Origin of the sequence: Streptantibioticus ferralitis (assembly GCF_029223525.1) — a bacterium.
Taxonomy (GTDB): domain Bacteria; phylum Actinomycetota; class Actinomycetes; order Streptomycetales; family Streptomycetaceae; genus Streptantibioticus_A; species Streptantibioticus_A ferralitis.
In genome coordinates, this window is sequence record NZ_JARHTQ010000028.1 from 1 (window position 1) to 56,025 (window position 56,025).

51 protein-coding genes and 2 pseudogenes (1 of these 53 only partly in view) are annotated in these 56,025 nt (G+C 70.5%); 26 read left to right on the plus strand and 27 right to left on the minus strand.

The window, feature by feature from the left end; all coding sequences use genetic code 11:
• Positions 1–162: 162 nt before the first annotated feature.
• The 3 genes and pseudogenes from P2L57_RS30845 to P2L57_RS30855 form a co-directional block, all read left to right on the plus strand.
• Positions 163–618 (plus strand): annotated as a pseudogene (locus tag P2L57_RS30845) (IS30 family transposase); the annotation flags it as partial.
• 485 nt (positions 619–1,103) lie between these two features.
• Entirely contained in the window at positions 1,104–1,625 is a 522-nt protein-coding gene (locus P2L57_RS30850) for a hypothetical protein (protein ID WP_275820107.1), read from the plus strand.
• The gene (locus P2L57_RS30855; protein ID WP_275820109.1) at positions 1,618–2,865 is read left to right on the plus strand and encodes an MAB_1171c family putative transporter; all 1,248 of its coding nucleotides are present in this window, start codon (positions 1,618–1,620) and stop codon (positions 2,863–2,865) included. Before P2L57_RS30850 ends, P2L57_RS30855 begins: the two co-directional genes overlap by 8 nt.
• 19 nt (positions 2,866–2,884) lie before the next feature.
• Here the strand turns inward: P2L57_RS30855 and P2L57_RS30860 are convergent, their stop codons facing one another.
• The 3 genes from P2L57_RS30860 to P2L57_RS30870 form a co-directional block, all read right to left on the minus strand.
• Positions 2,885–4,216 carry an NAD(P)/FAD-dependent oxidoreductase gene (locus P2L57_RS30860; RefSeq protein WP_275820111.1) on the minus strand — a complete coding sequence of 444 codons (1,332 nt, stop codon included), beginning with the start codon at positions 4,214–4,216 and terminating at the stop codon, positions 2,885–2,887.
• A 179-nt stretch (positions 4,217–4,395) separates the two neighbouring features.
• Positions 4,396–5,091: a helix-turn-helix domain-containing protein gene (locus P2L57_RS40380; RefSeq protein ID WP_275820113.1), complete on the minus strand. Its 696-nt coding sequence runs from the start codon at positions 5,089–5,091 to the stop codon at positions 4,396–4,398.
• Positions 5,092–5,556: 465 nt separating this feature from the next.
• Positions 5,557–6,312 carry an SDR family oxidoreductase gene (locus tag P2L57_RS30870; RefSeq protein WP_275820115.1) on the minus strand — a complete coding sequence of 252 codons (756 nt, stop codon included), beginning with the start codon at positions 6,310–6,312 and terminating at the stop codon, positions 5,557–5,559.
• A gap of 61 nt (positions 6,313–6,373) precedes the next feature.
• On the opposite strand from P2L57_RS30870, the gene P2L57_RS30875 reads away from it, so the two are divergent.
• The 8 genes from P2L57_RS30875 (at position 6,374) to P2L57_RS30910 (ending at position 14,495) form a co-directional block, all read left to right on the plus strand.
• Entirely contained in the window at positions 6,374–6,685 is a 312-nt protein-coding gene (locus P2L57_RS30875; RefSeq protein WP_275820117.1) for a 4a-hydroxytetrahydrobiopterin dehydratase, read from the plus strand.
• Positions 6,686–6,753: 68 nt separating this feature from the next.
• Positions 6,754–8,061, plus strand: a complete 1,308-nt coding sequence (locus P2L57_RS30880; protein ID WP_275820118.1) for a Bcr/CflA family multidrug efflux MFS transporter — start codon at positions 6,754–6,756, stop codon at positions 8,059–8,061.
• A complete protein-coding gene (locus P2L57_RS30885; protein ID WP_372516002.1) occupies positions 8,058–9,176 on the plus strand; it encodes a serine hydrolase domain-containing protein in 1,119 nt (372 codons plus the stop codon). The genes P2L57_RS30880 and P2L57_RS30885 overlap by 4 nt, the downstream gene beginning before the upstream one ends.
• Positions 9,177–9,286: 110 nt before the next feature.
• The gene (locus P2L57_RS30890) at positions 9,287–10,246 is read left to right on the plus strand and encodes a metal ABC transporter solute-binding protein, Zn/Mn family (protein WP_275820120.1); all 960 of its coding nucleotides are present in this window, start codon (positions 9,287–9,289) and stop codon (positions 10,244–10,246) included.
• A gap of 11 nt (positions 10,247–10,257) precedes the next feature.
• Positions 10,258–11,187 (plus strand): metal ABC transporter ATP-binding protein, encoded by a 930-nt coding sequence (locus tag P2L57_RS30895; protein ID WP_275820122.1) that lies wholly within the window; start codon positions 10,258–10,260, stop codon positions 11,185–11,187.
• On the plus strand, positions 11,174–12,079 hold the full coding sequence (locus P2L57_RS30900; protein WP_275820124.1) for a metal ABC transporter permease: 906 nt from the start codon (positions 11,174–11,176) through the stop codon (positions 12,077–12,079). The genes P2L57_RS30895 and P2L57_RS30900 overlap by 14 nt, the downstream gene beginning before the upstream one ends.
• Complete coding sequence (locus P2L57_RS30905) at positions 12,076–12,930, plus strand: metal ABC transporter permease (protein ID WP_275820126.1); 855 nt, start codon at positions 12,076–12,078, stop codon at positions 12,928–12,930. The genes P2L57_RS30900 and P2L57_RS30905 overlap by 4 nt, the downstream gene beginning before the upstream one ends.
• Positions 12,931–13,478: 548 nt before the next feature.
• Positions 13,479–14,495 carry a small ribosomal subunit Rsm22 family protein gene (locus tag P2L57_RS30910; protein WP_275820128.1) on the plus strand — a complete coding sequence of 339 codons (1,017 nt, stop codon included), beginning with the start codon at positions 13,479–13,481 and terminating at the stop codon, positions 14,493–14,495.
• Here P2L57_RS30910 and P2L57_RS30915 read toward each other — a convergent pair.
• The 3 genes from P2L57_RS30915 to P2L57_RS30925 form a co-directional block, all read right to left on the minus strand.
• Complete coding sequence (locus P2L57_RS30915) at positions 14,478–16,043, minus strand: phytoene desaturase family protein (protein WP_275820130.1); 1,566 nt, start codon at positions 16,041–16,043, stop codon at positions 14,478–14,480. The genes P2L57_RS30910 and P2L57_RS30915 overlap by 18 nt on opposite strands.
• A gap of 59 nt (positions 16,044–16,102) precedes the next feature.
• Complete coding sequence (gene ddaH, locus P2L57_RS30920; protein WP_275820131.1) at positions 16,103–16,918, minus strand: dimethylargininase; 816 nt, start codon at positions 16,916–16,918, stop codon at positions 16,103–16,105.
• A gap of 173 nt (positions 16,919–17,091) precedes the next feature.
• Complete coding sequence (locus P2L57_RS30925; RefSeq protein WP_275820253.1) at positions 17,092–17,766, minus strand: biliverdin-producing heme oxygenase; 675 nt, start codon at positions 17,764–17,766, stop codon at positions 17,092–17,094.
• A 285-nt stretch (positions 17,767–18,051) separates the two neighbouring features.
• On the opposite strand from P2L57_RS30925, the gene P2L57_RS30930 reads away from it, so the two are divergent.
• Entirely contained in the window at positions 18,052–18,789 is a 738-nt protein-coding gene (locus P2L57_RS30930; RefSeq protein ID WP_275820255.1) for a bifunctional DNA primase/polymerase, read from the plus strand.
• 52 nt (positions 18,790–18,841) lie between these two features.
• On the opposite strand, the gene P2L57_RS30935 is transcribed toward P2L57_RS30930, so the two are convergent.
• Complete coding sequence (locus P2L57_RS30935; RefSeq protein WP_275820133.1) at positions 18,842–19,843, minus strand: SCO2278 family lipoprotein; 1,002 nt, start codon at positions 19,841–19,843, stop codon at positions 18,842–18,844.
• A 107-nt stretch (positions 19,844–19,950) separates the two neighbouring features.
• Positions 19,951–20,808 (minus strand): type I methionyl aminopeptidase, encoded by an 858-nt coding sequence (map, locus tag P2L57_RS30940; protein ID WP_275820135.1) that lies wholly within the window; start codon positions 20,806–20,808, stop codon positions 19,951–19,953.
• Between the two features lie 174 nt (positions 20,809–20,982).
• On the opposite strand from map, the gene P2L57_RS30945 reads away from it, so the two are divergent.
• The 3 genes from P2L57_RS30945 (at position 20,983) to P2L57_RS30955 (ending at position 22,316) form a co-directional block, all read left to right on the plus strand.
• Entirely contained in the window at positions 20,983–21,222 is a 240-nt protein-coding gene (locus P2L57_RS30945) for a hypothetical protein (RefSeq protein ID WP_275820137.1), read from the plus strand.
• Between the two features lie 78 nt (positions 21,223–21,300).
• Positions 21,301–22,026: an NADPH-dependent F420 reductase gene (gene npdG / locus P2L57_RS30950; RefSeq protein ID WP_275820139.1), complete on the plus strand. Its 726-nt coding sequence runs from the start codon at positions 21,301–21,303 to the stop codon at positions 22,024–22,026.
• A 71-nt stretch (positions 22,027–22,097) separates the two neighbouring features.
• On the plus strand, positions 22,098–22,316 hold the full coding sequence (locus P2L57_RS30955) for a hypothetical protein (protein WP_275820141.1): 219 nt from the start codon (positions 22,098–22,100) through the stop codon (positions 22,314–22,316).
• 70 nt (positions 22,317–22,386) lie between these two features.
• On the opposite strand, the gene P2L57_RS30960 is transcribed toward P2L57_RS30955, so the two are convergent.
• The 7 genes from P2L57_RS30960 to panB all read right to left on the minus strand — a co-directional run bounded on the left by P2L57_RS30960 (position 22,387) and on the right by panB (position 28,093).
• The gene (locus P2L57_RS30960) at positions 22,387–23,169 is read right to left on the minus strand and encodes a site-2 protease family protein (protein ID WP_275820143.1); all 783 of its coding nucleotides are present in this window, start codon (positions 23,167–23,169) and stop codon (positions 22,387–22,389) included.
• A gap of 191 nt (positions 23,170–23,360) precedes the next feature.
• Complete coding sequence (locus tag P2L57_RS30965) at positions 23,361–24,179, minus strand: ABC transporter permease (protein ID WP_275820257.1); 819 nt, start codon at positions 24,177–24,179, stop codon at positions 23,361–23,363.
• A 50-nt stretch (positions 24,180–24,229) separates the two neighbouring features.
• On the minus strand, positions 24,230–25,234 hold the full coding sequence (locus P2L57_RS30970; RefSeq protein ID WP_275820145.1) for an ATP-binding cassette domain-containing protein: 1,005 nt from the start codon (positions 25,232–25,234) through the stop codon (positions 24,230–24,232).
• A gap of 92 nt (positions 25,235–25,326) precedes the next feature.
• Positions 25,327–26,010, minus strand: a complete 684-nt coding sequence (locus P2L57_RS30975) for a zf-HC2 domain-containing protein (RefSeq protein ID WP_275820147.1) — start codon at positions 26,008–26,010, stop codon at positions 25,327–25,329.
• Positions 26,007–26,558, minus strand: coding sequence for a sigma-70 family RNA polymerase sigma factor (locus P2L57_RS30980; protein ID WP_372516004.1), 552 nt, complete (start codon positions 26,556–26,558; stop codon positions 26,007–26,009). Before P2L57_RS30980 ends, P2L57_RS30975 begins: the two co-directional genes overlap by 4 nt.
• A gap of 30 nt (positions 26,559–26,588) precedes the next feature.
• Positions 26,589–27,155 carry a hypothetical protein gene (locus P2L57_RS30985; RefSeq protein WP_275820151.1) on the minus strand — a complete coding sequence of 189 codons (567 nt, stop codon included), beginning with the start codon at positions 27,153–27,155 and terminating at the stop codon, positions 26,589–26,591.
• 71 nt (positions 27,156–27,226) lie between these two features.
• Positions 27,227–28,093, minus strand: a complete 867-nt coding sequence (gene panB / locus P2L57_RS30990) for a 3-methyl-2-oxobutanoate hydroxymethyltransferase (protein ID WP_275820152.1) — start codon at positions 28,091–28,093, stop codon at positions 27,227–27,229.
• Positions 28,094–28,282: 189 nt separating this feature from the next.
• Here panB and P2L57_RS30995 point away from each other — a divergent pair, with 189 nt between their 5' ends.
• The 3 genes from P2L57_RS30995 (at position 28,283) to P2L57_RS31005 (ending at position 31,830) form a co-directional block, all read left to right on the plus strand.
• Positions 28,283–29,896, plus strand: a complete 1,614-nt coding sequence (locus P2L57_RS30995) for an MFS transporter (RefSeq protein WP_275820154.1) — start codon at positions 28,283–28,285, stop codon at positions 29,894–29,896.
• 11 nt (positions 29,897–29,907) lie between these two features.
• Entirely contained in the window at positions 29,908–30,543 is a 636-nt protein-coding gene (locus P2L57_RS31000; protein WP_275820156.1) for a TetR/AcrR family transcriptional regulator, read from the plus strand.
• Positions 30,544–30,807: 264 nt separating this feature from the next.
• The gene (locus P2L57_RS31005) at positions 30,808–31,830 is read left to right on the plus strand and encodes an endonuclease/exonuclease/phosphatase family protein (RefSeq protein WP_275820158.1); all 1,023 of its coding nucleotides are present in this window, start codon (positions 30,808–30,810) and stop codon (positions 31,828–31,830) included.
• A 404-nt stretch (positions 31,831–32,234) separates the two neighbouring features.
• Here P2L57_RS31005 and P2L57_RS31010 read toward each other — a convergent pair whose 3' ends face one another.
• The 3 genes from P2L57_RS31010 to P2L57_RS31020 form a co-directional block, all read right to left on the minus strand.
• A complete protein-coding gene (locus P2L57_RS31010) occupies positions 32,235–33,998 on the minus strand; it encodes an NAD+ synthase (RefSeq protein WP_275820160.1) in 1,764 nt (587 codons plus the stop codon).
• An 82-nt stretch (positions 33,999–34,080) separates the two neighbouring features.
• Positions 34,081–35,664, minus strand: a complete 1,584-nt coding sequence (locus tag P2L57_RS31015; RefSeq protein WP_275820162.1) for a multicopper oxidase family protein — start codon at positions 35,662–35,664, stop codon at positions 34,081–34,083.
• An 80-nt stretch (positions 35,665–35,744) separates the two neighbouring features.
• Positions 35,745–36,251, minus strand: coding sequence for a hypothetical protein (locus P2L57_RS31020; RefSeq protein ID WP_275820164.1), 507 nt, complete (start codon positions 36,249–36,251; stop codon positions 35,745–35,747).
• Between the two features lie 134 nt (positions 36,252–36,385).
• Here P2L57_RS31020 and P2L57_RS31025 point away from each other — a divergent pair, with 134 nt between their 5' ends.
• From P2L57_RS31025 to glnA2, 3 genes are all read left to right on the plus strand, one after another.
• Positions 36,386–37,087 carry a DUF998 domain-containing protein gene (locus tag P2L57_RS31025; protein WP_308292527.1) on the plus strand — a complete coding sequence of 234 codons (702 nt, stop codon included), beginning with the start codon at positions 36,386–36,388 and terminating at the stop codon, positions 37,085–37,087.
• Entirely contained in the window at positions 37,084–37,995 is a 912-nt protein-coding gene (locus P2L57_RS31030) for an alpha/beta fold hydrolase (RefSeq protein WP_275820166.1), read from the plus strand. Before P2L57_RS31025 ends, P2L57_RS31030 begins: the two co-directional genes overlap by 4 nt.
• Positions 37,996–38,164: 169 nt before the next feature.
• Positions 38,165–39,526, plus strand: coding sequence for a gamma-glutamylpolyamine synthetase GlnA2 (gene glnA2 / locus P2L57_RS31035; RefSeq protein WP_275820168.1), 1,362 nt, complete (start codon positions 38,165–38,167; stop codon positions 39,524–39,526).
• Positions 39,527–39,984: 458 nt separating this feature from the next.
• Here the strand turns inward: glnA2 and P2L57_RS31040 are convergent, their stop codons facing one another.
• Positions 39,985–40,860 carry an alkaline phosphatase family protein gene (locus tag P2L57_RS31040; RefSeq protein ID WP_275820171.1) on the minus strand — a complete coding sequence of 292 codons (876 nt, stop codon included), beginning with the start codon at positions 40,858–40,860 and terminating at the stop codon, positions 39,985–39,987.
• 270 nt (positions 40,861–41,130) lie between these two features.
• Here P2L57_RS31040 and P2L57_RS31045 point away from each other — a divergent pair, with 270 nt between their 5' ends.
• Entirely contained in the window at positions 41,131–44,130 is a 3,000-nt protein-coding gene (locus P2L57_RS31045; RefSeq protein WP_275820173.1) for a bifunctional [glutamine synthetase] adenylyltransferase/[glutamine synthetase]-adenylyl-L-tyrosine phosphorylase, read from the plus strand.
• Between the two features lie 7 nt (positions 44,131–44,137).
• On the opposite strand, the gene P2L57_RS31050 is transcribed toward P2L57_RS31045, so the two are convergent.
• The 4 genes from P2L57_RS31050 to P2L57_RS31065 form a co-directional block, all read right to left on the minus strand.
• Entirely contained in the window at positions 44,138–45,022 is an 885-nt protein-coding gene (locus tag P2L57_RS31050; protein WP_275820175.1) for a phosphatase PAP2 family protein, read from the minus strand.
• A 232-nt stretch (positions 45,023–45,254) separates the two neighbouring features.
• On the minus strand, positions 45,255–46,928 hold the full coding sequence (locus tag P2L57_RS31055) for a glycoside hydrolase family 13 protein (RefSeq protein WP_275820177.1): 1,674 nt from the start codon (positions 46,926–46,928) through the stop codon (positions 45,255–45,257).
• 35 nt (positions 46,929–46,963) lie between these two features.
• Positions 46,964–48,901, minus strand: coding sequence for a hypothetical protein (locus P2L57_RS31060; RefSeq protein WP_275820179.1), 1,938 nt, complete (start codon positions 48,899–48,901; stop codon positions 46,964–46,966).
• 118 nt (positions 48,902–49,019) lie between these two features.
• Entirely contained in the window at positions 49,020–49,598 is a 579-nt protein-coding gene (locus tag P2L57_RS31065) for a rhomboid-like protein (RefSeq protein ID WP_275820181.1), read from the minus strand.
• A gap of 13 nt (positions 49,599–49,611) precedes the next feature.
• On the opposite strand from P2L57_RS31065, the pseudogene P2L57_RS31070 reads away from it, so the two are divergent.
• Positions 49,612–50,201 (plus strand): annotated as a pseudogene (locus P2L57_RS31070) (lipid II flippase MurJ); the annotation flags it as partial.
• 4 nt (positions 50,202–50,205) lie between these two features.
• On the opposite strand, the gene P2L57_RS31075 reads toward P2L57_RS31070, so the two are convergent.
• Both P2L57_RS31075 and P2L57_RS31080 read right to left on the minus strand, forming a co-directional pair.
• Complete coding sequence (locus P2L57_RS31075; protein ID WP_275820183.1) at positions 50,206–50,535, minus strand: putative quinol monooxygenase; 330 nt, start codon at positions 50,533–50,535, stop codon at positions 50,206–50,208.
• A 216-nt stretch (positions 50,536–50,751) separates the two neighbouring features.
• Positions 50,752–51,138, minus strand: a complete 387-nt coding sequence (locus P2L57_RS31080; RefSeq protein WP_275820185.1) for a VOC family protein — start codon at positions 51,136–51,138, stop codon at positions 50,752–50,754.
• A gap of 253 nt (positions 51,139–51,391) precedes the next feature.
• Between P2L57_RS31080 and P2L57_RS31085 the strand changes: the two genes are divergently transcribed.
• On the plus strand, positions 51,392–51,856 hold the full coding sequence (locus tag P2L57_RS31085; RefSeq protein WP_275820187.1) for an SPW repeat protein: 465 nt from the start codon (positions 51,392–51,394) through the stop codon (positions 51,854–51,856).
• A 97-nt stretch (positions 51,857–51,953) separates the two neighbouring features.
• Here P2L57_RS31085 and P2L57_RS31090 read toward each other — a convergent pair whose 3' ends face one another.
• Entirely contained in the window at positions 51,954–52,826 is an 873-nt protein-coding gene (locus P2L57_RS31090) for a sigma-70 family RNA polymerase sigma factor (RefSeq protein ID WP_275820189.1), read from the minus strand.
• Between the two features lie 148 nt (positions 52,827–52,974).
• Here P2L57_RS31090 and P2L57_RS31095 point away from each other — a divergent pair, with 148 nt between their 5' ends.
• Positions 52,975–53,421: a carboxymuconolactone decarboxylase family protein gene (locus P2L57_RS31095; RefSeq protein ID WP_275820260.1), complete on the plus strand. Its 447-nt coding sequence runs from the start codon at positions 52,975–52,977 to the stop codon at positions 53,419–53,421.
• Positions 53,422–54,049: 628 nt separating this feature from the next.
• Here the strand turns inward: P2L57_RS31095 and glnA are convergent.
• On the minus strand, positions 54,050–55,459 hold the full coding sequence (glnA, locus tag P2L57_RS31105; RefSeq protein WP_275820191.1) for a type I glutamate--ammonia ligase: 1,410 nt from the start codon (positions 55,457–55,459) through the stop codon (positions 54,050–54,052).
• A gap of 201 nt (positions 55,460–55,660) precedes the next feature.
• On the opposite strand from glnA, the gene P2L57_RS31110 reads away from it, so the two are divergent.
• Positions 55,661–56,025: the 5' portion of an RDD family protein gene (locus P2L57_RS31110; protein WP_275820193.1), read on the plus strand. The gene runs 103 nt beyond the window's last position; only the first 365 of its 468 coding nucleotides appear in the window; the start codon lies at positions 55,661–55,663; its stop codon lies beyond the right edge, outside the window.

Genomic DNA, 56,025 nt, shown 5'->3' on the forward strand with positions numbered 1-56,025 from the left:
CTGTGTCAACACGCCGAGTCGCACCTGATCAGACAATCCCACCCACGAATGAAGCACGCCCAGCCCAACGGCCCGCGGACCACTCCGTCACGGGTAACCCTTCACCACATCAAGCAACGGCATTGGGGGGCGGGGACGCAGCAATGCGTCCCCGCTACCCGACTCGTGATGGGCACCCGGCCCTCGGCGGTCGCCACGCTCGTCGAGCGCACCAGCCGCTACACAGCCATCGTTGCGCTGCCGGACGGCATCAAGGCTGAGCAGGTCACTCCGCACCTCACCCGAAGTCTCCTCGGAATCCCGCCCCAACTGCGGCGGACGCTCACCTGGGACCGGGGCCGGGAGATGGCCGAGCACGAGACCATCACCACCGAGACAGGGATGCCGATCTACCTATGCAAGCCGCGCAGTCCGTGGCAGCGCGGCACCAACGAGAACACCAATCGGCTGCTTCGGCAGTACCTCCCCAAGGGCGCGGACCTCCGCAGGTTCAGCCAGGCCGACCTGGACGCCATCGCCCACGAGCTCAACCATCGTCCGCGCAAGACCCATGGGTACCGCACTCCGGCAGAGGTCTACGCTGACCTCCTGAACAGCGGTGATGCGCTGACCGCTTGAGCTCGCCAACGTCTGCCGACACTCAGGGCGGTGATCGAGAGGCGTCGTGAAGCTCTGAACCTGGTTCTCCCCCGCGGCCTGAAAGTCCCTGAGAAGTCCCAGGCGAGGTGCCGAGCCCGCTGTGGACAAGCAAAACCGCAGGTCAGCTGCTTGATCCGTATCCGGCGTACAGCTCGACTCGTCTGCCAATGGGGCCCTGGCCGGGCCAAACGTCCTGGTCAGGGCCCTTGATCGGACCGCTGGGCTGCCCCCTCTTCCTGGGATTTGAGTGTGTGGCTGGTCCGGTCAGTCGTGGGCGCCTTCGGCGGCGTTCCGCGGGCGCGTACTCGCAGACGGCCAGGAGCGAAGGCGCCTTCGGCTACCGCGATCTCGCGGGTGATGAGAAACTGACCGGGCAGCGGATCTCCCCGCGTCGCGGTTGTCCTGGCGGACGAGCCGCTTTCTGCCGGGGCCGGCCGACTGGCCGATCGTGAGAAGGGGGCGTCGTGGGGATCAGGCGGGAGCGACGCGAGATCGCGCGCCGTATCCGTAATGAGCTGCGTCTGCCAGAGCTCCCGACTCTGCAGGACCTGGTCGACGCGGTGGCCGCAGCGCGGCGCAGGGAGATCGTCATCGCCTACGATCCGCTGCCGCCGGGCTGTACCGGAATCTGCGTCTGCGTGCAGGGGGCGAGCGCCGACCTGATCGTCATCGACGACAGCGCGCCGGACCTGCTGAAGATACTGATCGGTTGTCACGAGGTGGCCCACCTGTGGCTCGGCCACGAGCCGTCCGAGGAAGGTCTGCTCGACAGACGTACCGCTCGGGCGCTGTTCCCGGAGATTGACGACCCTCTTCAAGCGGTTGTCATGAAGCGGAGTCTTCATGACAACCACTACGCCGACCGGCAGGAACGCGAGGCGGAGATCGCCGCCACGTATCTCGCCGACCTGCTCGTGCTGTCGCCCCAGGATCGCGCGGTCACCCGCATCACTTCGTCCTTGGCTCATCGGAGAACGGGTGTCTGAAGCAACCCTCAACGTGATGTACCTCCCGATCGCCGTCATCTCCGGGGTGATCGGGTTCAGTAAACTCCGGGAGCTCCTGAGGAGTTTCAGGGACTACCTGCTGGTCATCACCATCTCCTCGTACATGGGGGTGACGGCCTTCCTGTCGATGTCGCCCCTGGTATGGCACCCGTTGGGCAACGTATCGGGTATCCCCGCGCTGGGCAGCTTCGTCGCCTACCTGAGCATCTTCGGCTACGCCGCCTTTCACCACATCCTGGTGCTGATGTGGGGCCGGGACAGCGGTGTGATCACCGCCTCGCGACTGTTCCGCAAAACCCGGGCGCTCGGCATCGTCTACGCGCTGATCGCTATCGGCATGACGGTGTCCTTCCTGATGGCGAACACCGGCCCGGCCGAACCCTGGTCGTTCGACGTCGATTTGGCCCACGATTCGGGAATCCTCGCGTTCCTGTGCCTCTACGCGGGCGGGTGCCTGTTCGCACTGTGGCGCGCGGCGCGTGAGTGCTCGAAGTGCGCGGACTATCTCGTCGACAACGGCTCCCAAAGCGTGGAATCCATCCGTGGCCTGCGGTGGCTGAGTATCGGCACATGGTTCATCTGGCTGTCCTTCGTACCCAAAGCCATCGGGTTCCTCGCCGCAGCGGCGGGACACCGCGAGCTGGACGCCCTCGACACAACGAGCCCGCTGATCGGCAGCTTCGGCGCACTCTTCAACCAGGCCGGCTACCTCGGCCCCGCCATCGGTGCCTGGCTGCGCGAGCGCCGGGACCTGCGGGCCCTGCGCCCGTTGTGGAACCTGGTCGTGCCCGAGAACGCCGTTCACCTGGTGCGGCCGGGCGTGCTCGCCGAGACCTTCGGAACAGGGGTGCGCTTCCATCTGTTCCGGCGCATCATCGAGATATCGGACGCTCTGGTACTCCTCCGCCCGTGGATGGCGCCGGAGCCAGCCGAGCGGGTGCGCGCCGCTGCGGTGCGACAGGGCCTGTCTCAGGAAGAAGAGGACGCCGCGGCAACAGCAGCCATGGTGCTGGACGCCGTCAGCCGCAAACGGCGAGACGAGCCCGCACAGCCGACGCCGATAGCGCAGCGACTTCTGCCGCACGTGGACCCGGCCATGGAGCGGGAGCGCCTGGTGCGAATGGCCCGAGCACTGGATGCGCCAGTGGTCCGGTCCGTGTCCGCGGGCACTTCGGACCCGCAGAGCCGTACGACGTCGGTGCGGCCGCTCGCACGCTGACGAACGGCCGCACCGCGCCTCACACCGTGGCGCGAGGGGAACCCAGACGGGAGGCCAGCAGCGCGCGTGTCAGCGCCGCCACGGTTCCGGGGCGGCTGAGTGCCCGCGGATGCTTGCGCATATGGGCGACTTCGAGGAACAGCCGGTGCAGGTCGGGGTCGGTGAACGTCGCCCGGTTGAAGACCTCGCTGTACCAGCGGGTGAACCGGTAGCCCCTGGGATACGGGCCGTCAACATGCGGCAGAGCGAGGTCCATCAGGGTGGACAGTCCCCATGCCGCGTCCACGATGACCCGCACCCGGCGGAAGTAGTCCCAGGCCGGCTGATCGAGGGAGGCCCCTGAGCGCAGGTAGGCCGACAGGCACGAACCTTGCAGCAGGGCGCTGGTCATTCCCTGCCCGTAGACGGGGTTGAAGGAAGCCACGGAGTCGCCGACGGCGACGAGCCCGGCCGGGAACCGGTGCAGGGCAGTGAACATCCGTCGACGGCTGTCCGCCATCGTGTAGGTCGTGACCTCGCCTTCCATCGGGCACCGGCTCGCGATCTCATCTATCGGCCGAATGCGAGAGTCCTGACACCGCCTGATGAACTCCTCGGGGGCGCGAGTCGGTCGGTCCTGCCCGTACGCGGCCACGACCACCATCCACCGGCCTCCCTCCACCCGCGCTGCCGCGAACGAGTCGCGGTACGGCCCCTGGGGAGTCGAGATAGCCTGCACGACGTTCAGCTCGGGCAGCTCATCGCCGCTGCCGAACAAGGCCGTGGCATAGCCCAGTTGCAGGTCCATACGCTCCAGGGCAGGCGGACTCCAGCCGGCCACGGACAGCCACCGGTCGAGTTGAGTGCCGCGGCCCGTCGCGTCCACGACCAGGTCCGCAGCCAGCGTCTCGCTCTCCTTGGCCCCCGCGGGCACGTACCGCACGCCCGTCACACGCTCGCCCGCGAAGAGCAGGCCCTGCGCCCGTCCCTGGACGAGGCGCAGCCTGCCGTCATCCAGCACGCGGCGGCGGATATGCCCTTCAAGCATCGGGCGCGTCAGGCCGATGGTGTGTTCGGGGACACGCACCTTGAGCACACCGTCGAAGTAGTGCTCGATTTCGTCACCGCGGTTGAAGATCGCGCCATCGGCGATCAGCTCGTCCGTCAGACCAGGCAGCCAACGCTCCAGCAGGTCCGACCCCATGCTCAGCACCGCGTGCACCTGAGTGCCCTGCGGCACGCCGCGCCGGACCTCCGCGGACAGGCGCAGGTCATCTGGCTCGATGACAACGACCTGGTCAGCGTGATCGCTCAGCACGCGCGCCGCGCCCAGGCCCGCGATACTTCCCCCCAGCACGATTGCTCGCCGCATCCGGCTCTCCTATGTCCCTTGTGTCCCTGGCGCAGGGCACTCACCAGGCAAGGTGCGCCCCGTGCCGTCAACGTGGTCGCCAAGAGTCCACCGGGCACGCGTCGCGGCGTCCATTCCGGGGCTGAGGGAACAGCCAAGTCTCCGGCCACTTGCGGCGCTCACGTCGGCGTCGTGCTTCCTCATTCGGAGGAGCCCTCTTGGGGCAGCATCTTGACACGGCGTTCGACGATCGCCGCAATCTCGGCCAGAGCACCAGGGCCCAAACGGCTGGAATTATTCCGGAAGTTGACTCCGACGAGGTTCTTCTCCAAGCGCTGGTACGCCTCCAGGTCAGCCAGGTGAAGGTTCACGCGCTGGACATCCGGGTGGTCGTCCGCGTACGTCAGATACCTGCGCGGGATCTGGCAGGTAGTGCTCTGCTCGAAGTGCCGGGCCAGGACGCCCAGTGAGTCAGCGGCCAACTCGGAGGGCTCAACGCCCAGTGTCGCCGCCAGATCTTCCAACTTGCCGACGGTGGGCAGGCATTGGCCCCTCAGGAGCTTGGAGAGATACTCGGGAGTGATTCCGGCGGCGAGCGCGATGGCTCTCTTGGACCTGCCATCACGGTCGACATGGAAGGTCAGACGGCCCGTCAGACGAGCGAGCAGGGTCTCCTTCGGCGGATCCTGGTGGACCGGTTCCAGAGGCCTGACCGTGCGGAACGCCTCGATGGCGGCCCGGGAGACACCCGTCGCCGCGGCGACCTCGGCGTCCGGCCAGGGGCGACTGCTGCCCGGGCGCCGGATCCACTGGAACAGCGCATTCAGACGACGCGCCACGCGCGCGGCCAGGTCCTCCTCGTCCAGGCACACCTCGGCCTTGGCGTTGGCACTCACTTGGATGCCTCTCTCCCCGGAGTGGTTCTCCGTGTCGGGGCACGCCACGAAACGGCCTTGCTGCACTCTGCGAGGAGTCTACGCACAACAGCCCCCAGTGCCAACTATGGTTCAGGTGGCATGAGTCTAAGTTCGCCCCTCAGCAGGGATGTTGTCTTCTCGTGGAGCTTCGTTGCCGAACAATAGTTGACATCGGCCGATGTGATCGTCAGGATCAGGAATCCAGTCACTGCCTGTGGTCGGAGCCACCCGGCCGTGACGCCGGCCGTTCCAGTCCGCGCCCCGTCGAGGGGCAGCCCGAGGGATCCGGCGCCGACCTACGGGGGTGGTCAGCGCCGGATCCCGGAACGTCCCTCTTGTGCAACGGAGGTGGAGAACCGGGACGGCTGCAACGCAAGGTGGAGAACCGGTACGCCGCTGTAGCCGCCCGGGCGACGAACTGTTCGTGCTTCCAGGGCGTTGCCCTCAGCCGCGGCCGATGTACGGCATCGTCGTGGCCACCACCGTCGCGAACTGCACGTTCGCTTCCAGTGGCAGTGACGCCATGTGCAGCACGGTGCGCGCCACGTCGGCCGCGTCCATGACCGGCTCGGCCAGTACGCTGCCGTTGGCCTGTTCGATGCCGGTGGCCATCCGGGCGGTCATCTCGGTGGCGGCGTTGCCGATGTCGATCTGCCCGCAGGCGATGCGGTAGGGGCGGCCGTCCAGTGACAGGGACCGGGTGAGGCCGGTGATGGCGTGCTTCGTCGCCGTGTACGCGACGCTCTTGGGGCGGGGGACGTGGGCCGAGATCGAGCCGTTGTTGATGATCCGGCCGCCCTGCGGCCGCTGCTCCTTCATCGCGCGGAAGGCGGCCTGGGCGCACAGGAACGCGCCGTTGAGGTTGACGTCGACCACCGCGCGCCAGCGCTCGTACGGCAGTTCGTCGACGGGGATCGGCGCGGTGGTGTTCCCGGCGTTGTTGAACAGCAGGCCGAGCGGGCCGAACCGCTCCCGTACGGCGGCGAACAACGCGTCCACCTGTTCGGGGCTGGTCACATCCGTCGGGACGACGGCCGTCGGCGCGCCCTCGCCCGCCAGACGCGCGGTCTCCCGGAGCGCCTCCTCGCGGCGACCGGCCAACGCCACCGACCAGCCCGCCTCGGTCAGGGTCAGTGCCACCGCGCGGCCGATGCCGGACCCGGCGCCGGTCACCACGGCAACCTTCTGAATTTCGCTCATGCCCCCGCAGGGTAGGCGGTGGGACGATCGGTCACGCATCCAACCGGAGGGAGTGCGCCGCATGCCGAACGCGGACCCGCTGTCGCACAAGGAGATCGAGGACCGGCTCGCCGAACTGCCCGGCTGGGAGGCCGCGCCGGATGACACCCGTATCACGCGTATGTACCACCTCGCGCATCTGGCCGCCGCCGTCTTCGCCATCCATATCGCCCGTATCCAGGATGAGTTGAACCATCACTCGGATCTGACCCTGGGCTACAACACCCTGATGGTGTCCATCACCACCCATGCCGCGGGTGGCCGCCTCACCGCCAAGGACTTCGATCTGGCGCGCAGGATCGCGGACATCGCTCCGGCCCACGGGGCGGAGTAACCGAAATCACCGAGTGCCCCGGAATCCTGGGGGACTGGTCGGCGTTTCAACGACCCATGGAGCCCAGGATGACGGAGCCCGGCGCGGCCGCGGACACGGAGAACGGTGCATCGGCCGACGGTCGAATATCCCGACATAACGGACAATCAGCGCTTTCTGTTCGACGTCGTACCGGACTGCTGGTCACCCTCGTGCTCGGTGGGCTCACCGCGCTGCCCCCGCTGTCCATGGACATGTACCTGCCGTCGCTGCCCGCGGTCACCAACGCGCTGCACAGCCCGGCGGCGACCGTCCAGCTCACACTCACCGCGTGCCTCGCCGGTATGGCACTGGGCCAGCTCGTGGTCGGGCCGATGAGCGACAAGTGGGGGCGGCGGCGCCCGCTGCTCGTCGGCATGGTGGTGTACGTACTCGCCACCGCGGTCTGCGCCATCGCGCCGAGCGTCGAACTGCTCATCGCCTTCCGGCTGCTGCAGGGGCTTGCGGGCGCGGCGGGCATCGTCATCGCCCGCGCCGTCGTACGGGACCTGTACGACGGCGTGGAGATGGCGCGTTTCTTCTCCACCCTCATGCTGATCTCCGGTGTCGCCCCGATCATCGCCCCGGTCATCGGCGGCCAGATCCTGCGCTTCACCGACTGGCGCGGCGTCTTCGTCGTCCTCACCGTCATCGGCATCCTGCTCACCCTGCTGGTGCTGCGCCAGCTGCCCGAGACGCTGCCCGGTGAGCGGCGGCACGGTGGCGGTCTGCGGGAGGCGCTGCGCACCATGCGCGGGCTGCTCGGCGACCGGCCGTTCACCGGCTACATGCTGGCGGGCAGCTTCGCCTTCGCAGCGCTGTTCGCGTACATCTCCGGTTCGGCGTTCGTGATCCAGGACATCTACGGGGCCTCCCCGCAGACGTTCAGCCTGCTGTTCGGCCTGAACTCCATCGGGTTGGTGGCGGGCGGCCAGTTCAACGGGAAGGTGCTGGTCGGCCGGGTTCCGCTGGACCGGGCTCTGGGGGTGGGGCTCTCGGTGATCGTCACGGCCGCGACCGCGCTGCTGCTGATGACCTCCGGGGTCTTCGGCAAGGTGGGCCTGGTGCCGGTGGCGGCCGCGCTGTTCGTGCTGATGTCCGCGATGGGGCTGGCGATGCCGAACACCAACGCGCAGGCGCTGATGCGTACGCCGAACGCGGCGGGATCGGCGTCCGCGCTGCTCGGGACCAGCCAGTTCCTCATCGGCGCGGTCGCATCGCCGCTGGTCGGGATCGCGGGCGAGCACACGGCGGTGCCCATGGCGCTGGTCCAGGTCAGCTGCGCCGCGGTGGCCGTCATCTGCTTCGTCGCGCTGTGCCGCCCTTGGCGCACGCCCGCGGCTACTGTCGCCGGGTGACCGAAGACGACGCACTGACCGGGCTGGTGCGCGACCTGCGGGCCGCCACCGGACCGTCCCCCCTCCACCCCTGGTGCGCGGGCGCGGTCGCCCTCGCCGGATGCGGCCCGGACGTGGTGCTGCACGAGGCGGTCGGCTGGGCGCTGCGCTACGCCGGATACGACGCGCGGGCCGACCAGGGCGTCGAGCTGCCCCGCGAGCGGTGGGTTCCGGTGCGCCGGGACACCGTCTTCGACCTCGCGTCGCTCACCAAGCTGTTCACCGCGATCGCGGCGATGCAGCAGGTCGAACGCGGCGCGATCGCACTCGACGGCCAAGTGGCCTGGTACGCGCCCGAGTTCACCGCCGCCGCCGAACGCGGCATCACCGTACGGCAACTGCTCACGCACACCTCCGGCCTGCGGGCCGAACTGCCGTTGTACGAGTACCACGGCCTGGAACGGCAACTGGCGAGGCTGGCGGCGGAGCAGCCGGTGACCCCGCCGGGCGGCGCGTACCGCTACTCCGATCTGAACCTCCTGTTGCTGCAGCGGGTGCTGGAACGGACGACCGGGAGGTCGCTGGCGCACCTGGTACGGGACGGGATCACCCGGCCGCTGGGCATGACCAGCACCCGCTACTGCCCGCCGCCGTCCTGGCGGACGCGCATCGCCGCCACCGAGGACCAGCGCAGACCCTGGGGAAAGCTCGATCGCGCGATGGTGCACGGGGTCGTGCACGACGAGAACGCGTACGCCATGGGCGGGATCGCCGGGCACGCCGGTCTCTTCTCCACCGCCGCCGATCTCGGCGCGCTGTGCCGCGCCCTGCTGGACGGCGGTACGGGCATCCTCACCCCGGAGTCGGTGCGGCTGATGCTGGCGGACGACGGGGTGGCGGGCCATCCGCACGGGCTGGGGTTCGAACTGGAGCAGCCGTGGTTCATGGGGGAACTGGCCGGGCCGCGTACCGCCGGGCACACCGGGTTCACCGGGACCAGCCTGGTGATCGACTTCGACTCCGGACGCTATCTGGTGCTGCTCGCCAATGCCGTCCATCCGGTCAGAACGTGGCGTTCGGGCAACGCACCGCGCACCGCCGCGGCGACCTGGCTCGCCCGGTACGGACACGGCTAGTCCGGGTCAAGAGTTGGCAACGATTGTCATGGCGACCCCGAGAGGCCTGGTGGTGAAAATCGTTTCCAGTAAGCTGGGGTCAGCCCAGTCCTGAGGAGTGTCCCGCCGTAATGAGCCCTGCGATATCCCGTACCGCCCGCTTCGCTCGTATCGCACTCGGCGGTCTTGTGGTAGCCGCCCTCGCGGCCACCAGCGCCTGCGCCACCTCCTCACCCGGGACAAGCGGCACCAGCGGCGGTGCGTCCGGCGGCAAGGTGATCAACGTGGTGGCCGCGGAGAACTTCTGGGGCAGCATCGCCGCCCAGCTCGGCGGCAGCCATGTGAAGGTGACCAGCGTCATCACCAACCCGGACACCGACCCACACTCCTACGAGCCGACCGCCGCCGACGGCCGCACCGTCGCCTCCGCCCAGTACGCCATCGTCAACGGCATCGGCTACGACGCCTGGGCCGACAAGCTGCTCGCCGCCAACCCGGCCGACAGTCGCGGCGAACTCAAGGTCGGCGATCTCGTCGGCGTCAAGCCCGGCGGCAATCCGCACCGCTGGTACTCGCCGGACGACGTCCACCAGGTCATCGAGAAGATCACCGCCGACTACAAGAAGATCGACCCGGCCAACGCCGCCTACTTCGACCAGCGGAAGAACACCTTCGAGAGCAAGACGCTCAGCGCGTACAACCAGCTGATCGCGCAGATCAAGGCCAAGTACGCGGGCACCCCGATCGGCGCCTCGGAGTCCATCGTCACCCCGCTCGCCGAAGGCCTCGGGCTGAAGATGCTCACCCCCGAGTCCTTCCTCGACGCGATCAGCGAGGGCTCCGACCCGACCGCGCACGACAAGGCGACGATCGACCAGCAGATCAGGAACAAGCAGATCAGGATCTACGTCTACAACAGCCAGAACTCCACGCCCGACATCCAGGCCCAGGTCAACGCGGTCAAGGCGGCCGGTATCCCGGTCACCACCGTGACCGAGACGCTCGCCCCCGCAGGCGACACCTTCCAGCAGTGGCAGGTCGGCCAGCTGAAGGGCATCGAGCAGGCGTTGGCCAAGGCGACCGGTAAGTGAGGGTGAGTCAGATGACAGCGGTGACCTCCGGCATACCCGCGCAGACCCGAACCGACACCACCGGGCCCGTGCTCCAACTGCGTGACGCGGGAGTCCGGGTCGGCGGGCGAACCCTGTGGTCCGGTGTCCAACTGTCCATAGCGGCCGGTGAGTTCACAGCGGTACTCGGCCCCAACGGGGTCGGCAAGTCCACGCTCATCAAGGCAGCGCTGGGGCTGCAGCCGCTCGCCGAAGGGGAGATACGGGTGCTGGGCGGGGCGCCGGGCCAGGCCGGGCGCCGGGTCGGCTACCTCCCGCAGCGCCGCAGCTTCGACGCCTCGCTGCGGATCCGTGGCACCGACATCGTCGGCCTCGGCCTCGACGGCGACCGCTGGGGCGTACCACTGCCGGTGCCGGAACGATTCAGCCCGAAGCGCCGCGCGGCCCGCGCACGGATCGCCGAGGTCATCGAACTCGTCGGAGCGACGAAGTACGCGCACCGGCCGATCGGGCAGTGCTCCGGCGGCGAACAGCAGCGGCTGCTGATCGCCCAGGCGCTGTGCCGCAAGCCCGAGATCCTGCTGCTCGACGAGCCGCTGGACAGCCTCGACCTGCCCAACCAGGCGGCCGTCGCCGCGCTCATCGGCCGGATCTGCCGGGAGGAACGGGTCTCGGTGATCATGGTGGCGCATGACGTCAACCCGATCCTGGGCTACCTCGACCGGGTGGTCTACCTCGCCGAAGGCGGGGCCGCCACCGGCACCCCGCAGGAGGTCATCACCTCCGAGACCCTGACCCGGCTGTACGGCACACCGGTCGAGGTGCTGCGCACCTCTGACGGGCGGCTGGTGGTCGTCGGACAGCCGGAGGCACCCGCGCGGCACACCGACCGGCACACGCCCGGTGCGGTTGCCGCGGCGGCGGCACCGGCGGCGGAAGGAGCAGGCCGTGCTGCTGGCTGACGCCGCGAGCAACCCCTGGTCGTGGAACCTGCTCACCGACTTCCAGGTGATGTGGTCCTACCCCTTCATGGTCAACGCCTTCCGGGCGGGGGCGGTCATCGCCGTACTCGCCGCGGCCGTCGGCTGGTTCGTGGTGCTGCGCGGGCAGACCTTCGCCGCCCACACATTCTCCGTGGTCGGATTCCCCGGCGCGTCCGGGGCGGTACTGGCCGGAGTCGCCGCCGGGTACGGCTACTTCGCGTTCTGCGTCGGCGCGGCCGTCGCCATCGCGCTGCTTCCCGGTTCCGGTAAGGGGCGAGGCGAGGAGTCCGCGCTCACCGGAACCATCCAGGCCTTCCTGCTCGCCTGCGGATTCCTCTTCGTCGCCCTCTACAAGGGCTTCCTCGGTGGGGTGAACTCGCTGCTGTTCGGCAGCTTCCTGGGCATCACCGGCAGCCAGGTGCTGCTGCTCACCGTGGTCGCGGCGGTCGTCCTGTGCGTTCTGGCCGCGATCGGGCGGCCGCTGCTGTTCGCCTCCGTCGACGAGTCGGTGGCCGCGGCCCGTGGGGTGCCGGTACGCGCGCTGGCCACCGTCTTCCTCGTCCTGCTCGGCGCGGCGACCGCCGAGGCCAGCCAGATCACCGGCTCACTGCTGGTCTTCGCGCTGCTGGTGCTGCCCGCCGCGACGGCCCAAGTCCTCACTCCCCGGCCCGGGTTGAGCCTGGTCCTCGCCATGGTCATCGGCCTCGCGGTGACCTGGCTGGGGCTGACCGTCGCGTACTTCTCGCCGTACCCGGTCGGCTTCCACGTCACGACCTTCGCCTTCGGCGGGTACGTGCTGGCCCGGCTGGTGAACGTCGTCCGGCAGGCGTCGCTGGTGCGGCGCGCCCCGCTGCTGAGGAGTGCCGCATGAGCGCGTTCGCGCACCCCTTCTTCCTGCACGCCATCCTGGCCGGTACCGCCATCGCAGCGGCGGCCGGGCTGGCCGGGTACTTCCTGGTGCTGCGGGCCCAGGTGTTCACCGGTGACGCGCTCAGCCACACCGCGTTCACCGGTGCGCTGGCGGCGCTCGCCATCGGCTGGGACCTGCGGATCGGGCTGTTCGCCAGCACCATCGGGGTTGCCCTGCTGCTCGGGTTCCTCGGCCGCAGAAGCCGGGTGGACGATGTGGCCATCGGCGGCGTCTTCTCGTGGATCCTCGGACTCGGCGTCTTCTTCCTCACGCTCTACACCACGACCAGGTCGACGGCCAACGGCGGCGCCGGGGTGAGCGTGCTGTTCGGTTCGATCTTCGGGCTGTCCACGTCGTCCGCCTGGACGGCGGTGATCGTGGCCGGAGTGCTGTGCGTGGCGCTGCTGGGCATTGCCCGGCCGCTGCTGTTCGCCTCCGTGGACGAGTCGGTGGCGGCTGCCCGTGGTGTGCCGGTACGGCTGCTCGGGCTGGTCTTCCTCGCACTGGTCGGGGCGTGTGCGGCCGAGGCGACGCAGGCGGTGGGGTCGCTGCTGCTGCTTGGGCTGTTGGCGGCTCCGGCGGGGGCCGCCCAGCGGCTCACGGACTCGCCGTATCGGGCGCTGGTGCTGGCCGCTGCGCTTGCTGTTGGGGAGATGTGGGCGGGGCTTGCGGTGGGGTACGCGGTGCCGAGTGTGCCGCCGAGCTTCGGCGTTATCGCGGCGGGGACGCTCGTCTACGGCTTGACGTTCCTCCGGCTGCCCTCGCGCGGACGGCCCCAGGTACGGGTGGCTCGCGCGGGCGGTTCCGGGTAAGGCGTTCTCCCTGCCTGCGCCCCCGACCCCTCACGTTGTCTGCTGCGCTGCGGGCCGGTGGCCATCACGATCCGCAGGGGGTGCGATTCCTTTTGGCCCTCTATCCCCTCGGGTTCGCATCCCCACCCACTCGGCTGCAAGCGCAGTCGACAGCGAAAGGGGGTGGGCCGGGGTGTCCCCGCAGCGACCCCAGGAAGCAGTCGCAGTCGACGACGCGGGTGGAGTGAGGAGACACCCCGGCCCGCCCCCGACCCCACGGCAGCCCCGCGCAACGGCAAGATGCGGACCACGGCAACGGGGGGCGGGAGGGAAATCTCCGTACCCGGAACCGCCAAGCGCGACCGGAACCGCAACCGGGCCGGAGGCCACCCCGCGTAACGGCAAGATGCGGGCACCGGCAACGGGGGGAGGGAAATCGTGGTGACCCCGGTCCAAGGCCACCCGGCCCCGAGGGAACGCCACCCGGTCCAAGGCCACCCGGCCCCGAGGGAACGCCACCCGGCCCCGAGGGAACGCCACCCGGCCCCGAGGGAACGTAAAGTGGTCGGGTGAACGACCCCTCCCCCTCCACCCCCGACGACCTGCGCAGCAGCCTCCGCAGCAGCCTTGAGAGGCTGCTGCGACAGTTGTCGCCGAAGCAGGCGACGCAGGCCGTCGACCGGCTGATCGCCAGCTATCGTGGGCGCACGCCCACCGATAGCCCCGTGTTGCGCGACCAGTCGGATGTCGCGGCCTACGCCGCGTACCGGATGCCCGCCACCTTCGAGGCGGTGCGGGCGGCGCTCGGTGCGTTCCGGGCGCGGGCGGGGGAGTGGGCGCCGCGGACCCATGTCGACATCGGCGGCGGGACCGGGGCCGCCACCTGGGCGGTGGCCGACGCCTGGCCGGAAGGCGACCACGCGACCACCGTCCTGGACTGGGCGCGGCCCGCCCTCGACCTCGGCCGCACCCTGGCGGCCGAGGCCCCGCATCCGGCCCTGCGCCAAGCGGAATGGCGTCGCCAGCCGATCGGCGGCGCCCTCGCGCTCCCGGCGAGCGATCTGATCACCATCAGCTACGTACTGGGCGAACTGACCGACGCCGACCGCGAGTCGGTCGTCGCGGCGGCGGCCCGCGGCGCGCAGGCCGTACTGGTCGTCGAACCCGGTACCCCGGAGGGCTACGGCCGGATACTCCACGCCCGCCAGCAGCTCATCGACGCGGGGCTCAGCGTTGTCGCACCCTGTCCGCACGACGGCGACTGCCCGGTGCAGAGCCCCGATTGGTGTCACTTCGCCGCTCGCGTCAACCGGTCCTCCCTGCACCGCCAGGTCAAGGGCGGCTCCCTGCCGTACGAGGACGAGAAGTTCTCGTACGTCGCCGCGATGCGGGAACACCCGGCCCCGGCGGAGAACCGCATCGTGCGGCACCCGCAGATCCGCAAGGGGCAGGTGCTGCTCGACCTGTGCACACGCGACGAAGGGCTTCGTCGGGTGACCGTCTCCAAGCGGCACGGCGATCTCTACCGTGCCGCCCGCGACGCCGAGTGGGGCGAGGTCTGGCCGCCGCTATCGGCCCAGGACTGACATGGCCGCGTTGTGGCCGGGAATTCCGCTTACGCCGCCGCCGCGTACCGCGCCCGCGCCGCACAGCAGGACGTTGGGGTGGACGGTTTCCACACCCCAGCGGCCGGTGTCCAAGGTGGCGTACGGCCACGACAGGTCGCGGTGGAATATGTGCCCGCCGGGGAGTCCGACCTCGTGCTCCAGGTCGAGTGGCGACTTCGCCTCGATGCACGGGCGCCCGTCGGCGTCCAGCGCCAGGCACTGCTCTATCGGCTCCGCGAGCACCGCGTCCAACTGCGAGAGGGTGGCCTTCAGCAGTGCGTCCTTCGTTCCGGTTGGGTCCGGGGCGAACATCCGCGCGGGCGTCAGCAGGCCGAACAGGGTGAGGGTGTGGCAACCTCGGGCGGCCAGTTCGGGGGAGAGGATGGAGGAGTCGGTCAGCGAGTGGCAGTAGATCTCCGAGGGCGGTGTGGTGGGCAGGGCCCCGCCGGCCGTCTGCTCGTAGGCGCTCGCCAGGTTGCGGTAGCTTTCGGCGATGTGAAAGGTGCCGGAGAACGCCGCGTGCGGGTCAACTGCGGTGTCCCGCAGCTTCGGTAGCCGCTTCAGCAGCATGTTGACCTTGAGCTGGGACCCCTCCGGTTTCGCCGGGGCCGGTTCGTCGAGCAGTGCGGCGAGTGTGTGCGGCGAGACACTGGCCAGTACGTGCCGCGCCTCAACCCGGCCGCCGTCGAAGGTGACTTCGGCGTGTTCGCCATCGGTGGCTATGCCCGTCGCCGCGCGGCCGGTGACTATCTCCGCCCCGGCCGCGCGGGCCGCGTCGGCGAGCGCGTCGGTCAGCGCGCCCATGCCGCCCACCGGGACGTTCCAGTCACCGGTGCCGCCGCCGATCACGTGGTAGAGGAAGCAGCGGTTCTGCACCAGGGACGGATCATGGGCATGGCTGTACGTACCGATGAGGGCGTCGGTCAGTACGACTCCCCGTATCAGATCGTCGGCGAAGGCCGATTCCACCGCCTCGCCGAGCGGACGCTCGAACAGCGCCTGCCATGCGGCCGGTTCACCGACCGCCCGCTGCAACTCGGCGCGGGACGGCAGGGGTTCGGTGAGCGTTGGGAAGACGCGCTGGGCGACCTGGCGGGTCGTCCCGTAGAACCGCTGCCATGCCTCGAAGTCCCGGTCGGAGCCGGTGAGCCGGACGAAGCTCTCCCGGGTGCCCGCCGGGTCACCGTTGTCCACCAGCAGCCCGCCGTCCCGGCCGTACGGGGTGTACGAGGAGATCCGCCGCTCGCGTACCGCGAAGCGCAGCCCGAGATCCTTGACGATCTTCCGCGGGAGCAGGCTGACCAGGTACGAGTAGCGGGACAGCCGTGCTTCGACGCCGGGGTAGGCCCGTGTGGACACCGCGGCCCCGCCGGTCACCGGCAGGCGCTCCAGTACGAGCACGGAGCGCCCGGCGCGCGCCAGGTACGCGGCGGCGGTCAACCCGTTGTGGCCGCCGCCGACGATCACTGCGTCGTAATAGGGAGCCCGTGGACTGCTGTCACGGTGCTGGTCCGTCGTCCCGCTCATCCGCGCGGCTCCCTTGGGGGGTGTTCCGGTTCGGGGTCTCAATCCGAACGTACCCCCGCTCAGCAGCGCAGTTCCATGGTCGCGCACTTCACGCTGCCGCCCGCCTTGTGCAGCTCGGACACATCGATGCCGATCGGCTTGAAACCGCGGTCGCGCAGCGGTTGGAACAGGCCGGTCGCGCCGAGCGGCAGCAGCACATGGAGCCCGTCGCTGACCGCGTTGAGGCCCAGCGCCGCGGCGTCGTCCTCGGTGGCGATCAGGGCGTCCGGGAACAGCCGGGCCAGTACCGCCTGGCTGCCGGGGGAGAACGCCTCCGGGTAATACATGATCTCGTCGCCGTCGAGCACGCCCAACGCGGTGTCCAGGTGGTAGTAGCGCGGGTCCACCAGCTCAAGGCCGATGACCGGGCGGCCGAAGAACTCCTGTGCCTCGGCGCGCACCTGGGGGCTGCTGCGGAAGCCGGCACCCGCCAGGATCCATGACGCGGTGGCGCTGAAGTCGCCCTCGCCCTCATTGATGTGCTCCGGTTCATGGATCTCCGGGAAGCCGTTCGCCCGGAACCAGGCGAGGTGCGCGGGCGCCTCGCCCCGGCGTTCGGCGTTGGCGAACTTGGCGCCGAACACCCGGCCGTCGATGACCGTCGCGCCGTTGGCGGCGAACACCATGTCGGGGAGTCCGGGCACCGGGTCGAGCACCTCGACGGTGTGCCCGAGTGACAGATAGCGGTCCCGGAGGTCTTCCCACTGGAAGAGGGCGATCGCGGGATCCACTGGCTTGTCCGGGTCCATCCACGGATTGATGGAGTAGCTGACCCGGTAGTGGTTCGGCGGACACATCAGGTAACGCCGAGGCGCGGCGACACGGTCTGTGCGCAATGAGAACTCCTCGCGGTTGAGGCTCCGATGGATGACTCACGCGCACAAATAGTCCACCCGGCGGGCTGGAAAAACACCGATCCGTTCGGGTGGTTCTTCAAGTCGCCGCCGCGGCCGCAACTCCCCTGCCGACGCCCCGCGTTACCGGTGTGCTCGTCCGTGGGCCCAGGCGGTCACGCGCTCAGCGGGAACAACTGGCCGAGTTCCGCGAAGAGCGCGCTGTTCAGAGCGAAGGCGCGGCGGCACTCCTCGACCACCCGCTGCTTCTCCACCTCGTCCACCGGTAGCGCGTCCAGCAGTTCGCGGTACTCGCGTTTGAAGGCGGCGGGGTTGCCGATGTGGTCGAAGACGTAGAACCGCACACCGTCGCCCTTGCGCTCGAACCCCCAGGTCCGTTCGGCGATGCCGCGGATGACCTGGCCGCCGGACAGATCGCCGAGGTAGCGGGTGTAGTGGTGGGCGACATAGCCCGCGGGCCAGGTCGCGGCGACCTCTGTGACGCGGTCGCAGTACGCGGCGGTGGCGGGCAGCGGCAGCGTCCGGGCACGCCAGTCAGGGCCGTGCAGATGCTCCAGGTCCCGCTCGAGCTCGGCCACCCGCAGCAGCTCGGGCTGTATGAACGGCCCGGCGACCGGGTCGGCCGCCAGCCGGTCCGCGGCCTCCTCCAACGTGCGGTAGACGAACCACAGTTGCTCCGTGTAGCGGGCGTACGCCTCCACGCCCAGCCGCCCACCGAGCAGGTCGCCCATGAACGCGGACTCCTCGGCCTCGGTGTGCTGGGCGCGCGTCGCGGAGCGGATGAGATCGGAGAAGCGGGCGAACTGGGTGGCGGTCACGCGGGCCTCCATCGGCTTCTGCGCGGCTACGGCTACGGCTGCGGTGCGCGAAACCTGCTCGCGTACCGACAACTTACCGACATGCTGTCGGGAAAAATGCTACACCGCGGATGATCCGTTCGGAATCGCTCATCCGGGGGACCATGAGGGATTCGGCCATTCCGTACGGCGCGACGGCTCGCCAGCCACTCCACGCTCACCGCCCCCTCCGACGCCACCCCGCGTTCACGCGGCCAACGCGCAGGGAGCAGGATGGACAGTGCATCCGGCGAAACGCTCACCGACGAGAGGGGTTCTATGGAACGCAGGGGCAGGATGTCCGAGTGGCTGCGCCGCCGCCCGCGGTCGACGGGCGAGAGGACCCGATCCATGTCCCGCGCCGCCGCCGCGGACCGGGATGCGCTCCTCCTCGGCGCGGCCGCCGCGTCGTTCCCGGTGGCACCGGCCGCTCATCCGTCCGGCTTCAGCTGTTCCTGTGACCGGATCGGCTGCCCCACCCCGGGCATGCACCCGGTCTCGTTCGCCTGGCAGACCCAGGCCACCACCGACACCGAGCAGATCACCCGCTGGCTGGCCGGCCAGCCGCTCGCCAACTTCATCACCGCCACCGGCACCAACCACGACGTCCTCGACGTGCCCGCCGCCGCGGGTGCCATCGCGCTGCGCCGCCTGGAGGCCGAGGGCGTCCAGACCGGGCCGGTGGCGCGCTACGGGGCCGACCGGATGCTGTTCTTCACCGCCACCCGGGGCACCCCGGCGGACGAGGACGAGTGGTGGCCGTGTGAGCTCGACTGCCACCCGGAGACCCAGGACGAGCACCCCGGACTGCGCTGGCACTGCCGGGGCAGCTATGTGCTGCTGCCCCCCTCCCGGCTGCCTGACGGCTCGGTGGTGGACTGGGTCCGGCCGCCGGACCTGCCGCTACCGGATCCACTGTCGCTGCTCGCCGGGCTCACCGACGCGTGCGCCCAGGTCGCGGGCGAGGAGGAGGCGAAGCAGGAGGCGGCCGGAGGCTGGCTCTCCGGCGGCCGGTAGCGAGGACGGTCGGCGCCACGGGGATGTACGGGCACCCCCGACGGCCCGCGTGTCACGCCCCGCTGGCCGAAACCACACCCTCGATCCGGTTGAGGAAGGCCACCTTCGCACCCGAGTCCGACTGGGCGGGCACCTTCACGACCTGCTCCGCGACCTTGTACAAGGTCACCGACTTGTTCGGCTTGCCGGTCATCAACGCGTTGATGTTCGGGTCCTTCACCGCGACCGGGCCCTTGGCGACCGTCTGCTTCATCACATGACGCGTGGTGAAGAACACCAGCGCCCCGCCGTCCCTGAGCCGCAGCGCCACCGGGGCGTACTGCGCCGGATCCGCCGCCTGGTCCGCGAACTGCGTCACGACCTGCGGCGTCGGCGCGTACTGGGTGCGCCGCTGGGCGCGCAGCCCCGAGGTTTCGCCGCCCTGGGCGAACGCCGTGGAGCCCTTGTCGCCCTGCTGGAGGTACGCGGTGTACTGGGCGCTCAACTCACCCGGCTGGACCAGCAGATCGGTTCCGCTGACCGGGACCGGCACCGCGTAGCCCTGCGCGTCGGTCGCGAAGTCCGGCAACTGACCCGGCGAGAGCACCGACAAGTACGAGGCCTGCCACGGGTCGTTCACACTGCCCCGGGTGAACACCAGCAGCCAGCGGTTGCTGTCCCGGCTGTTGGCGGTGTCCGCGACAAACCATTTCGGCCAGCCGCGCTCCCGTGGGATCAGGAAGCGGGTGTCGCTGAACCGCAACGGCTGGTAACCGGGGTTCCCTGACGGGCTGTTGGCATGCCGGGCCTTGATTCCGGCTCCGTCGACGGCGCCCAGCGCCCCGGTCTCGACCTGGGCGTTCAGTGCCGGATCCAGCTTGGCGTTGGCGTCGTTGACCACCTGGACGAAGTGGTCCAGGGCGGCGGGGGCGTCAGCCTTCCGCACCGCCGGGATGACCGCCTGCTCGCCGTGCACGGTCACGCAACCTGTCGCCAGCGGCGCCAGCAGCGCCGCCGCCGCGACGCTGGACAGTCTGCGGCGCAGCCGTATGGGCAGCGGGGCACGCGCGGTCATGGCGGACGGGCTCCTTCTCGTGTTCGCGATCGGCCGCAAACACTACCGGTGCCGGTCCGCGCACGGGCCGCCGGAGGCGGCACGGCCGCCATACCGTGACGCCTCGGCTACGGCAGCGTCAACACCTCCGTACCGGTGTCGGTCACCACGAGGGTGTGCTCGAACTGGGCGGTGCGCTTGCGGTCCTTGGTGACCACGGTCCAGCCGTCTTCCCAGATGTCGTAGTCGTGCGTCCCCAGGGTGAGCATCGGCTCGATGGTGAAGGTCATTCCCGGCCTGATCACGGTGGTCGCCCGCGGGTCGTCGTAGTGCGGGATGATCAGCCCGGAGTGGAACGCGGAGTTGATCCCGTGACCGGTGAAGTCCCGTACCACGCCGTAGCCGAAGCGCTTGGCGTACGACTCGATGACCCGGCCGATGATGTTGATCTGGCGGCCCGGCTTGACCGCCTTGATCGACCGGTTCAGCGCCTCCCGGGTGCGCTCCACCAGCAGTTGTGACTCCTCGTCGACCTCGCCGCACAGGTAGGTCGCGTTGGTGTCGCCGTGCACGCCGTGGATGTAGGCCGTGATGTCGAGGTTGACGATGTCGCCGTCGCGCAGTTCGGTGGAGTCCGGGATGCCGTGGCAGATGACCTCGTTGAGCGAGGTGCAGATGGACTTGGGGAAGCCGCGGTAGCCGAGGTCGGATGGGTAGGCCTGGTGGTCGCACATGTACTCGTGCGCGATCCGGTCGAGTTCGTCCGTGGTGGTTCCGGGCTTGATCGCCTTGGCCGCCTCCTCCATCGCCTGTGCGGCGATCCGGGAGGCGATCCGCATCTTCTCGATCGTCTCGGTGTCCTGCACCTCCGGTCCGGTGTACGGGGTCGGGGCGGGCTTGCCCACGTACTCAGGGCGCGGGATGGACGACGGCACGCGGCGGGTCGGCGAGAGGGTGCCGGGAACGAGGAGCGACTGGCCAGACATGCCAGCGAGTGTATCGGCGCCGCACAATCGAAGCTGCGGCCGCCGGGGTGCCCCCGGACGGAGTCCTGGGGAGTCTGCGCTGAGGGTGATGGCGGGCGACGGGCGGGAACGATGGCGGACAGGGAAGTCGAAGGGGTTCCGGGGTTCCCCCGGGAAACGCAGCAGGAGGGCAGCATGGCTCTGTTCAAGCGCAAGAGGGCGACGGGTAAGCCGGGCGAGTGGTACTACTGCCTGGAACACCGGAAGGTCGAGGAGGGGCCGGACTGCCCCGCGGTGAACCGCCTGGGCCCCTATCCCACCGCCGCCGAGGCGGCCCGCGCCATCGAGATCGCGGAGGAGCGCAACGAGGAGTGGGAGCATGACCCGCGCTGGAGCGAGGAGAACGACTCCGGGCCGCGCGGCACCGGCAGCTGATGCCGCGGCGGCTGAGGCGTTCCGGGACACGGCACCCCGTACCGTCGGGGTACGGGGTCGGCTGGCAGGATCGCCGGTATGACTACTGATGCGAATACCCCCGACCCGAGCGCTGCCGCAGGCAAGCCCGCGGCCAAGGACCCGCGGGACCTGCCGGATGTCTCCGATCTGGTCGTGGGCGTGCTGGGCGGCACCGGCGACCAGGGGCGCGGGCTCGCCTACCGGCTGGCCAAGGCCGGGCAGCGGGTGATCATCGGTTCGCGCAGCACCGAGCGGGCGCTGACCGCGGCCGAGGAGCTCGGCCTGGGCGTACGCGGCCTGGACAACGCGCAGTGCGCACGCGCCAGCGACATCGTGATCATCGCGGTGCCGTGGGAAGGACACGCCAAGACGGTGGAGTCGCTGCGCGAGGAGCTGGCGGGCAAGCTCGTCGTCGACTGCGTCAACCCGCTCGGCTTCGACAAGAAGGGCGCGTACGCGATCAAGCCGGAGGAGGGCAGCGCCGCCGAGCAGGCCGCCGCTCTGCTGCCCGACTCCCGGGTCACCGCGGCCTTCCACCACCTGTCCGCGGTGCTGCTGCAGGATCCGCAGGTCGAGCGGATCGAGACCGATGTGATGGTGCTGGGCGACAGCCGCGAGGACACCGACACCGTGCAGGCGCTGGCCGCCCGTATCCCGGGGATGCGCGGGGTCTTCGCCGGCCGGCTGCGCAACGCGCACCAGGTCGAGTCGCTGGTGGCCAATCTGATCTCGGTGAACCGCCGCTACAAGGCGCACGCGGGACTGCGCATCACCGACGTGTAGGCCTCATCCGGCTCGACGGGGGCATGGGTCAGAATGGGCGGAGTATGCCGCCCAACCGAGGAGCCTCAGCCATGCCCCCGTCCGCCTCGCCGAGCCCGATCCCGCGGCCGGCGATCTTCGCCATCGCCGTCTGCGTGCTGGCCATCGCCGCCGCGGTGGTGTCGTTCGTACAGGGCAGCTTCCTGGGTGTGGTGTGGGTGCTGATGGCGGGCGTGTCCAGCAACATGGCGTGGTTCTACCTGCGCAAGGCGAAGGCCGACCGGGCCGCCGCGCAATCGGCCGGCCGGTAGCCGCCAGACGGTCAGCCAGTAGCCGCGTAACGGTCGGCCGGCAGCCGCGTGGACGGTTCGCCGGCAGTGGTCAGCCGGTAGGGGAGCCCTTCCAGAACTGGAAGAGGCGGTAGCCGTACGCCGAGTACACATCCGGGATGTGGAAGGTGCGCATGATCGTGTTGATGACGTCCCAGAACACGGTGTTGATCTCGGGGATCCACAGGCAGCCGAAGACCGCGATCAGCCCGAAGGGGGCGTACGGCTCGACCTGGCGGCGCACCTTGTACGACAGCCATGGCTCGATGACGCCGTAGCCGTCGAGCCCGGGGACCGGCAGGAAGTTGAGGATCGCCGCGGTCAGCTGGAGCATCGCCAGGAACGCGAACGCGGCGAGGAACGGCGTCGGCGCCCAGGTCAGCCCGCCGAGGGTGAACGGCAGCATCAGCGCGAGCGCGAAGGCCGCGTTGGTCAGCGGTCCCGCCGCCGAGATCAGGCTGTGCTTCCAGCGGCCCCTGATCCGGCCGCGCTCGATGAACACCGCGCCGCCGGGCAGGCCGATGCCGCCCAGGATGACGAAGATCACCGGTAGCACGATGCTGAGCGCGGCGTGTGTGTACCTCAGCGGGTTCAAGGTCAGATAGCCCCTCGCGCCCACCGTGATGTCGCCGCCATGCAGGGCGGTGCGGGCGTGCGCGTACTCGTGCAGGCACAGCGAGACGATCCAGCCGGAGACGACGAAGACGAACACCGCGAATCCGGTGTTGGACGCGAAGTCGTGCCACACCGCCCACCCGGCGACGAGCATGATCGCGACCAGCCCGAGGAACACGGGACTGACCTGCCGGTCGTGGCGGGTGGTTGCGGTAGCCATGCGCGGAGCTCCATCAGGTACGGGACGTCATCAGGGCGGTTCCTGACCGTACAGGCCGATCCGGCGCTGCGGTGGACAGACCGGGTCCGCGTTGCGTCCGGCACCGGGGGAACGTCCGGTTGCCGGGGTTCGGTTCCATCACCGGGCGAGGGGTTGCCGCCGCGCTGGACGGCGGCGACCCGGCGCCTGGCTCAGGCCTTCTTGCGGAACTTCGCCACCGCCAGCGGCGCGGTGACCAGGGTGATGGCCGCCGCCCAGGCCAGGGTGATCAGCGCCGAATGGGCGACCGGCCCGCCGTTGATCAGGTTCCGGTTGGCGTCGGCGAGCGACGACAGCGGATTGACCTTCGTAAAGCCCTGCAGCCAGCCGGGCATCGTGGTCGGCTTGGCGAAGATCGAGCTGCCGAACTGCAGCGGCATCAGCACGATCATGGCCACCCCCTGTACGGCCTGCGCGCTCTTCATGGTCAGACCGAGCAGGGTGAAGATCCACATCAGTGAGGCGCCGAAGACCATCGCCAAAGCGACCGCGGCGAGCAGGTGCAGCACGGAGGTCTGCACGGTCAGGCCCAGGATGAAGCCCATGACCAGCAGGATGGCGGTGGCTATCAGCATGCGGCCGACCTCCACCACGATCTTCGCGATCAGCACCGAGGAGCGCGCGATCGGCATGGTCCGGAACCGGTCCATCACACCGGTCTTGAAGTCGGTGTTGATCCCGGTACCGACCGCCATGGCGATGTTCATGCCCATCATCGCCATCAGGCCCGGGATCATGTAGTTGACGTAGGCGTGCTGGTTTCCGGAGACCGCGCCGCCGAAGACGTAGACGAAGAGCAGCGTGAAGATGACGGGCATCAGCAGGGCGTCGAACATCGACTCCGGATCCTGCTTGATCTGCAGCAGGTTGCGGCGCACCAGCGCGCCGATGTGCCGCAGGTTGGCCCGTAGCCCGATGCGGCCCTCGCCGGACCGGGCGGTGGCGGTGGTGGCGATCGCTGTCGCGCTCATGCCCGCCTCTCGCCCACCGTCAACCGCAACCGAGACGCTACGCGTCGCTGTCATGCTCCGACCTCCTCGAACTCGTTGGCATCAGCGGTCTTCTGGCCGGTGAGGGCCAGGAACACCTCGTCCAGGCTGGGCAGATGGGTGCTGATACCGGCGATCGAGAAGTCGCGCGCCCCCAGCAGGCCGACCACGGCGGTCAGTTGTTCATCGCTGACGATGGGGACGTTCACCAGCCCCTCGGCCTCATCGGCGGTCGCCCCCGCGATGCCGTCAAGACCGGCCTGGTCCAACGCGGCCACCATGCGCGGCAGTTCGGCGCGGTCCACGGGCCTGATCTGCAGGGTGCGGCCGCCCACCTTCGCCTTCAACTCGTCGATCCGGCCCTCGGCGATCACCCGGCCGCGGTCGATGACCGTCAGCTCGTTGGCGAGCTGTTCGGCCTCCTCCATGTACTGCGTGGTCAGCAGTACGGTGGCGCCGTCGGCCACCATCCGCTGGACCTCCTCCCACACCTCGTTCCGGGTGCGTGGGTCGAGTCCTGTCGTGGGTTCGTCGAGGTAGAGCACCGAGGGATGGCCGACCATGCTCGCGGCCAGGTCAAGCCTGCGGCGCATACCGCCCGAGTAGTTCATGGCCGGACGCCTGGCGGCCTCGGTCAGCGAGAAGCGCTCCAGCATCTCGTCCGCGCGGGCCCTGGCGTCCTTGCGGGACAGGTCGAGCAGCCGCCCGATCATGTAGAGGTTCTCGCGGCCGGACAGCTTCTCGTCCACCGACGCGTACTGGCCGGTCAGCCCGATCACCCGGCGCAGCTGGCGGGGCTGGCTCAGCACGTCGTACCCGGCGACCCGGGCGGTCCCGGCGTCCGGCTTCACCAGGGTGGACAGGATCCGTACGAGGGTGGTCTTCCCGGCGCCGTTCGGGCCGAGCACGCCGAGTACGGTGCCCTGGGTCACATCGAGATCCACTCCGTCGAGCGCCTTCGTCTCGCCGTAGTGCTTGGCCAGGCCCCGTACTTCCACGGCCTTTCCGCCGCGACTGGTCGTCTTGCTTAGTGTCATGCCACCACGGTCGCCGACGCCGCCGACAGGTCGCCGACAGACCGCTGACACGCCGCTTCGGCCGCCGACGCGGCACCGGCGGCCGGTGGGCGCTATGCCTGCACCGAGACCAGGCGCTGGCCCTGGGAGGTGATGACGTCGAAGTGCGAGATGTCGGACGGCCGCATCGCGGTTGCGCCCCTGATGTCCAACGGCTGCGGATGCTCGTCGGTGCCGTAACCCGACCCGGACACCGTCCAGTTGGCGACCGTCTCCTGGCGGCCGTCCTTGCCGACCACCACCAGGTGGCAGGTGCGCGGACCGTAGACGTACGACAGCCGCAGGTCGATCTGGGTGCCCCAGGGCCTGCCGGTCAGGCCCACCACGGCCGACGCACCGGTCGCCGGATCGGTCGCGGTGCGCTGGAACGCCGCGGCCTGCACACCGGTCACCGCCGGGCGCTCCTGGATGGCGAGTACGGCCGCGGTCGGGCCGGCGACGATCAGTACGGCGGCCGCGACGGCCGTCAGCCAGCGGCGGCGGACCCTGGTCCGGCGCTGCGCCGCCACCTCGTCCAGCAGCCGGTCCAGCATCTCCTCGCTCGGCGGCTCGGGCGCACCGGCACCGCCCAGCTCCGCCAGCGCCGGCACCACACCGCTGAGTTCGTCGAGGAGCTTGGCGCACGTATCGCACCCGGCGAGGTGCTGCTCGAACCGGTCCATCTCGGCGTCGTTCAGCACGCCGAGCAGATAGGCGCCGACGTCGACGTGCGCGTCGGGCCGTCCGTACTCGGTCACGAGGTCACTCCTCTCTCCTCCAGTGCGATCCGCAGACTGCGCAGTGCGTAGAAGATCCGGGACCGGACGGTGCCCGGGGGCACCCCCAGCACACGGGCCGTCTCGTTGGTGTCCCGGCCCTTGAAGTACGTTTCCACCAGCACCTGGCGGTGCGCGGGTGTCAGGTCGTCCAACGCGTCGGAGATCGTCATCATCCGCAGCGCGCGGTCGAGTTCATCGGCGGCGGGTACCTGCTCCAGGTCGGCGGGACCGCTCTCGGCGGGGCGGGCCTGACGGCCGCGGTGCGCGTCGATGACCACCCGGCGGGCGACGGTCACCAGCCACGGCCGCAGGCTGCGTGCGCTCGGGTCCAGCTGGGAGGCGTTCCGCCAGGCCCGCAGCAGGGTCTCCTGCACCACGTCCTCCGCGAGGTAGCGGTCCCCGGCCACCAGGCGCAGCACATAGGTCATCAGCGGACCCGCGTGATCGCGGTAGAGCGCCCGCATCAGTTCCTCCTCCGGGCCGCGGCCCGGGAAGCGCCGGCCTTCCACGGTGGAATCCTCGCGCAGGCTGTGCCCCTGGTCGACCTGGAGCACGGCTCAGTAGCCGTATCCGCTCGAAGGGCCGCTGGCCGAGCCGGCCTCGGCTTTCCTGCCCTGCGGGGTGGTCGCGTGCCAGGTGCCCAGGACGTCCTGGCCGTTGGTGTCGCCGGGCTTGCTGTCTCCCGCGTACCGGTACAGCGGCCAGCCGTTCAAGGTCAGTTGCCTGGTGCCGTCCGGGCGGGTGACGCCGCCGACGAGCTGGTGGTCGATGCCGTGGACATGGGCGGCGGACAGGGCGGGTTCCGGAGGCCAGACGGTCGCGCACTGGCCGGCGCAGCGGGACGTGGACGGGCTGGCCGAGTCCGCGTCGAAGCGGTAGAGCGTCCAGCCCTGCCCGTCGGTGACGATGGTGCCCAGCCGGGCGTTGTGCGTGGTCCCGAGCGCGGCGGTGGACGGCTTCGGCGCCGGTGTGCTCGGCGGGCTGCCCGACGGGCTCGACGGCTTGGCGCCGCCGGTGCCGGACGAGCAGCCCGCCAGGGCCATCAGCCCAGCCGAGAGGACCAGGGCCGTCGCCACCGAGGCGCCGCGCCGGGGCCGCCAGGAGGTCGGTGGAAATGCCGACATAGTGGGTTCCTCCTGTATGTCACTGTGGGTTCACCAGGACATACGGGAGGTGGCCCGCCTTTGCTCAACGGTCAGTGGAAGCTGTGCTCCGCCGCCGGGTAGGCCCCGCCGACGACCTCGTCGGCGAAGGACTTGGCCGCGCCGCCGAGCACCTCACGCAGCTGCGCGTACTGCTTGACGAAGCGCGGCAGCCGTCCGCCCGTCATCCCCGCCATGTCGGTCCACACCAGCACCTGGGCGTCGCAGTCCGGGCCCGCGCCGATGCCGACGGTGGATATGTGCAGGGCGGTGGTGACCTCGGCGGCCAGCTCGGCCGGTACGAGTTCCAGGACGACGGCGAACGCGCCCGCGTCCTGCACCGCCTTGGCGTCCCGCAGCAGCTGCTGGGCGGCCTCTTCGCCGCGGCCCTGCACCGGGTAGCCGCCGAACGCGTTCACGGACTGCGGGGTGAGGCCGACGTGCGCCATCACCGGGATCCCGGCGGAGACCAGCAGCTCGATCTGGTGCGCGGACCGCTCGCCGCCCTCCAGCTTCACCGCGCCCACCCCGGCCTCCTTGACCAGCCGGGTGGCGTTGCGCAGTGCCTGCGTCGGGCCTTCCTGGTACGAGCCGAACGGCAGATCGCCGACGATCAGCGCGCGGTTGGTGCCGCGGACCACGGCGGCGGACAGCATGGTGATCTCGTCCATGGTCACCGGGACCGTGCTGTCGTAGCCGAGGTGGCAGTTGCCCATGGAGTCGCCGACCAGCAGCACCGGAATGCCCGCCTCGTCGAAGACGGACGCGGTCATCGCGTCGTACGCGGTGAGCATCGGCCACTTCTCGCCGCGGTGCTTGGCGGCGGCGATGTCCCGAACCGTGATGCGGCGGGTACCTGTTCCTCCGTACAGCGCCTTGCTGCTGTCGGATTCCTTTTGGGCAGCCTCAACGTGCGTCATGGAGAAGGCTCCTGTTCGTGTCTCGAAGCGCCCTGACGGCGTCTCCGGATCACCTCCCATGCTGACATGCCGCAGCGGTGGCCGAAAGCCGGTGCGCCTAGTTCCGTTTGTCTCATCCGTACAGGGCTTTGCCTGCCATTTACGATACGAGACGGGCCCGTATCGTAAGTAGGGTCTAGCGTGGATCCCATGCCCGCAGATGACGCTGCCACGACATCGTCCACCCAGCGGATCCCCGAGGCGGTGTACCGCCGCCGCTGGGCCATCCTGGCGGTGCTGCTCTTCAGCCTCCTCGTCGTCGTCCTCGACAACTCGATCCTCAACGTGGCGATGAAGACCATCGCCCAGCCCGGGCCCACCGGTCTCGGCGCCACCCAGAGTCAGCTGGAGTGGGCGATCAACGCCTACACGCTGGTCTTCGCGGGGCTGCTGTTCACCGCCGGGCTGCTCGGCGACCGGCTCGGCCGCAAGAAGGTGCTGCTGTTCGGCATGCTGGTCTTCGGCACCGGTTCGGTGCTCTCGGCGGAAGCGGGCTCCTCTGCTCAACTCATCGCGTTCCGCGCGCTGATGGGGCTCGGCGCGGCGTTCGTCATGCCGTCCACGCTCGCCATCATCATGAACGTCTTCGAGCGCGAGGAGCAGCCCAAGGCCATCGGCATCTGGACCGGCGCGGTCGGCTTCGCCATCGCGCTCGGCCCGATCGCCGGTGGTCTGCTGCTCCAGCACTTCTGGTGGGGCTCGGTCTTCTTCGTCAATGTGCCGATCGTGGTGGTCGCGCTCTTCGCGATGTCGTTCCTGGTCCCCGACTCCAAGGACCCGCACCCCGGACGGCTCGACCCGCTGGGCGTGCTGCTGTCCGTCATCGGCCTGGTGCTGCTGGTCTACGGGATCATCAAGGGCGGTCAGCTCGCCGACTTCGGCACGCCCAGGTCCTGGGCCACCATGCTGGGCGGCATCGCCGTGCTCACCCTCTTCGTGCTGTATGAGCGGCGCAGCAGTCATCCGGCCTTCGACGTCTCCTACTTCCGGGACCGGCGCTTCTCGGCCTCGGTCGTCACCATCGGGCTGGTCTTCTTCGCCCTGATGGGGGTGACGTTCTTCTTCGTCTTCTACACCCAGAGCGTGCGCGGGTTCAGCCCGCTCCAGTCGGGTCTGCTGCTGCTGCCGCTGGCCTCGGCCCAGATGATCTTCGCCCCGCGGGCCCGGCTGGTCGTCGACCGCTTCGGCGCCCGCGCGGTCTGCACCGGCGGCATGCTGCTGACCGCGATGTCGTTCCTGGGCTTCCTGCTGCTCGGGCGGTCAACTCCGGTATGGGTGCTGGAAGTTGTCTTCTTCGTGATGGGCACCGCGATGGCGCACGTCATGCCGCCCGCCACCGTCATGATCATGTCGTCGCTGCCGCGCGAGAAGGCCGGTTCCGGTTCCGCGGTGAACAACACCTTCCGGCAGGTGGGCGGTGCCGTCGGCGTCGCCGTGCTCGGCTCGCTGCTGTCCACCGTCTACCGCCACAGCATCCACGGCCAGCTCGCCGCGGTTCCCGGGCTGTCCGAGCACGTACAGCACAAGGCGGGCGAGTCCATCGAGGCCACCCTCGGCGTGGCGCAGCAGCTGGGGCCGGTGGGCCAGACGCTGGTGGGCCCGGCCGACAACGCGTTCATCCACGCCATGCACGCCACGGCGATGGGCTCGTCCGCCGTCGCTCTCGTCGGCGCCGCCGTGGCCTGGCTGTTCCTGCCGCACCGGCCCGCCCTGAGCCCACCGTCCGCGGAGCCGGAGAGGTCCGCCGCGCGGAGCGGGGGATGAAGGCGGAGCCGATGGCTGCCGCAGGCGCGGGACTGCCCGCGACCACCGGTCGGGGCCGTCCGCGCAGCGCGGCGGCGGACAGTTCGATCGTCGAGACGGTGCTACGGCTGCTGGAGGAGGGCACCACCCTCGGCGAGCTGTCCATGGAGCGCATCGCGCGGTCGGCCGGGGTCGGCAAGGCGACCGTCTACCGCCGGTGGGCCAACAAGGACGCCCTGCTGATCGACGTCATGCGCGCCATCGACGAACCCCTCCCGCCGCTGGCCGGAACGTCGGTGCGCGAGGACCTGGTGGTCCTGCTGGAGGTGATAAGGCACCGCGGGCTGGCCAAGCGTTCCTCGGCGGTGATGCGCAACGTCATCGGCGTCATCCAGAGCAGCCCACAGCTGTGGCGGCAGTACCACGACACGGTGATACGGACGCGGCGCGAGGCCATGTACGCGGTGCTGCGGCGCGGGATGCGCACCGGGGAGATCCGCGACGACATCGATGTGCGCCTGCTGGTCGACCTGTTCGCCGGCCCGATGCTGTCCCGAGCGCTGCTGTACGAGCGGGCACCGTTGGAGGACGGCCTGTCGGAGCAGATCGTCGACGCCGTTCTGGAAGGCGTGCGGCCGAGCGGCCACCCCGCATCCCGGCGGCCGTGACCTCGGCGGGCCGGCCGCGCCACGGGCGGCGCGGTGGGCGGAACGCATCGGGAATGTGCTGGTTCGACCGCTGAATATGCGCATCGTGTCACAGGAGCCGGACCTGGGCCGTCGCCGGAAACCGTGGTGTCATCCGGTCCGTCCCCTCCGAAGAGCGCCGAACCCCCGTCCGCCCCTATGGTCGGAACCACGGGCCGTCCCCCCACGGGGCCGACCACGGGCCGGCGCGTACGGACAGGCACGCGAACGAGTGAGGACGGGCCCATGGCTCAGACGGACACGGCGGATGGTCAGCGCAGCGGGAACGAGGCGCGCCCCGGCCAGTCCGGGGCGAGCCGCACCCCGAACCGCTGGCGGGACGGGGGCAGCTGGCGCCGCGGCTGGATCCCCGCCGCGATCGCCCTGGTCGTCGCGGTGTTGATGTTCTTCCACTCCAGCGTGCCGAACAGCGTGGGCAACCTGGGCAGTCTGCTGGAGACCTTCCTGCCGTGGACCGGGCTGGTGGTGCCGGTGCTGCTCGCCGTCGCGCTGGTGCGCCGCTCGGCGACCGCGCTGGTGGCCCTCCTGGTGCCCGCGCTGGTGTGGCTCAATCTGTTCGGCGGGCTGCTGACCGACAAGTCGTCCGGCGGGGGCAACCTCACCGTCGTCAGCCACAACGTGAACGCCGACAATCCGAACCCGGCCGCCACCGCCAAGGACATCGCGGGCTCCGGCGCCGACATCGTCGCGCTGGAGGAACTGACCGGACGGGCGCTGCCGGTCTACGAGCGGGGCCTGGCGGGCACGTACCGGTACCACGCGGTGGAGGGCACCGTCGCCCTGTGGAGCAAGTACCCGCTGAGCGGCACCCAGCCGGTGAACATCAGGCTCGGTTGGGTCCGGGCGCTGCGCACCACGGTCGCCACCCCGAGGGGTGCGGTGGCGGTCTACGTGGCGCACATGCCGTCGGTGCGGGTGCGGCTGGACAGTGGTTTCACCGCCGGGCAGCGTGATCACAGCGCGGTGGCGCTCGGTGACGCGATAGCGCAGGAGCCGGTGCGGCGGGTGATCCTGCTCGGCGATCTCAACGGGACGATGAACGATCGGAGTCTGTCCCCGATCACCGCGCAGATGCGGTCCGCGCAGGGCGCGGCGGGCGATGGCTTCGGGTTCAGCTGGCCTGCGTCGTCTCCCATGGCGCGGATCGACCAGATCATGGTCAAGGGGATCGAGCCGACGCGGTCATGGGTGTTGCGGAACACCGGCAGCGATCATCTGCCGGTGGCGGCAACCCTGCGGGTCGCCTGAGCGCTTCGCTGGATATGCCGCGATGTGCCGTCCATCGGCTGCGGGTTCGTCGTGGCTGGTCGCGCAGTTCCCCGCGCCCCTTCAGGGCGCTGCCGGAGACCAACCACCTCGCATCCACACTGCGACACACCGAGCCCCGGGGCGCAGCCGAGTGCCGGGTCCGGGTCCCGTGACGGCGTCTGGCGGCGACCCCGTGCGGGGGTCCGGGGCGCGGCCCCGTGTCGGGGTCCGGGGCGTAGCCCCGCGTGGGGGTCTGGGGCGCGGCCCCGTGTCGGGGTCCGGGGCGTAGCCCCGCGTGGGGGTCTGGGGCGCGGCCCCGCGTCGGGGTCTGGGGCGTAGCCCCGCGTGGGGGTCCGGGGGCCGTAGGCCCCCGGGAAGAAAAAACTGCTTCCCCACGAGGGGCGCTAGCCCCGAGTGGGGCCGTGTTCCCGCCACCGGTTGGTGATGGGCAGTCGGCGGTCCTTGCCGAAGCCCTTGGCGGTGATCTTGGTGCCCGGCGGGTACTGGCGGCGCTTGTACTCTGCCGTGTCGACCAGCCGCAGGATCCGCTCCACCAGTGCCTCGTCGAAGCCCGCCGCCACGATCGCCGCGCGGCCCTGGTCCTGCTCCACATAGAGGTCCAGGACGCGGTCGAGGACGTCGTAGTCCGGCAGCGAGTCGGTGTCCACCTGGCCGGGACGCAGCTCCGCGCTCGGCGGCTTGACGATGGAGTTCTCCGGGATCGGCGGGGTCTGGCCGCGTTCGACGGCCGCCGCGTTACACCACTTCGCCAGCTCCCACACCTTGGTCTTGAAGACGTCCTTGATCGGCGCGAAACCGCCCACCGCGTCCCCGTACAGCGTGGAGTAGCCGCACGCCAGCTCGGACTTGTTGCCCGGTGCCAGCACCAGGTGGCCCTCCTGGTTGGAGATCCCCATCAGGGTGGTGCCGCGCAGTCGCGCCTGCAGGTTCTCCTCGGCCAGGCCGGTGAGGTGCAGCGCCTCCATGTAGGCGTCGAACATCGGGCCGATGGGCACGGTGCGGAAGTTCAGACCGGTGCGCCGCGCCAGTTCGGCCGCGTCGCCCTTGGAGTGCTCGGAGGAGTAGCGGGACGGCATCGACACCCCGTACACGTGCTGGGCGCCGATCGCGTCGCAGGCGATGGCCGCGACCAGCGCCGAGTCGATGCCGCCGGAGAGCCCGATCAGCACGCTGCGGAAACCGTTCTTCGCGAGATAAGCGCGCAGACCCACGACCAGAGCCGTGTAGATCTCCTCGTCATCGCCGAGCCGCGGCGCCTGCTCGCCGCGTACCCGCGGCTCGTAGGGCGCGAGCGGCTCCGCCGAGATCGTCCGGTGCTCGATGACCAGGCCGTCGTCGGCCGTGCCCGACGGCACCTCACCGGCGGCCGGCAGCTCCAGGTCGACCAGGACGCAGCCCTCCTCGAACTGCGGGGCGCGGGTGATCACTTCGCCCTCGGCCGACACCACGATCGAGTCGCCGTCGAAGACCAGCTCGTCCTGCCCGCCGATCATCGCGAGGTACGCGAGGGTGCAGCCCGCCTCCTGCGCGCGCTTGCGGACCAGCTCCAGCCGGGTGTCGTCCTTGGCGACCTCGTACGGGGAGGCGTTGACCGACAGCAGCAGCCCGGCCCCGGCGGTACGGGTGGCCGGGACGCGCCCGCCGTCCTGCCACAGGTCCTCGCAGATCGCCAGCGCCACATCGATGCCGCGCACCCGGATGACGGGCAGCGTGTCACCGGGCACGAAGTAGCGGAACTCGTCGAACACACCGTAGTTGGGCAGGTGGTGCTTGGCGAAGGAGAGCACCACACCGCCGCGGTGCAGCACCGCTGCCGCGTTCTGCGGCGCACCGGCGGGCTGGCCGTAACGCGGCTGGGCCTTCTCGCTGCGGTCCAGATAACCGACCACCACCGGAACTTCACCGAGCCCCTCGGCCACGAGCCGCGCCGCGAGCTCGGTCAGCGCGGACCGCGACGCCTCGACGAAGGAGGAACGCAGCGCGAGGTCCTCGACCGGGTAACCGGTCAGCGCCATCTCCGGGAAGGCGACGAGATGCGCGCCCTGATCGGCCGCGTGCCTGGTCCAGCGCACGATCGCGTCGGAGTTACCGGCGATGTCCCCGACGCAGGAGTCGATCTGATTGAGGGCGAGACGAAGTTGAGGCACGGGCCCAGCGTAATCGTCTATCCGACGCTATGGAGCCCGCGGGGTGCGTCTGCTGGCTCACACCCCCCGCGGGCCCGGTTCGCTAACCGCGGTAGCCGAGGAGCGTCATCATGCCGCTCTCCGCGTGGTAGACGTTGTGGCAGTGGATCATCCACAGTCCCGGATTGTCCGCGTCGAAGTCGACGTCCAGGGTCTGCCGCGGCAGCACTATCGCGGTGTCCTTGCGCGGGCCGCCGTTCGGCAGGGCGAACGTGTGCCCGTGCAGGTGCACGGGATGCCACATGGTCGTGTCGTTGCGGAACGACAGCCGCACCCGGTCGCCGGCGCGCACCGGAAGGCGCCGTGCGGGGCTGTACTTCTCGCTGTTGAGGCCCCAGTCGTACTTCGCCATGCCTCCGGTCAGCCGCAGCGGCACGGTGGCGTCCGGCCGCCGGGCGGGCAGCGCCGCGGACGGCGCGGCGCGCAACTGCCCGGCGGTGAGCGGTCGCCGGTCCAGCTCCGCCGGGCGTACGTCGCGTCCCGGGGCCTCGCCCGCGGTGGTACGCAGCACCGCGCGGGCCACCGCGTTCTTCCCTTCCGCCAGCGCGACCAGCGGAAACGCTCCGTCGCCCGCGGTGACCAGCACGTCGTACCGCTCGCCCATGCCCAGCAGCAGAGCGTCCGCCGTGGTGTGCGCGACCGGCAGGCCGTCGGCGTGGGTGACGGTCATACGGTGACCGCCGAGGGCGACCCGGAACGCGGTGTCACCGCCCGCGTTGATGATCCGGATCCGGAGCCGCTCGCCGGGCTTCGCGGTGAAGGTCTCCGGACTGTCCGCGGTCCGCCCGTTGACCAGGTAGTACGGGTACGCCACATCGCCCGCGTCGCCCCCGAGCAGCCTGCTCGTGGCGCCCATCAGCATGCGGCTCGGGCCCGGCGTGGCCATCCCCATGGCGCGCATGCCCGGCATCCCCGGCATGCCGTCACCGCCCGCGTCGGAGGAGCCGTGCCCACCGGGCGCTCCGGAGGACATCCCCGGGGACATTCCGCCGGACAGTTCGGTGAGCACGGCGTCTGGCGTGGAGCCGTCCACTCCGTCCACCCAGTCGTCCAGCACGACAACCCACTCCCGGTCGTACCGGAGCGGTTCCTTCGGGTCCTCGACGATCAGCGGTGCGTACAGTCCGCGGTCCTGCTGCACGCCGGTGTGCGGATGGAGCCAGTACGTGCCCGGACGCGGGACCGCGAAGCGGTAGGTGAACTGGGCGCCCGCCGCGACCGCGCGCTGGGTGACGTCGGGGACACCGTCCATGTCGTTGCGCAGCGCGAGACCGTGCCAGTGCACCGTGGTCGGCTTCGGGAGGTGGTTGACGAGCACGGCCTCCAGGGTGTCGCCCGCGGTGACGCGGATCTCGCGGCCGGGCAGCCGGTCGCCGTAGCTCCAGGTGCGGACGGTCGGTCCGCCCAGGTCCACCGTCGACTCGGCGGCGGTCAGCCGGACTTGGCGCAGCGGGCCGCCACCGCGCCGCCGCTCGGCGGCGGCGACCTCCGGACCGTTGGGGGACAGATAACCGCCGGCCGAGGGCTGGGGCCGGTTCGGCCCCCCGGTGGAGCAGGCGGCCAGCAGCCCGGCTCCAGCCAGGCCGAACCCCGCGCCGAGGGCGGCGCGGCGTGTGTACATACGCATGCGGAAGTGCACCTCATGGTGTCGATGGATGTGCATACAGGTGGTGGGCATGCGGCCGCGCGGGCGGCCGATGGCGGGGCCTATATGCGTGATACCGACAGACGGGCGAGGCACAGCGATATGCGGGGCGGCGGTATCGGACGGGGCATCCCCGTCAGACGCTCCCGCAGCGCCGCCAGGGCGGCCACCGCCCCCGCGTCCGCCAACCCCAGTGCGAGCCCGAGGGCGAGGAGGAGCGCGGTGCTCCACGCGCCGAGCACGGCAACGCAGACCGACAACGGGTCCATGGAGTGGGCGGGTTGGGGATGCCGATCATGGCCGGGGGAGGGCGACTCGGCGGCCGACAGCGGCACCGGCCGGGTGCCGGCCATGCCGTGTGCCGTCACCGGCGGCGCCGAGCTGATGTCCGCAGCCGCCGTCATCCCCGGCATGGCGGGCATGGCGGGCGCCGCGGGATGCCCGGCGGTGTGCATGGTGAAGATCCCGAACAGCAGGGCGGCGAAGAGCAGCAGTCGGCGAACCATCGCACACCCCCTGGTCTCGTTCGGCCTGGTGTCGTTCGGCCTGGTGACTTCCGGCCTGGTCACTTCCTGGCATCTCCTGCCGCACGGGCAGCTTCGGGAAAAACACTACACACCGCCACTGACAGCGACTCACCCCGGAATGCGTCGCCCGCAGCACCGCCAGACGATGGAGCCAGAGACCGACGGAACGGACCCCCATGGCGTCATCCCCGCATCGCCGACGGCGGCCGGGCGACCACCGCCCTGTCCCGGCGCCGGTCACAGCCGTGCCACTGCTGCTCGGGGCCGTCGCGTACACCGCCTGGGTCCTGGAGGTCGTCCTCGCCGCCGCACTCGGCCCTCGGCGGGCCTACCGCAGCGAACTGGCCGCCGCCGACCAGCCGCTCGGCAGCCTGTTCCGCGCTACCGACCTGGTGGCGGGCCTGGTCGTACTCGCCGGATCCGCCCTCGAACTCCCGCTGCCGCCGCGCCGCTGCCGGTCCACGCCCGCCAGGACGGCCCTCGCGGTGAGCAGCACCGCCGCCATGCTCGCCGCCCGCACCGCGCTGGTGGCGTTCATCCTGGCGGCACGGCGGCACGGCTGGTGGCCGCCGCCGCACCGGGCCGGACCGCCCCTCGTCCCCGCCGAACCGGCCGTCACCGTATGGGCGTTGAGCGCCACGGCCGCCATCCGGACCGGGCGCGGCACTTTGTCGCTGGTGGCGGGGCAGCGGCTGCTGGCCCTGCTGGTAGCGGTATGGATCGGCACGCTGGCGGTCTGCGTCGCCCGCCGCCCGGCGCCGGGCGGTGCGGCCGATGGGCGGCGGGCCAGGGGCGCCGCCCAAAGCACCCCAGTTCGCCCGCCGGCCCGGGCGATGCCGCCCCGAGAGGGCTGTCACCCGAAGCTCCCGCCGCCATGACCGCCCGCGAACTCCCCAGGTGCGCCGCGCAGGGCACCGCTCCGCCCGGCCGCATCCTGCGCGTCGGCGGCACCGCGCTGCACGTACTGCGCGAGGGCGCGGGGCCGGTATGCGTACTCAGCGGCGGACTCGGGCTGAGCTGGTTCGACTGGGATCCGGTGATCCCGCTGGTCACGCCGTACCGCACGGTGGTGCGGTTCGACCGGCCCGGGTACGGGTTCAGCGCCCCGCCGGTCGCCGTGCCCACCGCCGCCGCCGAGGCCGACCGGATCCGCCGGGTACTGGACGCGCTCGGCCTGCACGGACCGTGCACCGTCGCCGGGCACGCCGTCGCGGGCTTCCACGCCGAGGCCTTCGCCCGGCTGTACCCCGAGCGCACGGCGGGCCTGCTGCTGGTGGACGCCAGTGCCGAGGAAGCCCCGGAGCCGCCCACGGCCAGCGGGCTGCGCACCGCCGCCGCACGGGCGCTGGCCGCAGCCCTGACCGCTGCCGCCGTGCCGTACGTCCTCGGGCCGACGAGCCGCCGTCTGGCGTGGAGCGCGACGACGCTGGCCGGCTGCGACCCGGCCTCCGCACCACTGGTGCGGCGCACTTACCGCACCGGCCGGGTGCTGCGCGCCACCTTGCTGGAGAACGCCCGCTACCCGGACATGGCGGCCGAGATCCACGAGCTGCGCACCCGTCGTCCGCTGCCCGCGGTCCCGGTGACCGTGCTGGCCGCGTACGACGGCAGCGGGTCACGCCGGGCGCTGCACTGGCTGCGCCGTCAGCTGTGTCTCGCCGACGAACTCGGCGCCCGATTCAAGATCGTCACCCCGTCCGGGCACCTGATCATGATCGACCGTCCGCAGGCGGTGGCGTCCGCACTGCTCGACCCGGGCATTCCACTGGGGAGGGCGCGTACCTGAAGTGCCAGCTCATGTTCCACAATGGCGGTAAGCGTGTGACGTTCCGCGTAACGCGTCGGAAACCCTTCTCGGTGATACTGGTGTGCTCTGGGCAGCGCTCCGCTACAGTGCGCCGATCCCGGCGAGCAAGCCGTCTGACCTGCCCGTCTGACCTGCGAGGATAGAGCCCATGGATAAGCAGCAGGAGTTCGTGCTCCGGACGCTGGAGGAGCGCGACATCCGCTTCGTACGGCTGTGGTTCACCGATGTGCTGGGCTTCCTGAAGTCCGTCGCGGTGGCGCCCGCCGAGCTTGAGCAGGCATTCGACGAGGGCATCGGGTTCGACGGCTCCGCGATCGAGGGCTTCGCCCGCGTCTACGAGTCCGACATGCTGGCCAAGCCGGACCCGGGCACCTTCCAGATCCTGCCGTGGCGCGCCGAGTCCCCGGGCACCGCCCGGATGTTCTGCGACATCCTCATGCCGGACGGCTCGCCGTCGTACGCGGACCCGCGCTATGTGCTCAAGCGGACCCTGTCCAGGACCTCGGACCTCGGGTTCACCTTCTACACCCACCCCGAGATCGAGTTCTTCCTGCTGAAGGACAAGCCGGCGGACGGCACCCGGCCCACCCCGGCCGACTCCTCCGGCTACTTCGACCACACCCCGCAGCACGTCGGCCAGGACTTCCGGCGGCAGGCCATCACCATGCTGGAGTCCATGGGCATCTCGGTGGAGTTCTCCCACCACGAGGGTGCGCCCGGCCAGCAGGAGATCGACCTGCGGTACGCGGACGCGCTGTCCACGGCCGACAACATCATGACGTTCCGGCTGGTGATGAAGCAGGTCGCGCTGGAGCAGGGGGTGCAGGCCACCTTCATGCCCAAGCCGTTCTCGGAGTACCCCGGCTCGGGGATGCACACCCACCTGTCCCTCTTCGAGGGCGACCGCAACGCGTTCCACGAGTCCGGCGCCGAGTACCAACTCTCCAAGGTCGGCCGCTCGTTCATCGCCGGACTGCTGCACCACGCCGGTGAGATCTCCGCGGTCACCAACCAGTGGGTCAACTCCTACAAGCGCATCTGGGGCGGCTCCCAGCGCACCGCGGGCGCGGGCGGCGAGGCCCCCTCGTACATCTGCTGGGGCCACAACAACCGCTCCGCCCTCATCCGGGTCCCGATGTACAAGCCCGGCAAGACCGTCTCCACCCGTGTCGAGGTCCGCTCCATCGACTCCGGCGCCAACCCCTATCTGACCTACGCGGTGCTGCTCGCCGCCGGTCTCAAGGGCGTTGAGGAGGGCTACGAACTCCCGGCGGGCGCGGACGACGACGTCTGGGCACTGTCCGACGCGGAGCGCCGCGCCCTGGGCATCGAGCCCCTGCCGCAGAACCTGGGCGAGGCGATCGCCCTGATGGAGCGCAGCGAACTGGTCGCCGAGACGCTCGGGGAGCATGTCTTCGACTTCTTCCTGCGCAACAAGAAGCAGGAGTGGGAGGAGTACCGGTCGGAGGTCACCCCGTTCGAACTGCGGAAGAACCTGCCGGTGCTGTAGGTGCGCGGGTCAGAGCGCGACGACGCTTCGGGCCAGCGGCGGTGAACCGCTGGCCGGGCCGAACTCCTGAAGCGGTGGCCCGTGTCCCGCGACGTCTCCAGCCTTCAGGCATGTGCCGATACGCGACAGCGGCGACTTCCGCCCTGCCATCGGAGGCGCAGACCGTCTGGATTCTGGCCGCCGCCGTCGGTCCGCCAGTTGAGGAGGACGCATCAGCTTCCCTGAACGTGAGTGCCCGCCTTGCCACGCGCGGCAAAGCGGGCACTCACGCGAGTGGCGCCCCGCCACGGCCGTCGCTCGGTCGCGGCCCGGCGGCGTCATCGTGCACTGCGCCGCCGGGCGCGACCGTAGGGGGCTGGCCACCCGAACGGCTCGACGCCGAGGCCTGCTTGACCGCGGCGGGCGTGTCCGAGGAGGACGTCGCGGCGCTGTGCGTCAGGCTGGTCGGCTGACGGAGGTCAGTTCCAGATGCCGGTGATGTCGGATGCTGAGGCCGCGTTTCCGGCGTAGGTCAGGCCGTTCATGTCCTCGATGGTGCGCAGCAGGTCGTAGTGGCTGTAGGTGGTGGACGAGCTGCTGCCCGCTGTGACCGGCTGGCCGTACAGGACCGTCGGGATGTTGTTGGTGTCCGTTCCCTCGTCCTCGTCGAAGGTGACGATCAGGACGCTGTTGTGGGTCTGGGCCCAACTGGCATAGCCGCCGAGGTTGTTCTGCAGCCAGGTGTCACCGGTGCTGACCGAGCAGTCGTGCATGTCGTTGCAGAGGTTCGGGACCACGAACGACACCTGCGGCAACTGCGAGTAGTCCGTGGGGAATTGGTCGAACGTGTTCGCCGACGACGTCGGGACGTTGCTGAAGCCGAACCACGGGTTGTGCTTCTGCGCGTAGTCGCCGGTGCGACAGACCGTGTCGCCCTGACTGGGCAGCGACTCGTTGTAGCTGGCCCAGTTCTTGCCCGCGGCCGTCAGTTCCGAGCCGAGGTTCTCCGCCGAGCTGAAGCCGGGGGTGACGCAGGAGTCGTCGGTGATGCCCTGGGTGTCGCCGGAGAACAGCGCGTAGTAGTTGGGCTGGCTCGGATGGGTTTCCGCGTGCATGTCGGTCAGGTTCGCGCCGCCGCTCACCAGCGAGTTGATGTAGGGAGCGTTGGAGCTGCCGATGACCTGGTCGTACCCGTGGTTCTCCAGCATCACGACGATGACGTGGTCCGGCGTGGGAACGCCGTTCGCCGCGTGGGCCGGGGTGGCGACGGTGCCCGCCCAGGCGGCGGCCAGCGCGACGGCGGACGCCAGAGCGGTGAGGGCACGACGAGACGTACGAAGATTGGTGCTGGGCACTGCGGCCTCCGTGTCTGTGGGGAAGTACCGGGGCTGTGCGTGCGGAGCTCCGCCAGACTAGGAGTGGCGCCGTACCGCGGTCTGTGCTCGAACGGTGAAGATCTGGGGAACGCTACGGATACGCGCGAGGCGGCCGAAGGACGACGCTGAAGGACGGTGGTGACGTACCGGGTCGGGCCCCCGCCGGATACGCTCGCGGCGGACGCTGCGAGCGATCAAGGCGCCGCGGACCGACGACGCACCCGGGGCGATCAAGAGGAGGACGGGCCCATGCTGGAAGGGCGGCGCAGCAGTACGTTCAGCAAGCTGCTGCGGCACGGGTTCACCGACCCGGACGCGGCCGAGCGGCTGCTCGACGTCCCCGAGTTGTCGGCGGCGCGCGGCGATTCGGTGCTGCTGGACGCGCTCGGTGCGACCGCCGACCCCGATCTGGCGCTGCGCGGTCTGGTGCGGATGGTCGAGGCGCAGGAGCCCGCCGAGCGGCAGGCCCTGTTGGACACCCTGACCGGGTCCAAACCACTGCGCGACCGGCTGCTCGGTGTGCTGGGCTCCTCCGAGGCGCTCGGCGACCATCTGGCGCGGCATCCGCGCGACTGGCACGCCCTGGTGACCTACGAGTCGACCGATCTGCACCCCGGGATCGAGGAGTTCGAGCGCGGCCTGCGCCAGGGCATGGCGGACATGCCGGGCGCCGCCCCCGAGGACGCGCTGCGCGCCGCCTACCGCCGCTGCCTGCTGGCGATCGCCGCCCGCGACGTCTGCGGCACCAGCGACCTCGCGGAGACCGCCGCCGAGCTCGCCGACCTCGCCACCGCGACGCTGCGCGCGGCGCTCGCCATCGCCGAGGCCGAGCAGCCCGCGGACGCCGCCGCATGCCGACTCGCGGTGATCGCCATGGGCAAGGCGGGCGGACGCGAGCTGAACTACGAGTCCGACGTGGACGTGATCTTCGTCGCCGAAACCCCGGACGGCGGCGACGAGGGCAAGGCACTGCGGGCGGCGACCCGGCTGGCCGCCCGTATGATGCGGGTCTGCTCGGCGACCACCTCAGAAGGCACCATCTGGGAGGTCGACGCCAACCTGCGCCCCGAGGGCAAGAACGGCCCCCTGGTACGCACCCTCACCAGCCATCTCGCGTACTACCGGCGGTGGGCCAAGACCTGGGAGTTCCAGGCCCTGCTCAAGGCCCGCGCGGTCGCGGGCGACCCGGCTCTTGGCCAGGCCTACATCGAGACGCTCTCACCGATGGTCTGGCAGGCCGCCGAGCGCGAGCACTTCGTCACCGACGTACAGGAGATGCGCCGCCGTGTGGTGGACAACATCCCCGCCGCGCATCTGGACCGCGAACTCAAACTCGGCCCGGGAGGCCTGCGCGACGTCGAATTCGCCGTCCAGCTCCTGCAGTTGGTGCACGGCCGCACCGACCCGGCGCTACGCAGCGGCACCACGCTGACCGCCTTGAGCCAGCTCGCCGAGGGCGGCTACGTGGGTCGCGCGGACGCCGCCGCGCTGGACGCCGCGTACCGGTTCCTGCGCTCCATGGAACACCGCATACAGCTCTACAAGTTGCGGCGTACCCACCTGGTGCCCGAGGGCGACGCGGATCTGCGCCGACTCGGTAGATCGCTGGGCTTCCGCTCGGATCCGGTGGCCGAGCTGAACCGGGAGTGGCGGCGGCACGCGGTGGAGGTGCGGCGGCTGCACGAGAAGCTGTTCTACCGTCCGCTGCTCGACGCCTTCGCCCAGCTCGAACCCGGCGCCGCCCGGCTCAGCCCGGACGCCGCCCGGCAGCGGCTGGAAGCGCTCGGCTACGCGGACCCGGCCTCCGCGCTGCGCCACCTGGAGGCGCTGGCCTCCGGCGTCAGCCGCAAGGCGGCGATCCAGCGCACGTTGCTGCCGGTGCTGCTCGGCTGGTTCGCCGACTCCGCCGACCCGGACGCCGGTCTGCTGAACTTCCGCAAGGTGTCGGACGCCCTGGGCCGCACCCCCTGGTACCTGCGGCTGCTACGGGACGAGGGCGCCGCCGCCGAGAACCTGGCCCGGGTGCTCTCCGCCGGACGCCTCGCCCCCGATCTGCTGCTGCGCGCCCCCGAGGCGGTCGCACTGCTCGGCGACCCCGAAGGACTGCGGCCGCGCGCCCTGCCCGCGCTGGAACAGGAGGTGCTGGCCGCCGTCAAGCGCGCCGACACCGCGGAGACCGCCGTCACCGTGGTGCGCGGTGTGCGCCGCCGTGAGCTGTTCCGTACCGCGGCGGCCGATCTGACCGGCGGCTTCCATCCCGAGGACGACCCCGGCGCGGCCGTGGACGCGGTCGGTACCGCCATCTCCGACCTGACCACCGCGACCCTCGCGGGCGCCCTGCAGGCCGCCGTCAACGCCGTCGGCGCGGGGGAGCCGCTGCCGACCCGGATCGCCGTCATCGGGATGGGCCGCTTCGGCGGCCGTGAGCTCGGCTACGGATCCGACGCCGATGTGCTGTTCGTCCATGAGCCGGTGCCGGGCGCCGAGGAGCACGAGGCCGCCAAGGCAGGGCTGAAGGTCGCCAACGAACTGCGCAGGCTACTGCAGATTCCCACGACCGACCCGCCGCTGATCGTCGACGCCGATCTGCGCCCGGAGGGCAAGAGCGGCCCGCTGGTGCGCTCGCTCGCCTCGTACGCCGCCTACTACCGGCGCTGGGCGCTGGTGTGGGAGAGCCAGGCGCTGCTGCGCGCGGCACCGGCGGCCGGTGACCCCGATCTGGGCGCGCGGTTCATCGAGCTGGTCGACCCGCTGCGGTACCCGGCCGAGGGGCTCGGCGAGGAGGCGGTACGCGAGATCCGGCGGCTCAAGGCCCGGATGGAGGCCGAGCGACTGCCGCGCGGCGCCGACCCCACCACCCACACCAAGCTCGGCCGCGGCGGACTGTCCGACGTGGAGTGGACGGTACAACTGCTGCAGTTGCGGCACGGCTGGGTCGAGCCCGGTCTGCGCACCACCCGCACCCGGGAGGCGCTGGCCGCCGCCTGCGCGGCCGGTCTGGTCGACGCCGAGGACGCCGCCATCCTGGACGAGGCCTGGGTGCTGGCCACCCGGGTGCGGAACGCGGTCATGCTGGTGCGCGGCCGCCCCGGCGACACCTTCCCCAGCGACGGACGGGAGCTGGCGGCGGTCGGCCGCTACCTCGGCTACGGAGCCGGGCAGGTGGGCGCCATGGTGGACGACTACCGCCGTATCACCCGGCGCGCCCGGGCGGTGGTGGAGCGCCGCTTCTACGAGTACGAAGCGTAGACGTCGGTTACGCGGTGGCCTTGGCGGTCTTCGCCACGTACCGCGGCAGCCGGTACATGAAACGCCCGTACACCGCGTAGGAGACCGAGAACCCTATGGCGAGGCAGACCACGCCGCCCAGCGCGTCCAGCCAGAAGTGGTTGGCGGTGGAGATGATCACGACCAGGGTGGTCACCGGATACAGCACCCCCAGCACCCGCGCCCACGGCGGGCGGGCCAACGTCGCGATGGTGATGCCGCACCACAGCGACCAGCCGATGTGCATCGACGGCATCGCCGCGAACTGGTTGGAGACATGGGCCAGATCGCCGGACGCCATCGAACCCCAGGTGTGGTGCACGGCGACGGTGTCGACGAAACCGGGGCCGCCCCGCATCAGCCGCGGCGGCGCCAGCGGGAAGAAGTAGAAACCCACCAACGCGATACCGGTGGTCGCGAAAATGGTGAGCCGAGCCGACGCGTACCGCCCCGGATGTCGGCGGAACAGCCAGACGAGCACCGCGATCGTCATGATGAAGTGCAGCGTCGCGTAGTAGTAGTTCATACCCACGATCAGCCACGTCACGGAGTTAATAGCGTGGTTGACGTGCTGTTCCACGGCAACGCCGATGGACTGCTCCAAGTGCCAGACCTGGAGCGCGTGATGCATCGCGGACTTCTCCTGCTCGGGCACCGCGTTGCGTACCAGCGAGTACACCCAGTAGCTGACGCCGATGAGCAGAATCTCGAACCACAGGCGGGGTCTGCGGGGTTTGCGAAGCCGGGAGATCAGCGTGCGCTGCACCTCCGTGCGGCGGTCCTCACGCGCTGCTCCATCGGCTTCGATGGAACCGGTGGAGCGCGCAGGGACGGCCGTACGGCCTTCCAGGATCTTCGCTGTCGGTTCCCCCATAGGCGGACAGTCTGCCAGATGCTCTCCACTCACAGATCATCCCTTGGTCGGGTCTTCGACATCCCGAGTACGCCTCAGGTCCGACTGCGAGTGCGGTTTCGGATGCCACGCGACCCAACGGGCCGGGAGCCGACAAATCGGGAACCGCGCAGAATCGTGGGAACCTACGAGCCCAGTCCGATCATGATCCCATACGCCCGAACGGGTGAATCGTGGGCGCCGCGGCCGAGGCTCACACACCCCACCAGACCGCCGTATCACCAGGCAGTACCACCTCAGCGCCCGGCGCTGCATCGATGTCCGCGCTGGCCAACAGCGGCCGCCCCGGCACGCGGACGGGCAACGGGTGCGCGGTCAGGTTGACCGTGCACCCGAGGCCGCCCCGGGCGCTGTCCCGACGGAACGCCAGCACGCCTTCCGGAGCGTCCAGCCAGGTCACGCGGTCGCCCGCGCCCAGTGCCGGGTGGTCCCTGCGCACCGCGAGCGCGGCGCGGTAGAACTCCAGCGTCGAGTCGGGGTCACCGGTCTGCGCCTCGACGCTCAACTTCGCCCAGCCCTCCGGCTGCGGCAGCCAACTCGGGCCGCCGTCGACCGGACCGAAGCCGTACGGGGCCGCGCTGCCCGACCAGGGAATCGGCACCCGGCAGCCGTCACGGGTGCCCTCCTGTCCGCTGCTGCGGAAAAAGGCCGGATCCTGTCGGAACTCGTCCGGCAGTTCCGTCACCTCGGGCAGCCCCAACTCCTCGCCCTGGTAGAGATACGCGGAGCCGGGCAGCGCCAGCATCAGCAGCGTCGCCGCCCGTGCCCGGCGCAGTCCGCGCGCCGCGTCACCGACGCCCAGGCGCGTCGAGTGCCGTACCACGTCGTGGTTGGACAGCACCCAGGTCGCGGGGGCGCCCACCGCGCTCATCGCGGCGAGCGAGTCCTCGATCACCCGGCGCAGTTCGGCCGCGTCCCAACCGGTGGTGAGGTACTCGAAGTTGAACGCCTGGTGCAGTTCGTCCGGACGCAGGTACAGCGCGCTGCGCTGCACCGTCGGGGTCCATGCCTCGGCGACCGCGATGCGCTCGCCCGGGTAGCTGTCCAAGACGGTGCGCCAGTCACGGTAGATCTCGTGCACACCGTCCTGGTCGAAGAACGGCAGCACCTGGTTGCCGAGCAGCTTCAACTGCTCGTCGTGCCCGATGTCGGGCAGGCCGGGCGCCTTCACCAGCCCGTGCGCCACATCGACCCGGAAGCCGTCCACGCCAAGGTCCAACCAGAACCGCAGGATCGACCGGAACTCCTCGTGCACCGCCGGGTGGTCCCAGTTGAAATCGGGCTGTTCGGCGGCGAACAGGTGCAGATACCACTCGCCGGGCGTCCCGTCCGGTTCGGTCACCCGGGTCCAGGCCGGTCCGCCGAAGATGGACTCCCAGTCGTTCGGCGGCAGTTCACCGTCCGAGCCCTTGCCGGGACGGAAGTGGAACCGCTCGCGCAGCGCCGATCCCGGCCCCTCCCGCAGCGCCCGCTGAAACCACTCGTGCTGGTCGGAGCAGTGGTTGGGCACCACGTCCACGATCACCCGCAGCCCCAACGCATGCGCGTCCCGTACCAGGTCGTCGGCGTCGGTGAGGGTGCCGAACATCGGGTCCACCGCACGGTAGTCCGCGACGTCGTACCCGGCGTCGGCCTGCGGTGAGGCGTAGAAGGGCGAGAGCCACACGGCGTCGACGCCCAGCTCCCGCAGATACGGCAGACGCGCCCGGACGCCGGGCAGATCGCCCATGCCGTCGCCGTTCGCATCCGCGAAACTGCGCGGATACACCTGGTAGATGACCGCCTCACGCCACCATTCGGAGCGTTCCTGACGGTCGGGGAGACGGGGCGTCGGGCAGACGGCGTCGGCGAGATGCTGGCTGGTCATGGATTCTGCTGGACCTCCGGGGGCGCGGCCATGGCCTACGTCAGTGCGGCGAGGGTACTGCCGTCCGGCAGTCGGCCGCTGAGCTCCGGGTGACTCGTCGGCTTGGCGGGTACGGCCAGGGTGTGGCCGTCAGCGGTGCTGCGCACCGCGCCGCCAGCGCTGATCGACGTCACCTCGGGGCTGCCCGCCGCCACCAGGTACCAGTGGCCGGTGGGCGACTTCCACAGCACGCCGGACAGCACACCGGGCGACATCGGGCCGCAGGCCGCGGTGGACTGCCCGCGGGCGACCACGGTGGCCGGGGTGTTCGCGGCGGTCGCCGGCGGCACGAACTGCACCGAGACATGGTCGGCGCCGGACCAGGTGTCGGCCCGGGTGCACAGCCAGTTCGCCGTACCGGCGTCGTCCGGCAGCTGCTGGTCGGCGAACTGCCAGTTCCCCACCGTACGCACGCCGTTGCCACGCGCCGCAGCGAGCCGGCAGGCGGCGTGCGCCCAATCGCCCAGCGCCTGCGGGTCGTTGACCTCGCCCTGTTTGGCGCCCGGTCCGCTGGCATGGGTCAGATGGGCGGGGGTGAGCTCCGCCAGATCGGTCAGCAGGAACGGCTGCTGATCGGGGGTGCCCGCCCTGGGGGTCAGCCGCATCGCGGTCCACGAGGAGTCGGCGGCGCCGCACGAGCCGTCGGCGGCCGGCACCGGCACCGGGTCGGTGACACCGTCCGCCGAGCGCTTCAGCGGCTGCGGCGCCCCGCCGGGCTTGAGGAGGTTCCGCAGCTCCGCGTGCTCGATCCACGGCGCGGTCAGATAGCGGGCGTTGCCGTCGGACCTGGTGACCACCACCGCGGACGCCGAAGCGGTGGACGCGCCGTCGACCCGGGCGAAGTCCAGCACCGGCGCCGCGCCGCCGTCCACCGGCTCCGCGTACCGCACCACCCGCAGGCCGTCGTAGAGCAGCACCACGCCCGCACCCTCCACATCCCCCGCGAACAGCAGCTGCGGCGAGGTGACCGGCGGGGTCTGCGCGGTGCCCGGGGTGGCCGAGACCCGTACCGCGTCGCTCGGCCGGGCCCATACGTCGAGCGCGCGCTGCAGCAGGCCATGGTCGTCGGTGCGGTCGCCGCGCGCAGGCCAGGAGGAGAAGTCCAGTCGGGCGGTGCGCGTCCAGGTGCCGGAGTCCGCGCGTACCACCCCGGACGGGTCCAACACCCGGTTCAGCGCGGCCTGTTGCGGCCCCAGCGGCCCCGCGGCCCCGAAACCGCCGCCGCCACCGTCCCCCGGCACCCCGAGCAGCGCGACGGCGACGGTGGCCGCCGCGGCGATCGCCGCACCGGCCCGTACGTGCTGCCGCCTGCGCATCAGATCGGTGGGCCGGGCGTGCACCACGCACGGGTCGAACTCGGCGGTGGCCAGCGACCGGAAGTCCACCGTCTTCGCGGCGGCTGACGCGTCGTGCATGGCCTTGCGCGGGGCGGCCACCCCGACCGCCGCCAGCAGCGCCGTGGTCTGCTCCTCGTCGAGGCCCTCGACCCCGCGCACCGCGTACGCGGCCCGGGCCGGGGCGTCCAGCTCGGACAGGGCGCGGTCCAGCGCGAGCTCGTCCATGTCCCCGGTGCGCGGAAACAGCCGCAGGCCCAGCACCTGCGGCGGCAGCGGCGCGGCCACCAGGGCGGCCCGCGCCCAACGCCGCCATCCGGCCTGCCGCCTGCCGTAGGCCAGCGCACCCCGCACCACCTCGCCCCGCACCAAGGCGTACGCCGGATCGGCGTCCTCGCCGACCCCGGTGGCCGGACGCCGGGTGCGCGGCAGGGCGCGCTGCACCAGCCGGTGCGAGAGCAGTACCCGCCGATGCCGGCCCATGGCGGCGGGCAGTGTGACGTACGCGATCCGCACCAGCCGCGGATAGTGCTCGACGAGCGCCGCCTCGGCGTCGTCGACATCCACGGGCTCGGCTTCCACGGCTTCGACGTCGGTCACGGTTGCCTGCTGCGTATCCACGTCCCGTCAAACGAGTTGTTCAAGCGATGGTCACCGCGATCGTTTGGGTGATGGGTCAGCGGCTTCCGGCCGCCGCGACGGTCGGTGGGCCGGCGCCCTACCCGGACCGCCTGGCGGTGCCCGCCGCGAGGCCGATGGCCAGCGCGGCCAGATGGCCCGCGTCCACGAACGCGCGCCGACGCCGCAGCAACGGCCGTACGCCCAGCGCCAACAGCCCGGTGACGGCGGCCGCGCGCAGCCCGGGGTGCGGGATGCGGGCGGCGCGGCCGCCCACGACCGCATTGAAGCCGTAGCTCGGGCCCACGTCGATGGCCCGGGCCGTCTCCGCCGAGCTGCCGACGGCCCGCAGCCCCGCGTACACCAGCAGGCTCGCGCCGATGTGCCCCAGCGCGAAGACCCCGGCCGTGCGACGCGCGCCCCAGGCCGCTTCCGAGCGGCCGAGCACCGTGACCAGCAGCGCGGTGTGGGCCGGGCCCGGCGCCGCCTCGGTGAGGAAGGCGCTGGTGGCCAGGGTGTGCCAGCGACCGGCGCGGAGGTTGTCGAGATTCGTGGAGTGGGCACGCAGCAGCTTCTCGCGCCGCTCGGGGGCCAGTTGCCCGATCCCGTACGCACCGAGCGCCACCACTGTGGCGTACAGCGCCGTGGCCCACGGGACACGCGTTCGCGATGAGGTCATCGGTCCATCATCGGTGATCGTCCCCGCCGCGTTCTTCTTCCTGGCGTTCGGCCCGCAACTCGCCGAGCTGGCCTTCGCGCACGGGACCGCGAGCGCCGCCCCGACGCTGCCCTGCGGCCGGATGCTGCAGCGTTCGGTCTTGGCCTGATCCCGTTCTCCGCCCAGTACCTGATGCTGCGCGGCTGCTACGCCTTCGAGGACACCCGGACCCCGTTCTGGACCGCCGTGTTGATCTCCACGGTGAACATCGCGCTGGCCACCGTCTGCCACTGGCTGCTGCCGGTGCGCTGGGCGGTGACCGGGATGGCGGCCGGGTACGCCGCGTCGTACGGCGTCGGGCTGCTGGTCACCGCGGCACTGCTGCGCCGTCGGCTGGCGGGGCGGCTGGACGGCGAGCGGCTGCTGCGGACCTAGGGCAAGCTGGGCGCCGCCGCGCTGGCCGCGGCCGCCGCGGGATGGACGGCCGCACATGCCGCGTCCGGGACGGCGTCCGCGGTGGTCGAACTGGCCGCGGGCGGTGTGGTGATGGCGGGGCTGTACCTGGTCCTCGCCCGTGTGCTGCGTGTCACCGAGCTGAACAGCCCGAAGAGCGTGGTGCGTTGACCCGTTATCGGGAGGCGGGCGAGCGAAGAGTGCGGGAGACCACAGCGGTGCGCTGGTAGTGCTTCATCTCCTCGATGTCGCCGATGTACGGGCGGATCTCCGCGAGGAACCCGCGGAAGTACGGGCCGCCGCGGAATCCCTGCTCATGGTCCTCGACCGAGGCCCACTCGATGCGCAGCACGTAGCGCTCGGGGTCCTCCACGCCCTGCGCCAGCTCGTAGTCCAGGCACTGCGGGGCGAGGTCCAGCTGTTCGGCGGCGGCCGCGTACGCCTTCTCGAAGGCGATGCGGCGCTCGTGGTCCGCGATGCGGTAGCGGATGTACTCGACGATCATCGAGGTCCCCTTCTCGCTGATTCACCGGGGTCGGCCGACCGCGCCGGCAAACACCCCCTCACCAGGACGTTACGGCCATCCGCCGCCGCCGTCGCCCGGGCGCGCGGTCCTTTTTGCGGCTGGCACACCAAATAGGCCAGAAAGCTCCGGCGCACGACCTTTCGCTCCCGGGCTGCCATCCGGCACCGGCGCCCGTCCGTACGTACCCCGTACCGGCTACGCCGAGGCCTCGCGTACCAGGCAGAACGGGTGGCCCGCGGGGTCGGCGTAGATCCGCCATCCCCGGGCGTCGTCCCCGGTGTCCAGGGCGGTGGCGCCGAGCCCGAGCACCGCGCGCTCGGCGGCGTCAAGGTCCTTGACACCGATGTCGAGATGGAACTGCTGCGGCCGCTCGGGGTCGGGCCAGCGCGGCGGTCGGTGGTCCGCGGCGCGCTGGAAGGCGAGCACGCTCCCGGCGGGGGTGTGCAGGGTGGCCCAGTCGTCGCCCAGGGCCCCGCGCCGGTCAGGCCGGTTCACCTCGCCGCCGAGCAAGCCCTGGTAGAAACGGGCCAGTTGCAGGACTTCGGGACAGTCCAGCACGACGCACTGCAGGTCGCCGAGCACGTGCTCACTCCTTCGTATGCCGGGCGTCGCACGAGTGGGGCGGCCGCCCCCTGGTGATCTGGACCGTACTGGTGATGTGGACCGTACTGGTGGTCTGGACCGTACTGGAAGAACGCCAGGTGGTGGATCACCCGTGATCGAACGCGATAGGAACGATCTGTTTCGATAAATGGGCAAAAAGCGCACAATGGACATGCGGCCCCGCGCCGCCAGGCGCGGTCCAGTTGTGTGCGCAGTGAAGGAGATGAGTGGTATGGCCGACGTCTCACGCCACGCAGGTGATCTTTCGCAGCACCCTGATGTGCACGAGATGCGGGAACGCTACGCCCGTGTGATGGCCGGGCGAACCGAGGTGGCCGTGGACGGGCTGGTGCTCCTTGCCGGCCTGTGGTGCGCCGTCTCGGCCTGGACGGTCCACTTCTCCGCGGCCCGTCCGGACCTCGCGATCAACAACCTCATCATCGGCGTCACCGTGGCCGTGATCGGCCTCGGTCTCACCATGGCACCCGACCGGATGGCGGGCCTTAGCTGGGCCGCGGCCGCGATGGGGATCTGGCTGATCATCTCGCCCTGGGTGGTCACCCGCGCTCCGGACACGGGCGTCATCTGGAGCAACGTCGTAGTCGGCGCTGTCATCTGCCTGTTGGGCCTGGTGGCCGCGGGGGCGGTGGTGAGGGGCAGGAAGGCGACATCGGCAGCAACAACAGCCACTCGGTAACCGGAAGGGCTGTCTCCCACGCGCCTTTGGGGCGGCGCGCGGGCGGCAGCCTTTCGCGCTTTGCGCGCCGGTCGATCTGACCATCTGTCAGCTATGGCTACAGGGCGGTCAGATTGAGTCGGCGCAGCCGTTCGACGTCGGCGAGGATGTCGAGTTCGACGATCTTCCCGCGCCGGATGGTGAACCCCATGACCGCCATCGGCTGCCCCTCCGGAGCCGTCACGACCCCTACCGTTCCGTTCACCAGCGCGGGTCGCGCGAACTGAGCGAACCGCTGGAAGGCGAGCGCCTGTCCGGCCACCGCCCGCGCACCGCGGAACTCCATGGGCACCGCTGCGGCACCGGTGTCGGCCCGCAGAACGACATCCGGGTCGAGCAACGCGACCAGCGCGTCGAAGTCACCGCCGCGCGAGGCGGCGAGGAAGGCGTCGACGACCTCTCGCTGACGGGTGAGATCGGCGTCGGCGACCGGGGCCGCCCCCTGCACCCGGCGGCGTGCCCGGCTCGCGAGTTGCCGCGCCGCGGTCGGGGTGCGCCCGACCATGGGGGCGATCTCCTCGAACGGCACCGCGAACATGTCGTGCAGCACGAACGCCAGCCGCTCGGCCGGGGACAGCGTCTCCAGTACCACGAGCAGCGCGAGACCGACCGAGTCGGCCAGCAGCGCCTGCTGCTCTGGATCGATCCCTTCCGCGCTGCTCACCAGCGGGTCGGGCACCCGCCCGGCCAGCGGCTCCTCGCCCCGCGACGTGCGGGATCGCAGTATGTCCAGACACACCCGGCCGACGACGGTCGTCAGCCATCCGCCCAGGTTGTCGATGCCACCGCTGCCCGAGCGGCTGAGCCGCAGCCACGCTTCCTGGACGGCGTCGTCCGCCTCGCTCAGCGAGCCGAGCATCCGGTAGGCCACCGCCCGCAGGTGGCCGCGGTGCGCCTCGAACCGTTCCGCCAGAAATTCGCTCTCGTCCATCGGTCACATTCTCCCGTCGCGTTCCGTCAGTGCAGTGACGTCGGTTTGTGCAGTGACGTCCGTCAGAGCAGTGACGAACGAATCCGACTCGATGTGACACGACACGATGTGACAAGGGAGAACGCCGATGGCGACGACGCGGGCACGGATGCAGAACCCGGCCGTGATCATTCCTGAGGCCATGGAGTCCATTCTGGCCGTGGTGAAGGCCGCGAGGACGGGTGGTGTGCCGGAGACGACGCTCGAACTGGTCCATCTGCGCGCGAGCCAGATCAACGGCTGCGGTTTCTGCGTCGACGCGGGCGCCCGCAGCGCCAGGAAGGCGGGCGAGAGCGACGAGCGGCTGCTCGCGGTGGCGGCCTGGCGGGAGACGCCGTACTTCACCGACGCCGAACGCGCGGCACTGGCGCTCGCCGAGGCCGCCACCCGGCTGGCCGACCGGCCCGACCCGGTACCCGACGCGATCTGGGACGAGGCCGCCGCCCACTACGACGAGCGCCAGCTCGCGGGGCTGCTCCTGTGGATCGGCGTGACCAACCTCTTCAACCGCCTCAACGCCACCACCAAGCAGATCGCGGGCACGGTGACCTGGTAGCCGGGCTCGCACTCTTGAGGGTATGTGCGTTGGCCGCGCGGTGAGTTGCTCCGGCCGCACACCATGCGGCTCGACGCACTGCCGTCCCGCGGTCCGGCGCCGCGCGCGGAGACCAGGTCGAACCTACCGGTGGGAAAGGTGCGGGCCAGGTCGCGCCTTCGGCTGTACGGCGGTCGTCGGCACCGGCTGTGGATGCGTGAACTGCCTTGCGTCGTAGGGCGGTTGGAGGTATGTCGACCGAGGTCACCCGCCAGGTGTGGGCGGCCAGCCAGACGGCGTCTCCGCCCTCGCCGCACCCCAGGTCGGGGAAAAGACCGTCAGCGGCATACAGCGATCATCGCCACAGGCCGCGGACCTGGCCGATGCCCGGCCCGGTAACGGGAGACGTAGAAGTCTGCTGAGCGGACGCTGGGTGGCTCACCACACAAGCGAAGGCCGCCACCTCCTCCCTGGAGATGGCGGCCCTTGCCGTGCCACCTGACGATGCATCAGGTATCTGTACGACCGGTGCGCACCCGGTGCACAAGGCCCTGGAAGACAGCCGGGATCGATGGGAAGCGCTGAGCAGCGCTTCCCCAGTTCACAGCACGTCTCTGGACCCTGGCCCCAGGCCACCCGACCCCGCGCTTTAGATGTCGAAGTACAGCTCGAACTCGTGCGGGTGCGGGCGCAGCTGCATCGGGGCGATTTCGTTGGTGCGCTTGTAGTCGATCCAGGTCTCGATCAGGTCCTGGGTGAACACGCCGCCCTGGAGCAGGTACTCGTGGTCGGCCTCGAGGGAGTCGAGGACGGCCGGGAGGGAGGTCGGGACCTGCGGGACGTTGGCGTGCTCTTCGGGGGCGAGCTCGTAGAGGTCCTTGTCGACCGGCTCGGCGGGCTCGATCTTGTTCTTGATGCCGTCCAGGCCGGCCAGCAGCAGGGCCGAGAAGGCCAGGTACGGGTTGCTGGACGGGTCCGGCGCGCGGAACTCGATGCGCTTGGCCTTGGGGTTGGCACCGGTGATCGGGATACGGATCGCGGCGGAGCGGTTGCGCTGGGAGTAGACCAGGTTGACCGGGGCCTCGAAGCCGGGGACCAGGCGGTGGTACGAGTTCACCGTCGGGTTGGTGAAGGCCAGCAGCGACGGGGCGTGCTTGAGGATGCCGCCGATGTAGTAGCGGGCGGTGTCCGACAGGCCCGCGTAGCCCTGCTCGTCGTAGAACAGCGGCTCGCCCGCGTTCCACAGCGACTGGTGGCAGTGCATGCCCGAGCCGTTGTCGCCGAAGATCGGCTTCGGCATGAAGGTCGCGGTCTTGCCGTTACGCCAGGCGACGTTCTTCACGATGTACTTGAAGAGCATCAGGTCGTCGGCGGCGGCCAGCAGCGTGTTGAACTTGTAGTTGATCTCGGCCTGGCCGGCGGTGCCCACCTCGTGGTGCTGGCGCTCGACCTTCAGGCCCGCCTTGTTCAGCTCCAGGGAGATCTCGGCGCGCAGGTCGGCGAAGTGGTCGACCGGCGGGGCCGGGAAGTAGCCGCCCTTGTAACGGACCTTGTAACCGCGGTTGTCCTCCAGCGCACCGGTGTTCCAGGCGCCCGCCTCGGAGTCGATGTGGTAGAAGGACTCGTTCGACTTGGTGTCGAAGCGCACGCTGTCGAAGACGTAGAACTCCGCCTCCGGGCCGAAGTACGCGGTGTCCGCGATACCGGTGGACGCGAGGTAGGCCTCGGCCTTCTTCGCCACGTTCCGCGGGTCACGGCTGTACTGCTCGCCGGTGATCGGGTCGTGGATGAAGAAGTTGATGTTGAGGGTCTTGTCCCGGCGGAACGGGTCGACGCGAGCGGTCGACAGGTCGGCGCGCAGGGCCATGTCGGACTCGTGGATGGCCTGGAAGCCGCGGATCGAGGAGCCGTCGAACGCGAGGTCCTCGGTGGGATCGAACGACTCCACCGGCACCGTGAAGTGCTGCATGATGCCGGGCAGGTCGCAGAACCGGACGTCGACGAACTTGACGTCCTCGTCCCGCAGGAACTTCTTGGCCTCGTCGGCGTTCTGGAACATCCAACTCCTCCTCGGCCCGGCCTGGCGTGGCTCGGGGCTTGCTGGTCCGTGCGACCAGTGCGGTAGCGCACGCTGGTCCCGACCATATGGATCCGGCATTTCTCAAGGATGACCCATTTGTTTCACAGACGTTAACCGCCGAGTGCCGCGGCCCATGGGGTCAGCGCCGGGCGCCAGCCCTGGGGGCAGTACCTTGGTCGGGTGGACAAACGGGAAGCTTTGGGATCTTGGATCTCCGGCCCGCGCGCGGCGGCCGAGCAGATGGGCGCCGATTTCGGCTACCGGGGCAAGCGACTGGGGCTGCCCCAGGAGGGGTCCGGCTCGATCGCGCCGGTGGGCCGGCGGATCGCGGCGCTGTTCATCGACTGGGCGCTGTGCCTGCTGATCGCATACGGCCTGCTGGCCCATGGCAGCGCGCAGGCGGCCAGCAACTGGACGTTCGTCCTGTTCGGGGTGCTCAGTCTGCTCACCGTCGGGACGGTCGGCTGCACTCCGGGCAAGCGGCTGCTGGGCCTGCGGGTGGTCCGGGAGGACGGCGGACGGCTGGGGATCGGCGCGGTGGTGCT

Excerpts from the sequence above, each read along its gene's own strand:
- P2L57_RS30860 (WP_275820111.1), bottom strand. The coding sequence starts at position 4,216 with ATGCGGCGAGCAATCGTGCTGGGGGGAAGTATCGCGGGCCTGGGCGCG.
- P2L57_RS30870 (WP_275820115.1), bottom strand. The coding sequence starts at position 6,312 with ATGAGCGAAATTCAGAAGGTTGCCGTGGTGACCGGCGCCGGGTCCGGC.
- P2L57_RS30875 (WP_275820117.1), top strand. The coding sequence starts at position 6,374 with ATGCCGAACGCGGACCCGCTGTCGCACAAGGAGATCGAGGACCGGCTC.
- P2L57_RS30880 (WP_275820118.1), top strand. The coding sequence starts at position 6,754 with ATGACGGAGCCCGGCGCGGCCGCGGACACGGAGAACGGTGCATCGGCC.
- P2L57_RS30890 (WP_275820120.1), top strand. The coding sequence starts at position 9,287 with ATGAGCCCTGCGATATCCCGTACCGCCCGCTTCGCTCGTATCGCACTC.
- P2L57_RS30895 (WP_275820122.1), top strand. The coding sequence starts at position 10,258 with ATGACAGCGGTGACCTCCGGCATACCCGCGCAGACCCGAACCGACACC.
- P2L57_RS30905 (WP_275820126.1), top strand. The coding sequence starts at position 12,076 with ATGAGCGCGTTCGCGCACCCCTTCTTCCTGCACGCCATCCTGGCCGGT.
- P2L57_RS30915 (WP_275820130.1), bottom strand. The coding sequence starts at position 16,043 with ATGAGCGGGACGACGGACCAGCACCGTGACAGCAGTCCACGGGCTCCC.
- P2L57_RS30925 (WP_275820253.1), bottom strand. The coding sequence starts at position 17,766 with ATGGAGGCCCGCGTGACCGCCACCCAGTTCGCCCGCTTCTCCGATCTC.
- P2L57_RS30930 (WP_275820255.1), top strand. The coding sequence starts at position 18,052 with ATGGAACGCAGGGGCAGGATGTCCGAGTGGCTGCGCCGCCGCCCGCGG.
- P2L57_RS30935 (WP_275820133.1), bottom strand. The coding sequence starts at position 19,843 with ATGACCGCGCGTGCCCCGCTGCCCATACGGCTGCGCCGCAGACTGTCC.
- map (WP_275820135.1), bottom strand. The coding sequence starts at position 20,808 with ATGTCTGGCCAGTCGCTCCTCGTTCCCGGCACCCTCTCGCCGACCCGC.
- P2L57_RS30945 (WP_275820137.1), top strand. The coding sequence starts at position 20,983 with ATGGCTCTGTTCAAGCGCAAGAGGGCGACGGGTAAGCCGGGCGAGTGG.
- npdG (WP_275820139.1), top strand. The coding sequence starts at position 21,301 with ATGACTACTGATGCGAATACCCCCGACCCGAGCGCTGCCGCAGGCAAG.
- P2L57_RS30955 (WP_275820141.1), top strand. The coding sequence starts at position 22,098 with ATGCCCCCGTCCGCCTCGCCGAGCCCGATCCCGCGGCCGGCGATCTTC.
- P2L57_RS30960 (WP_275820143.1), bottom strand. The coding sequence starts at position 23,169 with ATGGCTACCGCAACCACCCGCCACGACCGGCAGGTCAGTCCCGTGTTC.
- P2L57_RS30965 (WP_275820257.1), bottom strand. The coding sequence starts at position 24,179 with ATGAGCGCGACAGCGATCGCCACCACCGCCACCGCCCGGTCCGGCGAG.
- P2L57_RS30970 (WP_275820145.1), bottom strand. The coding sequence starts at position 25,234 with ATGACACTAAGCAAGACGACCAGTCGCGGCGGAAAGGCCGTGGAAGTA.
- P2L57_RS30985 (WP_275820151.1), bottom strand. The coding sequence starts at position 27,155 with ATGTCGGCATTTCCACCGACCTCCTGGCGGCCCCGGCGCGGCGCCTCG.
- panB (WP_275820152.1), bottom strand. The coding sequence starts at position 28,093 with ATGACGCACGTTGAGGCTGCCCAAAAGGAATCCGACAGCAGCAAGGCG.
- P2L57_RS30995 (WP_275820154.1), top strand. The coding sequence starts at position 28,283 with ATGCCCGCAGATGACGCTGCCACGACATCGTCCACCCAGCGGATCCCC.
- P2L57_RS31000 (WP_275820156.1), top strand. The coding sequence starts at position 29,908 with ATGGCTGCCGCAGGCGCGGGACTGCCCGCGACCACCGGTCGGGGCCGT.
- P2L57_RS31005 (WP_275820158.1), top strand. The coding sequence starts at position 30,808 with ATGGCTCAGACGGACACGGCGGATGGTCAGCGCAGCGGGAACGAGGCG.
- P2L57_RS31015 (WP_275820162.1), bottom strand. The coding sequence starts at position 35,664 with ATGCGTATGTACACACGCCGCGCCGCCCTCGGCGCGGGGTTCGGCCTG.
- P2L57_RS31025 (WP_308292527.1), top strand. The coding sequence starts at position 36,386 with ATGGCGTCATCCCCGCATCGCCGACGGCGGCCGGGCGACCACCGCCCT.
- P2L57_RS31030 (WP_275820166.1), top strand. The coding sequence starts at position 37,084 with ATGACCGCCCGCGAACTCCCCAGGTGCGCCGCGCAGGGCACCGCTCCG.
- glnA2 (WP_275820168.1), top strand. The coding sequence starts at position 38,165 with ATGGATAAGCAGCAGGAGTTCGTGCTCCGGACGCTGGAGGAGCGCGAC.
- P2L57_RS31045 (WP_275820173.1), top strand. The coding sequence starts at position 41,131 with ATGCTGGAAGGGCGGCGCAGCAGTACGTTCAGCAAGCTGCTGCGGCAC.
- P2L57_RS31050 (WP_275820175.1), bottom strand. The coding sequence starts at position 45,022 with ATGGGGGAACCGACAGCGAAGATCCTGGAAGGCCGTACGGCCGTCCCT.
- P2L57_RS31055 (WP_275820177.1), bottom strand. The coding sequence starts at position 46,928 with ATGACCAGCCAGCATCTCGCCGACGCCGTCTGCCCGACGCCCCGTCTC.
- P2L57_RS31065 (WP_275820181.1), bottom strand. The coding sequence starts at position 49,598 with ATGACCTCATCGCGAACGCGTGTCCCGTGGGCCACGGCGCTGTACGCC.
- P2L57_RS31075 (WP_275820183.1), bottom strand. The coding sequence starts at position 50,535 with ATGATCGTCGAGTACATCCGCTACCGCATCGCGGACCACGAGCGCCGC.
- P2L57_RS31085 (WP_275820187.1), top strand. The coding sequence starts at position 51,392 with ATGGCCGACGTCTCACGCCACGCAGGTGATCTTTCGCAGCACCCTGAT.
- P2L57_RS31090 (WP_275820189.1), bottom strand. The coding sequence starts at position 52,826 with ATGGACGAGAGCGAATTTCTGGCGGAACGGTTCGAGGCGCACCGCGGC.
- P2L57_RS31095 (WP_275820260.1), top strand. The coding sequence starts at position 52,975 with ATGCAGAACCCGGCCGTGATCATTCCTGAGGCCATGGAGTCCATTCTG.
- glnA (WP_275820191.1), bottom strand. The coding sequence starts at position 55,459 with ATGTTCCAGAACGCCGACGAGGCCAAGAAGTTCCTGCGGGACGAGGAC.